Here is a 56,218-nt window from a genome sequence, read left to right on the forward strand (position 1 = left end):
GGACTCGGCGAGGGAGCGGCGGCGGCCCATCCACAGCTCCGCGGTGTAGCCGATCCAGAACTCGTCGGTGTCCCTGCCGTCGCGCGGCAGGACGTACAGGCTCCGACACCTGCAGCACGGTGATCAGCTTCTTCACGCGTGTCGAGCCGGCCTCCGGCCTCACTCCGCCTCGCGTCGGCCGTCGGTCCGGTCGAGCCGCCCGCGAATGACCGATGCCCAGAGGAGGCAGCCGAACGCGACCGTTGATGTCACGGCCCTGGCGGTGTTCCAGGCCGCCCACCTCGCTTCGTCGAGCTGGGCACGCACCGCGGCGAATTCCGCGTCGCTGTCGGGCTCCGGTGCCACCCTGAAGTCCTCGTTGAGGGGTTCGTTGACGCCGAACGTGATCACGGCCGCAACCAGGTAGAACAGCAGCGCCGCCCCGAGCCAACCCAGCACCGCCCGCTGCCCCGTGCGAAGGTGAAGCACCGCCGACAGCCCGATGAGCAGCGGCGCGATCGTGAACCCACCGAGAAACATGGGATTGGTGATCGCCTGGTCGAGCGCCCGGAAGGCCACGACGAATGTTCGGTCATCGACATCGCCCAGACCGGGCATGATCGCGTTCGACCAGCTTGCGAAGACGCCCGCGATCAGTCCGGTCGTCATCACGGCGAAGATCAGCGTCACGGCTCTCAGGCCGTCGTTCCGGGTGCCCTGCTGGTGCCGGGTGTTGTATGCCATGGTTCCGAGTACAACGGCCGTCACGGAAGACAGCCATGCGCGTGCCTCTCAGGCACATACGCCGACGTCTACCGCCTATGAAGGGCGCGGTGCCCGGACGATCAGGCGTCGGGCTTCGTTCGCCGCTGGGGTCTGTGACGAATGAGCCTGTCATAGACGGGAGTTGACGGTGTCGGACGCTCAACTCGGGTCGTTCGCCGCCCTGCGGCCCGCAGACAGTCCAACCACTCAGCACAGAAGTTGAGCTTGTTTTTTATGGTTTGTGAGCTTTGAGTTGATTACGTTCAGCGATGCTTTCAGGGCGTCTAGTCGATTTGCCCACGTCGTAACGGGTGGCGGGTCGCCGGTTCTTCGATCCAATTGGGCGCCCTGGGCCGGGCGTTGAGGGTTTGGGCGCACGGGCCGGACCGTGCAGGTGAGGGCGGAGGTTCCTGAACCCGCGGCGGACGCGGGCCGGGGTGAGCCGGGCGGGCTCGGCCCGCTTTTCCCAGGGGTGGCGGAGATCGGCTGCGGCCTCGCGGGTGAGCCGGAGCTGGGTGTGTGCCGCGAGCACGAGCCACGTCCACCGGTCTGCGGCCTCGGGCGTACGCAGCCTGGGACGGGTCCAGCCAAGCGTCTGCTTGACAAAACGGAAAGTATGTTCAAGATCGAAGCGCCTCAGGAACGCTTGCCACCGCAGGTCGACGTCCTTGCTGGCCATGCCGGTTTTGGAGGACCACAGCCAGACGGGCAGCGGGTCGTGACCGCGGGGCAGATGGTCCACCTGGAGGCGGATCAGGGTGCCCTCGATGATTGGGAGTTCGTCGTCGTGGTCGATCCACGCACTGCGGGTGGTGAACCGCGGGTGGATACGGTCCCAGGCCATCGCCTTCGCGGTGCCGTAGCGGTCGGTGACCTGCACCGTCTCCGCGTCGGGCTCGCCCCAGGTCTCGGGCCTGCCGAAGTGGAACTCTTTGCCGTGCTTCGGCGGTCGCCCGCCCTGAGGATAGGACAGGGCGTACTCCTTGAGCGAGGGCGCCGGACGGCGCATCACCCGGTCCGCACGCATGCGTCCGAGGACCTCGACGGGCAAGCCGTCGAGAAGGTACGCCATGCGCGGGGCGTCGTAGCCGGCGTCGAAGACCACCAGGATGTCGTCGTCACCGGCTTCCCACTGCCCCTGGGCGATCAGGTCGGTGACGACGCGGCGGACCTGGGCTGCGGTGACTTCGGCGACATCGTCGTCGGGGCCGAGCCGGACCGCATCCAGCAGCTGACACCACGACGTGCGGCCCCTCTCCAGCGCGGCGACGAACGAGTAGGGCCAGCCGGGGATGAACTGGTCGCTGGAGCGTCCCGAGCGTCCGTAGACATGGCAGAACAGCCGGTCCGGGCTGGTCGGCGCGTCGGGCCGCAGCCACGCGGAGACATCGACGGCCAGGACCAGGCGCCCGTCGGCGGCCTTGGGCTGCGGCAGCATGGCCAGCGCCTTGCGCAGCCCGGCCACGTCGATGCGGCCCTGGTTGAGCGCGTCGTACACGCGCCGTGCCCACGCCGGTGCTCGGCCGGCAGAGTCAGATCGACCGGCGAGGTCACCGGGCCGTCCCCGCAGAGCATCGCGTCCGTGAGCTCGAACAGCGTGTCACCGCGCCGGGTCAGACATGCGTAGAAGTCCTCCTAAAGTGGGACGTGAAGTCGACAGCGTCCCGCCGGGCATCATGGTCGAGCCCACTCACCTCTGCGGCCTTCGTATGAACGTGATTCCTTGGCGGAACGCATGCTCATGCGGGGGCCGTCCGCCTGTCCGGCGAATGCCCAGGTGAGTGAACCTGTACGACTCGATGTTCGAGATCAGAGGCGAGAGACAAGCTCAGGCGTTCCACCACTCATCGGTGCCACAGCCGACCTCGTAGTGCCACCAGCCTTCCTCTTGGCCTTGCGTCAGAAGGGCCTTGATCCCGGCGAAATCCGCGCCGGCTGGCGCAGTGAAGGCCACCATGGGGAAGTCCACACTGAAGACCTCGCCTCCAAGACTGAACGCCGAAAGGCGCTGATGCACCGCCTGCGGACTGCGTCCCAGGAGGCCGGTGGGCACGGGCACCACACGGACCGTGCAGTTGCCGGAGGAGCTGACCCGACCGACAGCCCAGTGGAGCCCGTCGGCGTCAGTCCGGTACCGCACCACGTCGCCTTCGGCCACCCCGTCCTGAAGGAAGGGGGCGTTCTGCACGCGGGCCGTATCGTCGCCGAGCTTCGTGGCCCACAGCCCCTCCGTGTCCTGTGGGAACCACCCCTCACGAGGGACAAGGCGGAACCAGACCTTGATCTTCTCGACCGCGCTCTCCATGAGGGTCATCATGCGCCGACCGGCAACACCGCCCCGCACCGGGCCCGATCCGGGCGATCAACCGTAGCTGTCACGCGAGTGCCTGAGGATAAAAGACCAGCTGAGTTGGAGCCGGACTCGTCGAACTCCCAACGGCCACGGCGTGCTTTGTTGATCAGTACGGCGAAGTCGGTGGGTTCTTGTCCGGGAAGGATCCGCCAGAAAAGCCACTCTCCATTGCCGGTGGTGCCCCACGGGACGATGCGGCTGCCCGCTGGTTCGAGGTGGTCGTCGGGGAGTCGGACCGGGAGCGGTAGGACGCCCGTCGGGACGCCCGTCGTCTGCGAAAGGACTGGCGCGCCCACTTCATCCATGGGGAGCTCCGGAATGACAGGAGGTTGACGACGAAGGCGGTGAACGCCAGGAAGGCCGCGCCCCAGAAGGTCAGCTGACTGGAGTACCGGGTGAGGCCGTCCAGGCCGAGCCCCGTGCTTGGCTGTCCGGTCGGTGGGGCCCGCAGAGTCTGGGAGAGGGCAGCGCCGATCAGCGAGGTGAGGGCCGTCATCATGACCACAGCCAGTACGCCCATCGCGTTTCGCAGGGCTGCGAGTCCTCGAGATGCGTGGGTGGCAACAGTGCCCGGCGCGATCCGCATCACCTCGGCGGTCGCTCTCTGGGTGTGACCCATCGCTTTCGTGTCCCAGACCACGGAGCGTTGCTGAACCGGCAGGCGGTGCATGGCCTTGTAGAGGCTTTCCCGGTTGGCGACGAGATCGCTGAAGTCGGCAACCTCCGTCCGGGTCAGTGGGTCTGCGGCCTGTTCTCTGTCCACCCTCCCTCGCAGTGCGAACTGGCGGGTGTGATAGGCGACTTCGGTCCGGATCACCTTGCACACGTAGGCGTGGGGCAGTTCCAGGGCCTCCGGTTTCCGGAATGCCTTCGTGAACGCACTCTGCACGATGTCCTCGGCGGTGACCGCCGAGGCGGGTATCGACGCGAGAATCAGCAGTCGGTGTGCCAAGCCGACCATCTCGCTTTGACCCGTCCTGTACACCTCTTCCAGGAGATGGAGTCCGTCAGCGGTCGAACCGTCGTGTCCGGGCGCTCCTTTGAACGCGCAGGCCGCGTGGGCCGGTACGTGCTCAGCCATTGTTCTCGCCGGGTTCCTTCTGGTGTCCGACGGCGTTCCGGGGCTGGTTCGATTCGTACCGCGCCCGGATGATCTTCGTTTTGGCCCTGGCCTCGTTACGACAGGCCACGCTGCCGAGCAGCCTGTTGATACCGGGTACCAAAGCCATGATCACGGTCAGCGTCACACCGGCGACCTCCATCCCGCACCTCCCCATTGTCTGCGGCCGGTTGCCTCCGGGGCCCGGGGACTTCGGCCGTACAACAATGCAGAGGCGCGAGGCACCGATTCTCTTGACCGCCGACGCGGAATTTCTGTCCGCGGCGCCCACACCTCAGGACGCAAGCCGCGGAGAGCGCCGGCTCCGACCGCGGGTCGGTGGCAGGCGTCGGGCTGGTGGTCGTGGGGCTCTGACGGCGATCATCCTCGTGGCCGCCTCGGCTGTACGTGGCGGCTCACCACTCCGGCCCGGCGTTGAAGTCGATCCGCCACACTGAACGGACCATGCCTGTACGCGGTGGCTTGTCGCTCGGCTCAGGTTTGGGTACCCCGGCCGAGCGTTTCTCGTGGTCTGAGGAGGGGCGCATCCGGCGAACTGGTCAGTGAACGCAGCCGGGCTGACAGCGATTCACGCATGCCGTCAATCTCCCAGCCATGTCATCCCAAGGGCGCGGTGCCGGAACCGTCTTTTGTGTCGTATTGGCGATGCTCAGCATGATCACGGCGGTGATCTTGTCGGCGGTCGCACTGACCGCGACCTCTCAGGTGTCCCGGTCTGCGCCGTGGTGTTCAACAAGGGCAACCGGACGGGGGGCCGACCACCGGCACCCTGGTAACCCATCCCGCCTCAGGTCGGGCACCCACGCCTACCCAACCATCCTTGCGGCCATAGCCACGGCCTCCAAGGCGGCAGCGGCAAGAAGCGGCCCAGGCCCAGGCGCGCGAGCGGAAACGAGGAGTCCTGGGACGACGACGAGCCTGGTGTGGCCGACTGGCCCTGTGGCGGTGAGGAGTTCGAGGCCGCAGTCGCGTTCTCGCTCGGCGACGACGGGTCCGTTCGCTGGGTGACCGTGGACCTGTGGTGCACCAAGGCCGGATTCTTCTGACCCTGGTCCAGGTCCGGCGGGCGACGAGGAGCGCCCCGCCGGCCCGGCAGCACCGGCGTGCGGCGTCAGTCGGACGTCGTCCTGAGTTCTTGCACCGCTCTGGGAGCGGTGTAGGTGGTCAGCCCCTCGGCGAGCTGCCTCTCCAGCGCCGCCGCGGAGCGCTCGAAGTAGTCGGCGCGCACGCCCGCGTCCCGTGACGCCTGGGCCAAGTTGCGCACGCCCGTCAGCACCACGTCGAGGCCCTGGGCGACGGCCGGCTCCGCGTCCGAGTCCACGTCGGCGGGGAACGTCGGCATTACCTGCGCCATGTTCGTCAGCCAGGGCACCAGCAGCTCCGTGAAACCGGCCGCTGTGCCCTCCTTGTGGGAAGTGGCCATGGCGACCGAGTGGAAGAAGCCGTCGAGCATGTGGTCCATCGCGCTCAGCAGTGCCAGGTCGTACAGCGCGGCGACGCCCGCGTCGGCACCCAGGTACTTGGCCGCGCCCAGGACCTCCAGGGACTCCTTGTGCGCGTCGAAGTGCCGCTTCTGACCGCTGTAGAGGATGAACGCCTGCGGGGTCGCGACAGTCGACGGAATCGCCATGATCCCGCCGTCCAGGTAGGCGGCCCCATGACCGACGGATCAGGCTTCCGTCTGCCGGGCCTGCGCCGGCGTACCGTTGGTGAGATTGACCAGGGTCCGGCCGCGCAAGGCACCGGCCACAGGCCGGAGAAGCGTGTCCGTGACGTCGTAGTCCAGCAGGCAGAGAAGAGTCAGTGGGCCGGCGAGAACCGCTTCCTCGGCCGTCGCGGCCCGCACAGCGCCACGTGCCACCGAATCGTCGGCCTTGGCCGCGCTGCGGTTTCATACAGTCGTGGGGTGCCCCGCGGTGATCAGAGCGTCGGCCAGCGCCCGCCCCATCTCGCCGAGACCGATGACCGAGACTGCTGCGTTGCCCACAGGCGCTCCTGTTCGTGTGGTCGGATGCGTCCTCTTCACCTTCGTGGCGGTCCGGATGTCTCACAAGTACGCACAAAAAAGTGCGTAGTTACCCGGTGGTTGTGCGGTGCGTGACGCCGGACCCGACCACTCCACGGGCGCTGGGGGTTGGGTGCGGTGTCCGGGGCGGTCTTGAACGGCGGCGTGAGTACGGCGCAGCGACGGCGGGGGCCACGGCAGGGAGCGGATGGGCGGAATGCCGCGTACGAGCGGCTCCAGGTCCTGGCTGTCGTGCGTGTTCGCGCCGGAAGTCCCCAGTGGCAGCGGAAGACCGTTCGGGTGTGGCAGGACGCTGGGAGTTTCGTTTCATCGTCGCCGCTCTGAAGGCACTTTCTTGCTGGTGCCTCGCGTTCGGCCTCATCCCGACCGAGATGGCGAAGTCAGTGCATGTGAGGCAGGGGGGAAGTTCCTGGGGCACCTCAATTCCCCCTCGCGGTATACGGGATGGGGTCAGCCGTCCTACCGGGAGCGGTCCCGATTGAACTCGTGGGGCATCATCACTTGGTGCAGGGTCGCGCCAGGCCAGCTGGCGTGGTGGCCGACGAATCCCCTGTCGTACGCGGCGAGCATGAGGAAGAGAAACCCTGCGCAGGCCCCCAGGCCCATGACGACGATCATGATGATCAGGGTGACGTCACCGATGCCACCGATCGCGGGGACGGCGCACGCGCCCAGGACGAGGCCGAAGCCGATCCGCATGCCGCGCCATCGGCGGGCCCGTCGGCGCTGTGCACGGTGTAGTTGAGCGGTTCGCCGCACACCGAGCACCGGACCGACCACTGACGTGCGGGACTGCCGTCCGCCGGCCTTTCCACAAGGTGGTGTCGGCCTTTGTACGGCCAGGAGATGGTGCTGGGCCCCGACGACCGGCCCCAGAACTGCGTGCGATGGGCGATGAACGTCCTTTGCTTCTGCTCGAACGCAGGCGCCATCGGTACGCTCCCCCTTAGGCTGGCGGCCCGCCTTCTTGACGGGGCGGACACGGTCCTGGTGTGAGATTCGGCCCCCCAACCGGCCGCCGTCCCAGGCGAAACGGCCAGGCCAGGGCGTGCTTCGAGAGTCGGGATTGCCGTCAGCCGACGGGTGGCGGCGATCCGGTGCGGGGGCGGTGGGCCCGAACGTCCACAGGGCGTCCATCGGGGTCGCGAGCTGTCATCGTCCACTGCGTGGGCAGTGTCTCGATCTGCCCGGCAGGCCACCCGGCAGCCAGGATCTGTTCGCGAACCTCACAGAGTCGCGCGTACGTTCCCATGCGCAGCCCCCATCCCGCCCTGCTGAGGGGGTCGAGATCAGTGGTGGGGGCGGTAGCGGTTTCGACGATCATCAGGTGGTCGTCCCCGCCGACATCGACGACCGCGAACCGAGGATCGGTGGGAGTTGCGGCGCGCTCGAATGCGAGCGTCGCTCCCAGTAACTCCGTGTAGTACGTGACGAGTCGGTCGAGGTGGCTCGTGGACAGAGTCAGATGGTTGATTCCGAAGAGGTCAGGCATGGTCGGCCAACCGTAGTGCAACCACCGCTGGACGGCTCCTGGGGCGCGACTGACATGTGGTCACAACGCCCGTGCGTATCAAGGCGAGTTGGGCGGTGGCTTCATGGCGGACGGCGAGTTCTCGTTGCTCTCGCGACGCCCCGGAGTTGCTTGAGGAGCTGATCCGACACTCGGCCTTGTGCCTGGCCTTGTATCGCTCGCCGCTCGCCCGTGCCTCATGCCAGAGCGTGCTCAGTCCTCAGCTGCTGCTTCAAGTTGCTCGGTCGGTCCGGCAAAGGCCAGATACAAGGAACGGGAACTGAGCAGCCAACGGCCTTCGACCTTGAGGAACGTGTCCTCGTAGTGGCCGACCTGCGTAGGGGCCCGCGGGGGCACGAAGCCACCGGTATGTCCGTCGACACGGTACGTCGTGAAGTAGGTGGTCGCGGTGGCCGTTGTCTTGGACGTGACAGTGACCAGGATGTTTGTGCATATCCGGCGTGAGAGCCGGTCCGCGGGCCGACCAGCGAAATACGACCGAAGCGCGTCATGGCCCTGAATCCGGCGGTCGCCTTCCGCCCACTCCCAGAACCCGGTATCCGTAAACAGCTCGGCCACATCGCCCGGGTCGCCGAGGTCGAGCTTGTGAACAAACTCGACGATGAGACGTTCGCAAGCTCGCTCAGCAAACAGACGGTCCGCAGGATCGAGTGCTTCAGTAACCATCCCCATGTCGTACCAGGATGATCAAGGGCATGGCGACAGCTTTTTGACGCCGCCTCCGGGCCGGACCGGCCTGACGGTCAGCCGGCTCGGTCTCGGGTCGGCCTTCATCGGGGGACTCTTCCGGTCCGTGCCCCAGGAGCAGGCTCTGGCGTCCGTCCGCCGGGCGTGCTCCCGCCTCCCTGGCACCCGGCCGGCCCCGTGACCACCTGACGCTCGCCCAGCAGTCCCGTACCCGATCGGTGGTCAACTTGGTGTCCCGCTCAGGCGGGCACTTTGTCCTCGGGGTGAGGACGCCCTTGTCGTCGCCTGCGGCTGAGTCCCCTCCAACCACCTCGTGAGCAAGTCGCGCGGCATGTTCCCCACTGGCGGGTTCGTCGGCTCTCGTGCGCTTCGCTTCACTCTGCGGAGTGGAGTTGGCCCCGTGTTGGAGGTACTTCGGCCCCGCCATGCTTTGGTGCCGTCATGGTCCACCTTGACCATGAGCGCATGTCACTACCCAGTCTGCGTTCGCTGGCCGGTCGCGTGGTTCCCGCGCTGCTGGTCGCCCAAGTCGTCTTCCTCCCCCTTCAGCCTGCCTCCGCTGCCGAGCACTTGGCGCGCTCGTGCCGATCGTCCGACGGCTGCGGGTCGGTCGTCGTCGCGCCTGTCTCCCAGGCAGCCCCGGACCACGGTCCCTGCGACAGCTCGGAACCGGTCGTGTGCCTGATCCGGAGCGAGACTCCGCAGGAGCGTGAGGTCTCCCGGGACCAGCGGATGCGCTACCACGACCTCCTTGAGGACATGGAGCGCAAGGAGTGCGCCATGCGTGCCGAAGGGCACTCGGAGGAGGCCGTCGCCCGCACCCTGGTCCAGATGCGCAACGACGCCAAGGACGTCGTCCGCGCCGGCATGACCCGGGAACAGGTCCTGGAACTGGAGGCACGCAACCAGAAGAAGTACGGCAACCCGCTCGGCCCGACGGCGGACCAGCTCTACTTGAAGTACGGCTCCTGGGAGAAGGTCACCGAAGCCGCTACCCGTTCGAGTACGGCCGTGGACCGCGAACTCGGTCTGGAATTCCGGCACTGCCCCTGTGAGGTGCTCCAGGCGGCATGACTCGGCCGTCGCCCACCCTTGGCCCGGCTTTCAACGTCCCCGCACAGCAGGAACGTTGAAAGCCGGGCCGCACCAGCGCGATGTGGACCCGACGCCGATCCTCCGCCTGCGATCGAACCCACCGACGAGTTGTTGGAATGAGGTGGTCGCCGATTAGTGAAACCTTGGCGAAACCGCCGCCCTCGTAGAAAGGAACCGTATCGAAGGCCTGGCGAACAATGGAGACGACGATGCCAGTTACCGAATCTCGTGGCGCGGGTGGAATAGCCCCAGGCAAGAGGCGGCCGCGCCGGAGTGGCGCGACGGCCCTCCTGCTGGTGAGTGTCGCGCTGGCCGTGGGGGCCTGCTCCGGTGGCGGCGGAACCGAGAAGACGGTGGCGGACGTCGGCGGCTCCGCCTCCGAGACTGCCCAGGCCGGGGGCAAGGAAGACGTACTGGGCTACGCCACGTGCATGCGTAAGAACGGCATGCCCGACTTCCAAGGGGTGGGCCACGGTGGTGCCGGTACTCGCCTGGGGAGGCGGACTCGGCGCGGCGGTCGTCATCGGAGCCGTCGCCGGCCTGCTCCCGGCGCTGCGTGCGGCCCGGATGCAGCCCACCGAGGCTCTCCGAACCACGTAGGGCCTGTCCGGACCGCTCCCGTCGAGGGCCTGGTACGGCGAACTTGCCGTACCAAGCCTTCGGTTGGGCAGCCACGGGCCGTCGTGCCGATCAGGCGGTGTAGCCGCCGTCGACGGCGAGGGATGTGCCGGTTATCCATGCCGTGTCGGGTCCCGCGAGATAGGCGACCGCGGCGGCGGTGTCGGTGGCCGTGCCGAGGGTCTTGGTGGCCGTCCGTTGACGTTCCTCTTCGATCTCGGGTGTCCCGGCTGGGTTCATGTCGGTGACGGTGGGGCCGGGGTCGACGATGTTGGCGGTGATCCCGAGCGGCGCGAGATCGTGTGCGAGGCCTTTGGTGAAGCCGTTGAGGGCCGACTTGCTCATCGCGTAGAGCGTCACGCCGGGGACGGGGACGCGGTTGGACCAGCAGCTGCCGACGCTGATGACCCTGCCGCCGCGGCCCATGTGCCGTACGGCCGCCTGCGTGGCGATGAAGACCCCGCGTATGTGGACGGCGAGCGTGCGGTCGATCTCCGCGAGGGTCACGTCCTGGAAGGGGCCGTAGGGGAAGACGCCCGCGTTGTTGACGAGGATGTCGATGGAGCCGAACTCGGCGGCCGTACGCTCGACCGCCGCCACGACGGCCTCGGGATCCCCGCTGTCCGCTTGGACCGCGAGTCCTCTGCGTCCCGCCGCCTCGACCGATTTGACCACCTCGTGGGCCCGGTCGGCGGCGTTCAGGTAGGTGAGGGCGACATCGGCGCCCTCCTTGGCCAGGCGTTCGGCGATCGCCGCTCCGATCCCGCGGCTTCCTCCGGTCACGAGTGCGGTTCTGCCGACGAGCTGAGACATGCTCGGTTCCCCCTGGGTTTGAATTACGTAGTGAATGCTGCGTAAATAGGTAACAGGCAGCACACGCGCCGGTCAACTCCCCTCCGTGGAGGGGCGGACGGAGGAGATGAGATGGCGGAGCGGGGCAGACCGCGCACGTTCGACCGCGCCGTGGCACTGCGGCGCGCGATGGAGGTGTTCTGGGAGTCCGGCTACGAGGGCACCAAACTGACCGACCTCACCGACGCCATGGGCATCAACGCGACCAGCCTGTACGGCGCGTTCGGCTCGAAGGAGCAGCTGTTCCAGGAGGCCGTCGAGCTGTACGGCACCACCGTCGGCTCCGCCACCGATCGCGCGCTGCGCGAGGCGCCGACCGCGCGGAACGCCGTCGAGGCCATGCTCCGGGGGAACATCGACGCCTTCGCCGACCCGGACACCCCCAGCGGCTGCATGATCGTCCTCGCCGCGACCAACTGCAGCACGCGCAACAAATCCATCGGGGACTCGCTGGCCCGGCGCAGGCGTGACACCGTCACAGCACTGGAGGAACGCCTACGACGCGCGGCGCGCGACGGCGAACTGCCCGCCGATACGGATGTGGTCGGGGTCGCGGCCTTCTACGCCACGGTGCTCCACGGGCTGTCCGTCGAAGCACGGGACGGCGTACACCCGGCAAACCTGGAATCGGCAGTGCGCTCGGCACTGGCGGCATGGCCGCTCCTGGTCCGAGAACCCGCGAACACCCGCCCGGCCGGGCGTGGATGAAACCGCCGAGGACCCCGACCGGCGCCGTGAAGATCACCGCCAGTCGGCTGTCCGATCCTCGGACCGGAGCGATCGGCCGGACTCAGATCCAGCCCCGCTCCTTCGCCAGCAGCCCCGCCTGGAACCGGTTGGCCGCCCCGAGGCGCATCATGATGTCGGCGATGTAGCGGCGGAACGTCCGCAGCGAGACGCCCATTTCGCGGGCCGCCGACTCGTCCTTGTCCGTGCGGGTGAGGACGTCGAGCACACGGCGTTCGGTGTCGGACAGTGTCGGCTGCCGCGCCGCGAGGTTGTCCTCGGCGGGGAGATCCTGGCTGGTGTCCCAGACCTGTTCGAACCAGGCGACGGTGTTGGCCACCACCCCGGGCTGGCGGACGACCAGCGTCGCCTCGTAGTGGTCGTCGGGATTCACCGGCACCATCGCGACTCCGCGGTCCCAGATCGCCATCCGCCGGATCGCCTGCTCGGTGTGGCGCACCTGCCCGCCCAGGGCGGCCAGTTCACGCAGATAGGCCAGGGTCCCCGGGTCGGCGAGCGCCTTCGGCGCCGCCACCGTGCGCCAGCGGATGCCGCGCCGCAGCATCCGCAGATCGGACTCGCGGGACTCCTCGATCCTGTCGGGCTGCCAGGGTGCCGGCAGCAGGGACATGTGCTCGCGGAAGGTGAAGAAGGCAAGGTCGGTGAGGCGTTCATGGATGGCGTCGGTGCCGTCGAGGCGTTCGATCTCGCCGCTCGGTGACTGCGCGGCGCCCTGTTTGTGGTCGTCGATGAGCGCGGCGATCATGGCGCGGGTGGCGAGTACCTGGTCGGTGGCGGACTTGAGTTCGCCCAGGCGCTGCTCCACCAGCCACTCCACGGCGACCGAAGGGTCGGAGACCAGCACCGTATGGCGGTCGGAGAGCCGGATCAGGTTGTGCGACTGGAGTTCGTCGAGGCCCTCGTCCACGGTGTCGCGATCCCAGCCGAGCGCGCTTCCGGCGGCCTCGGCGCCCTGCTCCGGATTACGCAGGAAGTAGCGGTAGAGACGTAGGTGCCCGTCGGACACCCCGACAGCTGTCAGGCTCATCTGTTCCCCCAGTGAGCAGCCCCGTTGGCGTGCGCTTCGGCGTGCACGGTGGCGTGCACGGTGGCGTGCGCTTTGGCAGCAACGTGCCAGTGGCTGCCCTTTCTGACTGTAGAGCAATGATCAGCCGCGGAGCAGGCTCGACGTATGCCCAAGATCTTCGCTTCGGCGGACCGCCACCCGGCGGCCGCGCCCGCCTCCCACTCACCCTCCGACAACTCGACCGGATCCCGCACCCGACCTCGTACCGGATCCCGTACCGGATCCCATACCGACACCGCCGGCCAGGACATGGCGGTACGGCTCGACGCCGTCACCAAGGTGTACGGCCGCGGCGGGAGCGCGGTGCACGCTCTGCGCGGCATCGACATCGCCATCCCGCGCGGCAGCTTCACCGCCGTGATGGGCCCCTCCGGCTCCGGCAAGTCGACCTTCCTGCACTGCGCGGCCGGCCTCGACCGGCCCAGCGGCGGCACGGTGGCGCTCGGCGGCCAGGAGCTGACGGCGCTCGGCGAGACCGCCCTGACCCGGATGCGCCGGGACCGTATCGGCTTTGTCTTCCAGGCGTTCAACCTGATGCCGTCGCTGACCGTCGAGCAGAACATCACGCTCCCGCTGCGCCTCGCCGGGCGCCGCGCGGACGCGGCGTGGCTGGCGCGGATCATCGATCAGGTGGGCCTCACCGGACGCACCGCTCGCCGGCCCGCCGAACTCTCCGGCGGCCAGCAGCAGCGCGTGGCGATCGCCCGCGCCCTGGTCACCCGGCCCGAGGTGGTCTTCGGCGACGAGCCGACCGGCGCGCTGGACACCATGACCGCCAAGGAGGTCCTCGGACTGCTCCGCCGGACCGTGGACGATCTCGGTCAGACGGTCGTGATGGTCACGCACGACCCGGTGGCCGCCGCGTACGCCGACGCCGTGCTGTTCCTCGCCGACGGACAGATCGTCGACAGGATGGCCGCGCCGACCGTCGAGCGCGTCGCCGACCGGATGAGCCGCCTGGGAGCGTGGGCGTGATGCTGACACTCGCACTGAGTACGCTCCGCGCCCGCAAGGGGGCCTTCGTCGGTGCCTTCGTGGCGCTGCTGTGCGCCGCCGCGCTGGTCACGGCGTGCGGGGCGCTCCTCGACACCGGGCTGCGCGGGAAGATCCCCACCGAGCGGTACGCGGGGACTCCGGTCCTGGTCACCGCCGACCAGGAACTGCACTGGACGAAGGCCAAGAAGGGCAAGACCAAGGAGAAGTCCAAGCCGCTGACGGAACGCGCCTGGCTGGACGCCGACCCCGCCCTGCTGAAGAAGCTCGCGAGTGTTCCGGGCGTACGCGAGGTGGTCCCCGAACTCACCTTCCCCGCCAATGTGTTGACCCCGAAGGGCCCGCTCGCCGAAGGCGCCTCCTGGGGCCACGCCTGGCAGTCGGCGCGGCTCACCCCCTTCGCCCTGCGCGACGGCCGTGCGCCCGCCGCGGCGGACGAGATCGTGGTCGACGCGGGCACCGGACTGCGTACCGGCGCGAAGGTGACCGTTCAGTCGACGGGCATGCCCGCCGTGTACCGGGTCGTCGGCGTCGCCGCGCCGGCCGGCCGGGACGCCCTGCCGCGCCAGTCGACGCTGTTCTTCAGCGAGGACGAGGCACGCCGCCTGGCCGGACACCCGGGACAGGCCTCCGCTCTCGGCCTGCTCACCTCCCCGGGCGTCGAGGCAAGTGACGTACAGGACAAGGCAGTTGAAGCGCTTTCCGGTACGTCCCTGAAGGTGCGGTCAGGTGACGGGCGTGGGCCTGTCGAGTTCATCGACGCCGACAAGGCGCGGGTCAGCCTGATCAGTCTCGGCGGTGCGATGGGCGGTACGTCGCTGCTTGTCGCTCTGCTGGTGGTGGCCGGCACCTTCGCGCTCTCCATTCAGCAGCGGGCCCGCGAACTGGCACTGCTGCGCGCGATCGGCGCGACCCCGCGGCAGTTGCGGCGGATGGTGGGGCGCGAGGCGCTGGTCGTGGGGCTGCTGGCCGGGGTGCCGGGGGCTCTCGCGGGGTTGTTCCTGGCGCGCTGGATGCACGGACGGTTCGTGGATGTCGGCACGCTGCCGGACACCCTGGAGCTGACGCTGAGCGCGTTCCCGCCGATCGCGGCGGTGCTGGCGACGCTGCTCGCCGCGTGGGGCGCGGCCCGGGTGTCGGCCCGGCGGCCGGCCCGGGTGCGGCCGACCGAAGGGCTCGCGGAGGCGGCGCTCACGCCGGGGCGGCCGGGTCTCGGTCGCGTCGTCGCCGGTGTCCTCGCCGCGGTCGGTTATGGCGTCCTCATCCTGGTCCTCTCCGGTCTGGAGACCGACGCGGCGGCCACACCCGTGACCTTCCTGTCGGTGATCCTGGCGGCCGGCGCTATCGCGCTGCTCGGTCCGCCGATCGCCAAGTCCGCCGCGCTGGTGCTGGGTTGGGTCGCCCGGCGGCTGTCCCCGGCCGCCGGATTCCTCGCCGCCCAGAACACCCGCGGCAACGCCCAGCGCCTCGCGGCCGTGGTCACGCCACTCAGCCTGGCGGTGGCGATGGCCTCGACGATCCTGTTCACCCAGACGACGTCGAGCCACGCGGCGGGCGAGCAGGCGGTGTCGGGCACGAAGGCGCCGTACGTCCTCGCGGCCTCGGGGCCCGGCGTGCCGTCCGCGGTCGCGGAGGCGGTACGTGAGCGGGTGCCGGGCGCGACGGCGACGGAGGTCATCCGCACCACGGTCCGGATCGGACAGGACAAGTTCCCGGCGCAGGGCGTGAGTTCGCGGGGCCTGCCGCGCACCCTCGACCCGGAGGTCACCTCGGGCACGCTCGCCACGATGAACGACGGCACGGTGGCGCTGAGCGATCTGGCGGCCCGTACGAGAAACGCACAGGTCGGAGACCGCGTGACGGTCACACTCGGCGACGGGGTGAAGAAGGACCTGAAGGTCTCCGCGATCTACGAACGGGGCCTGGGCTTCGGCGACTTGCTGCTCCCGCACCAACTGGTGGCGGCGCACGTGGACAACCCCCTGTCGTCCTCGGTCCTGGTGGCCGGAGCCCCGAGCGAGAAGGAACTCACCACCGCCCTGGGCGCCTTCCCCACGGTCCACGTCCTGGACCGCGCCGACGTCGAAGCGGCCCGCCGCACCCAGGACGGCACCCAGGCCCAGGTCAACTATGTCGCGATGGGCCTGATCATCGCCTTCACCGGAATCGCGGTGGTCAACACCCTGGTGATGGCGACCTCCGCCCGCCGCCGCGAGTTCGCCCTGCTGCGCATGATCGGCACGACCGGTCGACAACTCCGCGCGATGCTCCGCTGGGAGACTCTGACGGTCAGCCTGCTCGCGATCATCCTGGGGACGACGGTGGCCTACGCGACACTGACGGCCTACAGCCTGGGCATGACGGGCACGACGACGCCGTACGCCCCGCCCCTGACCTACCTGTCCGTCATCGCGACGGCCACGGCCCTGGCCTTCCTCTCCACGGCCCTCCCAGCCCGGGCCGCACAGCGGGGTGCGGCGGTCAGCCTGGGCGGAGGCGAATAGCACCACCACCGGCCGGGCGGCCGCCCCACCCTGCCCCGCCCTGCCCACCCCGCCCGGCCGCACCGGGCGGGGCGGCGGCGCTGGTCCTCCCGAGGCAGCACACCTTGACTTCCTCAGGCACCGCAGAAAGACACCTCACGCGGCTGACGGGTCAAGTTGACCTTGGCCAGCCGACCGCAAAGGCGGCCAGCAGGGTGTCTGCTCGGACTTCCAGTTCGGGTGTCAGGGCTCCCTTCACGGCCAGCCTGACCTCATCGCCGCCAACCGCGCGGGCAAGCCGAATCTCGACCTGCCTATGCTTGCCGACCAAGGGATACGAGTACCAGCCGTCGGTCCGCTCGTCGTCGGTCGCCTCGGTCGCCTCGATCGCCAAAGCCACTGTCTCCCAGTCGGTGGCATCGAAGCCGTAGCCCACGTAGTGCGACAGCAACTCCAGGAATGACCGCAGGTTGCGTTCCCAGATCCATCCGCCGACTTCTGTCATGGCTCCCCTCCGTGCTCAGGAGGACAGCTGGCATGAGCCGGATCCTCATCACACGTTCCGTCAATCGCCATGTCGTCTTCGGACACGGGTGGCACCACTGCCTCGGAGCCGCGCTCGCACGGGTGGAGGTGACCTGTGTACTGGAGTTCTTCATCACCCACGTCAGCGCAGTCGACGTGCTCGCCCCGCCCCGCCGGATCAGCTCGCACACCTTCGCGGGATGGGAAAGCGCCCCGGTGAGGCTGTGTCGTCGACCCTGAAGACGCTCAGGCTCCCCGGGACGCACCCGACAGGGGAGCGCTCCCCCGTACCGATCCCGGATCGGACCATGTCAGTGCCCGATGACAGGATCCGAGGGTGCTGATCAAGGGATACGACGATGGCCCGCTGGTGGCGGGCGAGTCACTGCTGGCCCGCCTGGGTTTTTGGTCGAACTACCTTCTGGCGATGTGCATTGACGGGGCGTGTGCCGAGCGGCCGGCTCCGGAGTGGTTCGGCGACGACGGCGCCGATGCGGACGCCATGTCCGAGGTTCTCTTCGATCCCGAACACTGGCCGGCGTTCCGGCTGCCGGCCGAAGATGGCCCCGGAGCTGTGGTGATCTGCCGCAACCTGGTTGGCGACTACGGCACCGACTACCTCCTCACCCCTCCGGACAGGAGCTACGCCCAGCAGATAGCCGGCCGGGAAGGAGATTTATCAGGGATTGGCCTGACATGGCACGAACTGGTCCGCATCGCTGACAACCCTTCCACCGCGATCGAAGGCGTCCAGGACACAGCCGCCCGCCTGCTGCTGGTCCTTCCTCTCCTTACCGACCCGGACCTGCCAGAGGCAGCCTCGGCAAGGATCACCGCCGCCCTGACCGCGGTCGGCGCGCCGCAAGAGATGGCATCCACCACGGCGGAGCACCTGCTTGCCCACCTGGAGAGAAGGTCCGGACACGATCCCACGTGGGAGTCTCCCCTGAGCGGCAGCTGAACGGCAGGCCAACCCTCAGAGCACCCCATGGAACGATCTTGGAATGCCTGGTGTGATTACGGTGTCGGACTCTTCCTGGATAGCCCCACCGGGCGCTACTGGTCGCGGCGTACTGGCGGACGAACTTGACGATGCGGCAGATCGCCCTGTTGTTCGGCAGCTCGAAGTCCGCAGCCCAAAGGATCATCGCCCACCTCGGTCCGACGCTCGTGCTCCAGCCCCGCAAACGGTTCGCAAGGACACCGTGCTGATCGTGGACGGCACCCTGGGGCCCACCCACGACCGCACCATCTCGGCGCAGTCGAAGAACTACTGGTACTCCACCAACCATCAGGTCGTCATCGACGCCGGCACCGGACTCGTCATGCCTCACCACGTCCGAGGCGACTCGGAGATGAGTTGGGGAACAGCCCTTAGCGGGGGATCCGGACCGTGAAGACCGTCGAACCCGGGCGGCTCGCCAGCTCGGTCGTGCCGTTGTGAGCCTGTATCAGTGATCGCGCGACCGCGAGCCCCAGGCCGCTGCCGCCGCGGTCGCGCGTGCGGGCCTTGTCCACGCGGTAGAAGCGGTCGAAGACCCGCTCCTGGTCCGGGGCCGGGATCCCGGGACCGGAGTCGGCGATCCGGACCACCGCGGCGTCCGGGCGGACGGACAGCTCCAGCGACACCGGCGTGCGGGCCGGGGTGTGCACGGCCGCGTTGGTCAGCAGATTGTCCAGGACCTGTCGGATACGGAGGCGGTCGAGCCGCATGCGTACCGGTTCGCCGTCGCCCGTCACGGACAGCGGATGCTCCGGCCGGCCCGTGCGGAACGCGTCCGCGGCCTCGTGCAGCAGTTCCGCCAGGTCCGTCTCCTCAAGCCGCAACGGGGCCTCCACGTCGGCGGCGTCGAGGCGGGCGAGCAGCAGCAGGTCGTCGAGCAGGAGACCCATCCTGGCCGCCTCGGCGCGCAGACGTGCCAGATGCCGGTCCCGTTCGGCGGGCTCGTTGGCGGCCGCGTACTGGAACAGGTCCGCGTAGCCGCGTACCGACATCAGCGGTGTACGCAGCTCGTGCGACGCGTCCGCAACGAACCGGCGCAGGCGCTGCTCCGCCTCGGTGCGCACGGCGAGCGAGTCGTCGATGTGTTCCAGCATGGTGTTGAACGCGGTGCGCAACTCCCCGACCTCCGGACCGCCGTCGTCGGAATCGACGCGCATCGGCAGCCGTGCCGACTCGGTGAAGTCGTGCGAGGTGATGTCGTGGGCCGTGCGCGCCATGTCGCTGAGCGGTTTGAGTCCGCGCCGCAGCAGCGAGCGACCCAGCACCACAAGGCCCACCAGGGCGAGCGAGAAACCGATGATCTGGACCGTGATCAGCTGGTCCATGGTCTTCTCGATGTTCTCCATGGGCGCCGCGGTGACCAGAACCACCCCGGGGCTGACCTCACAGGCACGCAGCCGGTACGCGCCCTGCCCCTCGATGTACGCGGTACGGAAGACCTCCGCCTCCCCCGAGTCGCGCTGTATCTCGGCGACGGCGGAGAGCTTTCCGGCGTCGGCCGGTACGTCACTGGGCCTGCGCAACACGGCCCGGTCGTCCGAGACCTCGTACACCGCGGTGTACCAGCGGTAGTACGGCTGCCGCTCCACCGTGCCGTGTGCCATGGCGTCCTTGGCCTGGGTGCCCTGGACCAGCTCCATCTGGTTGTTCAGCTCGTGCTCCAGATAGTCCCGCATGTACGTCGACAGCGCCGTGCCGACGACGGCGAACACGACCAGCGCGAGCGCGCCGAGGCCCAGCGCCAGCCGGGTGCCCAGGCGCAGCCCGCGGTAGGCGCTCGCCAGACGGCGGGTCACGAGACGGCGCATCACGGGGCGGCGGGGCACGAGACGGCGGATCACGACGCGACCTGCCGCACCACGTATCCGACGCCCCGCACGGTGTGGATCAGCGGTACGCCGCCGTCGTCCGGCTCGTCCAGTTTGCGGCGCAGCCGGCTGATGACCAGTTCCACGACATTGGAGCGGCCCCCGAAGCCGTACTTCCACACATGGTCGAGAATCTGCGCCTTGGTCAGTACGGTCGGCGACTTGCGCATCAGATAGCGCAGCACCTCGTACTCGGTGGGCGTGAGTGTGAGGAGCCGGTCGGCGCGCCGTACCTCGCGGGTGTCCTCGTCCATCGTCAGATCCGCCACGCGCAGTACGGAGCGCTGGAACCCCGGCCCGGCGCTGCGGCGCAGCACCGTACGCAGCCGGGCCATCAGCTCCTCCACCGCGAACGGCTTGACCAGGTAGTCGTCACCGCCCCGGGTCAGGCCCGCGACCCGGTCGGCGACGCCGTCACGCGCGGTGAGGAACACGACCGGCACCATCGTCCGGGCCGACCGCAGCCGGTCGAGGACGCCGAAGCCGTCCAGGCCGGGAAGCATCAGGTCGAGCACCACGATGTCCGGCCGGAACTCCGCCGCCCGTAGCAGTGCCTCCTCACCGGTGTGCGCGGTGATCGCCTCCCAACCCTCGTACCGGGCAACGGTCGCCACGAGGTCGGCGATGGGCGGGTCGTCGTCCACAACGAGAAGTCGCACTTTCTCCACCCACCCATAGTGCTGCACGCGCGTGCCGTCGCCCTACCGGCCGACGGCGCCGGGCCCACATCGACAGGCACTTGAAAGTTCGGCGACAGGGAAACGACAGCTCCCGGCAGGCAGGCTCGGAGTACCAGACGCCGATCAAGGAGTCGCCGCCCGTGACGACTGTCCAACGTGTTCAGCCGCCTCCCACCGCGGTCCGCCCGAAAGTGGTGGCCCGCGCCGGTCTGTACGCCCTGCTCGCGGTCAACGTGGCCGTGGTGACCGTGTTCTTCCTCCAGGCGGGGTTCGCCTCGAACGCCCTCGTCCTGCTCGGGCGCCTGGCCGGGCTCTACGCCGCCCTGCTGATGGCCTTCCAACTGCTCCTCGTCGCCCGGCTGCCGTTCTTCGACCGCCGCATCGGCATGGACCGGCTGACCTCCTGGCACCGCTGGGTCGGCTTCGGCCTCCTGTGGCTGCTGCTCGCACACGGCGTGTTCATCGTCTTCGGCTACGCCCAGTCCTCGTCGATGGGCCCGGTCGACCAACTGGTCGACCTCGCGGAGACCGTCGAGGGCGTGCTGCGCGCCGTCGTCGCCATGGCCCTGATCATGACGATCGGCGCCGTCTCGGCCCGGTACGCCCGCCGCCGACTCGCCTATGAGACCTGGCACTTCATCCACTTCTACACCTACCTCGCGGTGGTGCTGGCCTTCACCCACCAGGTCGCCGCCGGTTCCACCTTCACGGCGTCGGCCACCGCCACGGCGTACTGGTACACCCTGTGGGGCGTCGCCCTCGCCTCGGTACTCGTCGGCCGTTTCGTCCTCCCGCTGTGGCGCAACCTGCGCCACCAGCTGAGGGTGACGGCCGTCGTGCCCGAGTCCGACCATGTCGTCTCGATCTACGTCTCCGGCCGTGACCTGGACCGGCTGCCAGCCCGCGCCGGCCAGTTCTTCCTCTGGCGGTTCCTGACCAGGGACCGCTGGTGGCAGGCGAACCCCTTCTCGCTCTCGGCGGCCCCCGACGGCAACCGGCTCAGGCTCACCGCCAAGACCCTCGGCGACGGCACGGCAGCACTACGCCAACTCCAGGTGGGCACAAGGGTGTTCGCCGAGGGGCCGTACGGTGCCTTCACCACGATGCACCGCACCCGGCCGGACACCCTGTTGATCGCCGGAGGCGTCGGCATCACTCCCGTCCGCGCCCTCCTGGAGGAGCTGCACGGTCACGTCGTGCTCATCTACCGGGTGGCCACCGACCAGGACGCGGTCCTGTACGACGAGTTGACGGAACTGGCCCATGCCAAGGGTGCCCAACTGCACCTGATCACCGGGCCGTCCGTCCCCGACAAGCTGGCCCCGCGCGAACTCGCCCTGCTCGTACCGGACATCACCGCCCGGGACGTCTATGTGTGCGGACCGCCCGGCATGACCACGGCGGTGCTGCGCTCGCTGCGCCAACTCGACGTGCCCAAGCGGCAGATCCACGCCGAGCGGTTCAGCCTCGCCGGATAGCCGGATAGCCGGATGGCCGAACAGCCCAGCAGTGGAATCGAAGGGGAACACGATGAAGCGAGTACTGCCCGTCCTGGCGCTGACCGCCGCCGCGGTCATCCCGCTGTGGCGCTACGAACCATCCCTCGGTACGGCCGTCGAGGCGGCGCCCCCGATACCGGCCCCGCCGGTCACCTCGCCCGAGGCGGACGCGGAATCCGGCGCCGACGCCCCGCTGGTGGTCCGCGGCTCCACCGTCACCACCGAGAAGGGGCCCGTGGAGGTCGAGGTGACCTTCGAGGGCGACAGGATCAGCGCCGTACGCCTGCTGCGCCAGCCCAACCACCCGCAGACCACGGCCGCCGTGCCCGAACTGATCGAGGAGACGCTCTCCGCGCAGAGCGCCGACATCGACACGGTGTCCGGCGCCACGATCACCAGCGACGGGTACCGCGAGTCGCTGCAGGCCGCGATCGACGCGAAGGGTCTCTGACGTGCTGCGTGTCGACCATGTCATGGGCTTCCCCGTCTCGGTGCGCATCGACGACGGGGCCGCCGAGCCGGAGGCCGCCACGGACGAGGTCTTCGCGTGGCTGCGCCAGGTCGACGCGCGATTCAGCCCGTTCAAGCCCGGCAGCGAAGTGTCCGGCCTGGACCGGGGCGAGGTGTCGGCCGACGATCTCAGCCCGGAGCTGTCGGAGATCCTCGACCTGTGCGAGCACTACCGGATCGCGACCCGCGGCGCCTTCGACGTCCGCCTGCCCGGACGCGGCTTCGACCCCTGCGCGGTGGTGAAGGGCTGGTCGGTGCAGAGGGCGGCGGAACTGCTGTCGGCCGCAGGGGCCACCCGGTTCTGCGTGAACGCCGGGGGCGACGTCGTCGCGGCCGGCGGGCCCTGGCGTATCGGCGTGCGCCACCCCGAACGCGCCGACCGGACGTGCGCGGTACTGGAGATCACGGAAGGCGCGGTGGCCACCTCCGCCCGGTACGAACGCGGGGATCACATCCTCGACGGACGCACCGGCCGGCCGGTCACCGGGCTGCTCAGCCTGACCGTCGTCGCCGCGACGCTGACCGAGGCGGACGCCACCGCGACGGCGGCGTTCGCGATGGGCGCGGAGGGCGTGGAATGGGCCGCGTCGAGGGACGGCTGCGAGGTGTTCGTGGTGGACGAGGGGCGGCGGGTGTTCCGTACGCCCGGATTTCCAGTCGCTCGCTGACACCTGACGTCTGACACCTGACGTCTGACGCCTACTTGGGCCTGACGATGCCCATCGCCCGCTCCACCGTCTCGTCGCTCAGACTCGGCGTCGTCAGTGGCGGGTTGTCGGGGCGCCGGCGGAGGCCGTTGAGGAGAACTTCGAGGTAGCGGCGCCAGATGTCCGGCTCGCGGCCCCGGGTGAACTGGGCGGCGGCGTACAGCATGTGCTGGATGACAGGGATGTCGGAAGGAGTCACCTCCGGACGGAGATCGCCGCTTTCCTGGGCCCTGTTGATCAGGGCTACGAGGAACGGCAGCATCCCGCCGCGTGCCGTCTCGATGGGCTCGGACGTGTGCTCGCCCAGCATGAGCACTTCATGCAGACCGCGGTTCTCGGCGAGGTCGGCCGTCATCTCCGTGAGGAAGCCGACCAGACCCTGCCAGGGGTCGGGGTGGGCGAGGGCGGTCTCGGCCGACTCCTGGCGAATCCGGAGGTCTTCCTGGAACAGCGCACGGATGAGGGCTTCCTTGGTGGGGAAGCGGCGATAGACGGTTCCGACGCCGACTCCCGCGTGGTGGGCCACGTCGTCGAGCGTGACCCCCAGTCCCTGTCGACCGAAGATCTCGCGTGCCGCGTGGAGAATGCGTTCGCGGTTGAGGGCGGCGTCCCGCCGTAGCGGGCGGCCGCCCTCAACCGGAGCGCTCTGCTCGGAACTCTCCGTCATACAGCCCAGAGTAGTCCTGTTGATCAGGTTGATCAGGCCGGTTCTCGGTGTCCCCGGTCGCGGGTGATCAGCCATACGCAGCCGAGGCTGAGCAGCGTGACTCCGGTGAGATACAGGGTGATGGGCGTGGTGGAGGCCCACTCGTTGTAGAGGGCCGTGGCGACGGTCGGGGCGATGCCGCCGCCCAGGATGGACCCCAGCTGGTAGCCGAGGGAGGCCCCGCTGTAGCGGATCTCGGCCCGGTAGAGCTCGGAGAAGACCGCGGCGATCGGTCCGTAGACGATGCCCATGAACACGGCGGTGCCCAGCAGCGCGAGCAGGATCAGCGCGGAGTCGGCGGTGTCGATGAGCGGGAACAGCGTGGCCGCGCACACCACCAGACCGATCGAACCGACGGTGAGGACCGTGCGCCGGCCCTGCCGGTCGGAGAGGGCCGAGGCCCAGGGGATGACGGCGAGCCAGACCCCGGAGGCGACGAGGGTGAAGGTGAGGATCAGGTTCCGGCTCAGGTCGAGAACCGTGGTGGAGTACGACAGCAGGTAGGACATGAAGATATAGCCCACCGCGTTGATTCCGATGAATGCTCCGGCGGAAAGGATGACTTCCCGCCAGTGCTCGCGGAGCACGGATATGAAGGGCATACGGTGTTCGGTGCTCGACTGCTTGACGGCCTCGAATTCCTGGCTCTCCGAGATGGTCAGCCGAATTACCAGACCGGCCACCACCATGACGGCACTCGCCAGGAAGGGAACCCGCCATCCCCAGTCCAGGAATGCCTCATCGCTGAGGTTTGTCGTCAGACCCAGGAATACGAGGTTGGCGATGATGAGGCCGCCCGGCACGCCCATTTGCGGGAAGCTGCCGTAGAAGGCCTTCTTGCGTTCCGGGGCGTGTTCGACGGCCATGAGGACCGCGCCGCCCCACTCGCCGCCGACGCCTATGCCCTGAATGAAACGCAGTGTCACCAGCAGGATCGGCGCCCAGACGCCGATGCTGTCGTACGTGGGCAGCAACCCGATGCCGATGGTGGCGAACCCCATGGTCAGCAAGGAGATGACCAGCATGGATTTGCGGCCGACCCGGTCACCGAAGTGCCCCATGACGATGCCGCCGAGGGGGCGGGCGAGGAACCCGACCGAGTAGGTGGCGAAGGACGCCAGGGTGCCCGCCGCCGGGGACACGGAAGGGAAGAAGAGTGGGCCGAAGACTATCGCCGCGGCCATGCCGTAGATGAAGTAGTCGTACCACTCTATTGCGGTCCCTATGAAACTTGCTGTCGCTACTCGAAGCGGCCGAATTCTTCTCTGTACGGCCGGATCTGACGGGCTTCGTTCGATGGTCACGGCTGTCTCCTGGCAGGCTGAGTTTTGCCACCGTAGCTAGTACGTGAGCGCGGAAAGCTTGAGCGCGGAAAGAAAGGGCGCCGTCGCGAAGGCCGAGGGTTTCCCGGTCTGTTTTCGCGCACAGCGGCGAGAGCCTTCGGGTGCGGTGATGTCATGCTCCGAGTTGTCGGGAGAACACCGCCCCAGAGACACCGACCGAACGATTGGTCGTCTGGTGTGCGGTAAGTAAAGGGAGCCCCGTATCGCCTGTCAAGAGACCCGAACGAATGGGTTGTTGGGCCGCCGGAACCGGCCTCGCGGCCGTCTGGTCCTCCGGCCGTGGCGGTGCTACGGTCCTGAAGTGGAGAAGTCTTCTCCACTTACTGGGAGGGGCCTCGCATGGCTGTACGCGGCAGGTTCGGCGCGATCGCGGGGATCGCGCTTCTCGGCGTGGGCGCGACGGCAGGTTCGGTCGTGGGACCCGCGACATCCTCCGAAGCGACGGCGCTCGCGGCCTCGACCTCGGCCCCGACCTCGGCCTTGGCCTCGACGAACACGGTCGACTGTCCGCGATCTCCCGTCGACCCCGGCGGGCCGCCCGGCGGGGCCATTCCGATCGCGAAGACGATCAGGCCGACCAGTACGAGATCCAGCACGGTCATCATCCCGAACGGCCCCCAAATCCGTTGCGGGCGAACGGAAGTGACGATGCGTCAGGACATCACGTACGCGTCGCCCACGGCCGGGGGCGAGCGGCGCGACCTGAAGCTGGACCTGCAAGTACCGCAGACGAAAGGCCCGAAGCCCCTGGTGGTATACATCACCGGCGGCGGGTTCATCATGGCGGACAAGGCGGCCAACCTCGACCAGCGCACCTATGTGGCCGAGCAGGGCTACGCCGTGGCGAGCATCGAGTACCGCACCACGACAACCGGCTCCACGTACAGGGACGGCGTCGCGGATGTGAAGTCGGCGATCCGCTATCTGCGCGCCCACGCCGACGAGTTGGGCATCGACGCGGACAAGGTGGCCGTCTGGGGTCAGTCGGCCGGCGGCTATCTGGCGGCCATGACCGGCGCGACCAACGGCGAGGACCAGTTCGAGCAGGGCGACAACCTCGACCGGAGCAGCGACGTCCAGGCCGTCGTGGACGAGTTCGGCGCCAGTGACCTGTCGAGGATCGGCGACGACTTCGACGCGGAGACCAAGGCCGCGTACCTGGCGCCCGGCAGCTTCATCAACGCGTATGTCTTCGGCCCGAATTCGACCAGGACGGTCGCGACGGACCACGCCGCGAACAGGGCGGCCAACCCCGCCACGTACCTCGGCCGGTCGTCGGCACCCGTCATCGTGCTCCACGGCGACAACGACCACATCATCTCGCCCAGCCAGTCACTGATCCTGCTCGACGCCCTCAAGGCGAAGCGCGTGGAGGGCACTCGATACGTGGTCAAGGGAGCCGACCACGGGGACCTGTCGTTCCTCGGCGATCCCGAGGCCGGCGAGAAGTGGACCACCCGGAAGGTGATGGGCCCGATCACTCGCTTCCTGGACAAGCAACTTCGGGGCTGAGGGGGGGGGCAGCGGGCGCGGGGGCGCGGAAAAGCATGTGACCGCCGTGACGGCCGTCGCTAGAGTCCACTGCCGACTCTCGCATGGGTGGTGGCAGTGCTTTCAGACAGCCCACAACACTCTCCGGTGCGCTCGCTGTTACGCCTGTGGCCACACGTGCGACCGGTGCGCGGCCGGTTGTTCATGGCGGTGCTGCTGGCGGTCGTCGCTTCGTGCCTGGCCCTGGTCGTGCCGTTGGTCTTGAAGTGGCTGGTGGACGGCCCGGTCAGCGACGGACACGTGGCGGGGGTGTGGCTGGGCGGCGGAGTCCTCCTGCTGCTGGGGGTGGTCGAGGCCGGCATCTTCGGGGTACGTCGTTGGCTGACGGCGCGCCCGCTGGCCGCGGTTGAGGCATCGATGCGGGGCGGGCTCCACGATCATCTGCAGCGTCTGCCCGTCTCGTTCCACGACCGCTGGTCGTCGGGCCAGCTCGTGTCGCGAGGCACCGCGGACCTCGGTTCGTTGCAGGGCTTTCTGGCGCTGGCACTGCCGTTCCTGGTGGTCAACGGCGTGACGCTGCTGGTCGGTTGCGTGCTCCTGCTGGCACAGCGGTGGGTGCTCGGCCTGGTGCTGCTGGCCCCCGTGGTGCCGTTGCTGGCGGTGTGTTCCTTCCTTGAGGCGCGGTACGGGCTCGCGGCGCGCCGGGCGAGGGAGCAGGCCGGCGATCTGACCACGATGGTGGAGGAGTCGGTGCTGGGCTTCCGGGTCGTCAAGAGCTTCGGCCATCACGACCGGTTGACTCGGGCCTTCCGGCAACGGGCGCTGCGGATGCGCGGTACGGAACTGGCCAAGGCCCGCCTGCTGGCGGCCCTGTCGGCACTGCTCGCGGTACTGCCGGACGCGTCGCTGGGGGCCGTGCTGGTGCTGGGCGCGGTGGAGGTGGCTGACGGCGAGCTGTCGCCCGGGACCCTCCTGGCCTTCCTCGCCATCGCGATGGAACTGCGCCCTGCGGTGACGTCGACGGGATCGCTGCTCGCGATGAGCAGCGACGCGGCAACCGCGGCCGACCGCTACTTCGAGGTGATGGACGAGCCCGCCCCCGCCGACCACGCGCGGGCGCACCTGACCCACCGGGCCGGAACAGGAGCGGGGGCGTGGGCAAGGTCGGGGGAGGGGTCCGAGGCGGCCGCGGCCGAGGTGGTCTTCGATGACGTGGAATTCCGCTATCCGGACGCGTCCCCGGGGGAGCCGCCCGTACTCAGGGGCGTAAGCCTGCGGATCGCGCCCGGCGAGACCGTGGCCCTGGTGGGCGCCACCGGCAGCGGCAAGAGCACCCTCGTCACCTTGGTGCCGCGCCTGCACGAGCCGACCGGCGGCCGGATCCTCCTCGACGGGGCGGACGTGACGGCACTGACGCGCGACGAGCTGCGGCGTCAGATCTCCGTCGCCTTCGAGGACCCTCCGCTGTTCTCCACGACGGTCGCCGAGAACGTGCTGCTGGGAGCTGAGGACGCCGACGAGGCGGATCTCACCAGGGCCCTGGCCATCGCTCAGGCGGACGGCTTCGTCCGGGCCCTCCCGTACGGTGCGCTCACCCACGTCGGCGAGCAGGGCATGAGCCTGTCCGGCGGGCAGCGTCAGCGGCTGGCGCTCGCCCGTGCCGTCGTCGGCCGGCCCCGGCTGCTCGTCCTCGACGATCCGCTCTCCGCGCTGGACATCCACACGGAATCGCTCGTCGAGGCGGCGCTGCGACGGGTCCTGGCCACCACGACGGCCCTGGTCGTCGCACACCGGCCGTCCACCGTGCTGCTCGCCGACCGGGTCGCGCTGCTGTCCGGCGGCCGGATCACCGCCGTCGGCACCCACGACGACCTCCTGCGCACCTGCACCGAGTACGCCTCCCTGATGAGCACGTTCGCGGCCGGCGGGACCGGTGCGCGATGAGCCGACCGGGCACCGGGCACCACGGCGACCTGTGGGACAGGGACGCACTGCCCGCCCCCGAGGGAGCGGCCCGAGCGCTGCTCGTATCCCTGCTGCGCCCGCACGTACGCCGCCTCTGGCCGGCCGGCGCCCTAGTGCTGCTGCAGCGGGGCGCGGCGCTGACGGGCCCACTGCTGGTGGCGTACACGATCGACCGGGCGGTACCGGCCTGGCGTACGGGCGACCGCGGGCCGATGACCACGGTCGCGATCGGCTACCTGCTGTGCGCGCTGGCCTCCGGCGCCCTCCAGTACGCCTTCGTCGCGGTGTCCGCCCGCATCGGCCAGGACGTGCTGCTCGACCTCCGGGTCCGCGTGTTCGGGCACGCCCAGAGACTGAGCCTGGACTTCCACGAGCGCTACCCCTCCGGCCGCCTCACCTCCCGGCTCACCACTGACGTCGAGGCGCTGCGCGGACTGCTCGACGAGGGACTGGCGGCGAGCGTCACCGCCGCCGTGTCCACGGCCTACATCACGACCGCGCTGCTGTACCTCGACCGGCCACTTGGGGTGGCGGCGCTGCTCGTCATGGGACCGCTCGCCTGGACCATGCGGTCCTTCCGGCGCCGTTCGATACGTGTCTACCGCAGCAGATCGAGCGCGATCGCCTTCGTCATCGCGAGACTCGCCGAGACCCTGGGCGCCATCCGTACCGTCCAGGCGTTCCGGCGAGAAGCCGCCAACTCGGCCGCGTTCGCCGTCCTCAACGGGGAGCACCGGCGTACGAACGCCGAAGCCGGCCTGGAGATGGCCCGCTACGTCACCTCGTCACGGCTGGTCGCCAACATCGCCGTCGCCGTCCTGGTGATGTGGGGTGCCTCCCGGGTCGTCTCCGGCGGACTGGAGTTGGGCGTGTTCGCCGCGGCCGTCCTCTACCTGCGGCAGCTCTACGACAACCCCCTCAAGCTCGGCGGGGTCGCCGACGCCTACCAGTCGGCGTCCGCTTCCCTGGAGAAGATCGCCGCCCTGCTCGCCCAGCGGCCCACCGTCCCCGAACCAGCCGCCCCGAGGCCCCTCCCGCCGGCGGCCCACAGCCGAGGGCGCTCGGTGACCTTCGAGAACGTGAGCTTCGCGTACGCCACCGGAGGGGAGGCGCTGTCCGGCTTCACCCTCCACATACCCGCCGGTCAGACCGTCGCCGTGGTCGGCCCGACCGGCGCCGGCAAGTCCACCCTGGCCAAGCTCCTGGCCCGCTTCCACGACCCCCTGGACGGCCGGATCCTCATCGACGGGGAGGACCTGCGCCGGCTGTCCACGCCGGAGCTGCGCCGGACCGTGGCCATGGTCCCGCAGGACGCGTTCCTCTTCTCCGGCTCGGTGGCCGAGAACATCACCATTGGTCGCCCCGAAGCCGATGCCGAGGCCATCGCCCGCGCGGCGCGGGACATCGGGGCACACGACACCATCGCCGCGCTGCCGGACGGCTACGACACCGACGTCCGCGCACGCGGCACCCGGCTCTCGGCGGGCCAGCGGCAACTCATCGCCCTGACCCGCGCCCTGCTCGCCGAACCGGCCGTCGTGATCCTCGACGAGGCGACCTCATCCCTCGACATCCCCACCGAACGAACCGTGCACCACGCGATGCGCACCGTGCTCCGCGACCGAACAGCCCTGGTCATCGCCCACCGCCTGTCGACCGTCCAGATCGCGGACCGGGTACTGGTGATGGACGACGGACACCTGGTGGAAGACGGCCCGCCCGCCGAACTCCTCGCGCGTCAGGGCCGGTTCACGGACCTGCACCGGACCTGGTGGTCCAAGCAGCCCACGGCGCCCGAGGATCCGACGTCCTCTTCGAATGACACGCACCGCTGAAAGAACGCGACACGCACCGCTGAGAGAACGCGACACGCACCGCTGAGAGAACGCGACGCCTGCCGCTGAAAAAACGCGACGCGCGTCCTCAGCGCAGCAGGAGGTCGATGGCGACCTTCAGCCGTTCGAGGTACAACTCCCGTGACACCGACTGATGTTTGAGGCCGATCGACGCGCTGATCATCGTCTGTGCGACCGGAGGGGCCGCCTCTCGGCCGGACTCGACGGCGATCGCTTGCGTGATCAGTTCCTCGAAACGTCGCGGGGTGGTTTCGACGATCTCTCCGAGGAGGTCGGGGTTGTCCTCGATGACCACCGCCACATCCCGCGTCAGCGGGCCGACGTAGCGGCCGGCCCACTGGTCGAAGGCCGCGACGAGGCGCTCCGGGAGGGGGCGGCCGGTGTCGGCCAGGAGGCGTTCGACCGCGGTGATGTCGTGCTCCAGGGTGCGGGTGACCGCGGCACGGAACAGGGTCTCCTTCGAGGAGAAGAGGAAGTAGAGCCCGGGGCGGGAGATGCGTGCCGCGCGGGCCACCTCGTCCATCGAGGTCTTGCGGTAACCGAATCGCGCGAACGTGACCATGGCGGAGTCCAGCACCCCGGCCCGGCGGTCGGTATCGGCGACCGTCGACGGCGCGTGGGCGGGATCGGGACTGCTCATGGAGCGAGCATACGGGTGGGAGTCGTACTATACAAGTCTCGTTCAGTACGTATAGTTGGTGGCGTGACTACTCGCCGACCCATCTCCACGCGCTTCAACGCCGCCAGCACCGCGGACGAGGTGCTGGTGGATGTCGACCTCAGTGGCGTCCGTGCCGTCGTGACGGGAGCTTCCTCCGGAATCGGGAGCGAGACGGCTCGTGCGTTGACCGCCGCGGGGGCGGAGGTGACGCTCGCCGTGCGGAACACGGCCGCGGGTGACGCCGTCGCCGCCGCGATCGGGAAGTCGACCGGAGGGATCCGGCCCCGAGTGGTCCGGCTCGACCTCGCCGACAGGACCTCCGTCACGCGATTCGTCGACGCGTGGAGCGGTCCGCTGCATCTGCTGATCAACAACGCGGGCGTGGTCACCGGCGGCCTGGAACGGACCATTGAGGGCTGGGAGTTGCAGTTCGCGACAAACCATCTCGGCCACTTCGCCCTCGCCACCGGCCTGCACGACGCCCTGGCCCTGGGCGCGCCCGACCACGGCGGAGCACGGATCGTCGCGGTCAGTTCGACGGCGCACATGCGTTCCGGCATTGACTTCGACGACCTTCACTTCGAGCGACGCGATTACGACCCGCAGATCGCATACGCCCAGTCGAAGACGGCGAACTCCCTCTTCGCCGTCGAGGCGACCCGCCTCTGGGCGTCCGAGGGCATCGTCGCCAACGCGGTGAACCCCGGCGGTGTCGCGACGGGACTGCAGCGGAACTTCACCACGCGACAGAGGGAATCACTGGACGCGGTCGAGGCCGCCGGAGTCTTCACATATAAAACGGTCGAGCAGGGGGCCGCGACCAGCGTCGTCGCGGCCGTCGCCCCGGAGTTCGCCCACTCCGGAGGCCACTACCTCGACGATGCGCAGGAGGCGTACACCGTGCCGAACGACGCCGACCTCGCGCGGCACCCGCACGGCGTCAAGGAATGGGCGCTCGATCCCGCGACCGCCAAGCGCCTCTGGGCGGTCTCGACCGACCTGCTCCGCACCGCCGACCGTGCCGCGTGGGGTGTCCAGGGGCACCCGTCTGTCTGACCGTCGGCCGGTTCAGCGGCCGGTGGAGCCGTCGATCTGTTCGCGGAGGATGTCGGCGTGGCCCGCGTGGCGCCCGGTTTCCTCGATCATGTGGGCCAGAACCCAGCGCATCGTCGGCGCGGAGGCCGGGCGCGGGGGGTGGGGGATGGGCAGGCTCAGGTCCGGGCAGGCTTCGATCACCCGGTTCGCCTGCTCGACGGCGGTCCGGTAGTCGGCGAGCAGTTGCTCCGCCGTCTCCTCGGAGGTGGGCCGCATGCTCGCGGCCCAGTCGCCTGTGTCCTCGCCGAGGAAGTAAAACCGTTCGACGACGGTGAGGTGTTTGACCAGTCCCAGGACGCTGGTGCCCGAGGGCACACCGGGGGTGCGGACCTGCGGTTCCGGTGCTCCCGTCGCCTTGCTCGCTACCGCGCTCCGCAGATGGTCGAGAAAGCCGAGCAGAGTGGTCTTCTCGTCGGCGCCGGCGCGTGGGGGCTTGGTGTCGGCCATGCGGTCCCTCCTCGGGGGTGGGGCGGGGGTGGGGGCGATTCAGGGTCGGTCCGGTCCGGCGCGCCCAGCCACTGATCGCCGGGGACCGATCACGGAGCCACCATGCGCAGGCGTAGACCGTCGCGGCAAATATCCATGCCGGAATGGCAACTCCTTTCCGTCCTCATGTCGAACGGAGGGGTGATGTCATGCCGAGCCGGCGCGCCCTTCGCCGTTCACGGTGCGGGAACGCTCGATCAGGCCGATCATCGTCCGCCGGAAGTCGAGGCGCTGCCGCTCGGTCCAGCCATCGGTCAGCCGGTCGAAGACCTGCTCCTGCCAGTCATGCGCGTCAGCAAGCATCGTGTGCCCGCGCGAGGTCACCGTCGCCCGGCGTTGCCGACCGTCGGACGCCGACGCTCGCAACTCCAGGTACCCGGCGTCCGCCGCGCTTCTCACCAGCCGCGACGCCCCGCTCTGGTCCACGCCGATCTCGTGCGCGATCGCGTTGACGGTTGCCGCACTCCCGCGCCGGGTGAGGGTGTGGACGGCCTCGGTGACGAGTACGAGCCGGCCCCTCTCGGCGGTCTGACCCTCCGTGGCCGACGCCCTGCGTGACCAGTGGCGTACGAACTCGAACAGCGTCTGTCCCGGCCCGGGTTCGGAGTCTCCCGGGGTCACGTCGTGGCTCCGGCGCGGCCCGCTCATTCCGTGGCCGCCATCTCCCGGCAGATGTAGGCCAGTTCGAGTGCGGACCTGAGGTCGGGCAGGCGCAGGGCGGCGGACACCTTCTCCCCGGTTACGCGGAACACCGTGGCCACCCTGGTCGGGGCCTGGCTCTCGGGCCAGGTGGCGTCCGCCTCCACGACCATGAGGCGTTCGCTGATCGGGTGCCACGACCTCGGCACCAGTCTGATCCCGGAACGCGCCACCCACTCGGCGAACTGCTCGGGCGTGATCGGACCCGCCCCCTTCGGACCCAGAACGACGACCGGATCGCCGACCGCCTTCGAAGACCGGTCCAGGTCGCCGTCGTTCACGCTCGCGTGCCACTCGTTGATGGCTTCTTCCACGGTTGACTCCATGGCGAAAGTCTATGCGAATCGCATACATCGGTCGACACGGGAGTCCGGTCCGCCCCCCGGTCCGCCCCGGCCGGCCCACCCCCTCCCACCCCCTCCCGCCCCCTATCAACGGCTGCGGAAGGGGCCGGGCCGATATTCTCAACTCCCCGATCACCACTGGGAATCCACCAAGGAGAACACCGCATGAGCGCGACACCTCTGCCCGCGATCGTCCCCGAGCGGACCGCCCTGCTGGCGATGGACTTCCAGAACGGGACCGTCCCGCGCGCCCCCGAGCCCGACGCCCTGATAGACCGGATCAAGGGGGCCATCGCGGACGTCCGTGCCGTCGGCGGCACCATCGGCCACGTGCGCGCCGGGTTCACCGAGGACGAGTGGGCGGCGGTCCCTGAGACCAACAAGCACTTCACCGCTGTCGTCGCCGCGAAGCGGCTGCACCACGAGGACACCCTTACGCAGATCGACGAGCGCGTCGCCCCCGAGGACGGCGACATCGTCGTACGCAAGATCCGCGTCGGTGCGGGCTCGACCACCGATCTCCACGAGCAGTTGGGGGCGCGTGGAATCGACACGCTGATCCTCGCCGGGCTCAGCACCAGCGGCGTCGTCCTGTCCACCTTCATGGACGCCATCGACCGCGACTACCGCGTCTTCATCCTGTCCGACGGGGGCGCCGACCTCGACCCCGAGGTCCATCGCGTCCTGGTCGAGAAGGTGTTCCCGAACCGGGGTGGCTATGTCATCGACACCGCCGAGCTGCGCGAGCTGCTCAAGTCCGGCTGACGTTCCCCGAAGCCGGCGTGGGCCTCGTACGGCGGCGGGCGGCCGGCACGCGAACGACGACGCCGGCCCCGGGAGCCTGGTGGCTGGGCCCGGGGCCGGCGGCGCCGTCGTTCGGCGGTGCGGTGTCGTGCGCGGTCAGACGCCGACGCCGAAGTCCGTCGCGATGCCGGAGAGGCCGGAGGCGTAACCCTGGCCCACCGCACGGAACTTCCACTCCGCGCCGTTGCGGTACAGCTCGCCGAAGACCATCGCGGTCTCCGTCGAGGCGTCCTCGGTGAGGTCGTAGCGCGCGAGTTCGGCGCCGCCGTCCTGGTTCACCACGCGGATGAACGCGTTACGGACCTGGCCGAAGCTCTGGCCGCGGGACTCCGCCTCGTGGATCGAGACCGGGAAGACGATCTTGTCGACGTCGGCGGGGACACCCGCGAGGTTGACCTTCAGCGACTCGTCGTCGCCCTCGCCCTCACCGGTGAGGTTGTCACCGGTGTGCTCGACCGAACCGTCAGGGCTCTTGAGGTTGTTGTAGAAGATGAAGTGCTGGTCGGAGGGGACCTTGCCGGCCGCGTTGACCAGCAGCGCGCTCGCGTCGAGGTCGAAGTCCGCGCCGGTCGTGCTGCGCGCGTCCCAGCCCAGGCCGATGAGCACCGCCGTCAGGCCCGGGGCCTCCTTGCTGAGCGAAACGTTGCCGCCTTTGGAGAGGGAAACTCCCACGATCTTCTCCTGGTGCTCGATGGTATGGACTGATCAAAATCTACAACACTGTAGAAATTGCGACACAGGTGACTCAGCCATCCACGGGCCCGGCACGGGGAAAGGGCTTGCCCCCGGTGTACTGCGGGCGCCCTAAGGGCAACTTCGTCATGAAAACCGACGGCGTTGTCGGGTTTGTGGCGTCCGCTGTCACGTCCGTCTCAATAAGTTGCGCCTGCCGCCCCGCTTCCCGATGGGGCGGCGGGGGTGGATTTCGAGATGACGGTTACCAATGACGCGAACGGCGTGGACGGTGGCGACAGAGCCGACGGCGGGGGCAGGGCGGACGCCGGCGACAGACCCGACGCGGGCGGGGCCCGCTGCCGTATCGACGTCGGCGCCGACGGTACGTACAGCTGGCGGGTGGTCGCGCAGAACGGCCGCGTGGTCGCGGTGTCCGCGCGGCCGTTCCAGGAGTACGGCAACTGCCGCCGCTCCTTCGAGGCGCTGTGCCGCGGTCGCGCGCAGCTCGCGGGCGCCGTGCAGCACACCCCGGGAGGCAACGGCTGGATGTGGTTATTACGTGACGCCGAAGGCGGCGTCGTCGCCGTCTCGGCGCGCCCCTATGAGCGGCACTCGACCTGCCGCGCGGCCGGGCAGCGGTTCCGCGCCCTGCTGACCGAAATGGTGGAGGTAACGGGAAGTTGCCCTTAGGGCACACCTCGTTCACATCTCGGTGCGCGCGCGTCAATCGCGCACCGGGAGCGTCGGCCGCGTGACGAGAAGAGCGAGTGGGGCGGAAGCGGACGTGCCCCGGAGGCTGTACGCGGACCCCGGCCTGCCCGACCGTGTTTTCCGGGGAGTCGCCCGCGGCGGGGGCGGACTGGTGCTCGCCGTCATGCTGCTGGTCGGCGGGTTCCTGCTGTACCGGGCCTGGCAGGCGCTGTCCAGGGCGGGTTGGTCGTTCCTGACGACCGAGGCCTGGGAACCGGACGCCGGCCGCTTCGGGATCGCGGCCGTACTGGTCGGGACCGTGCTGATCGCGGTGGTCGCGATCGTCGTCGCCGTACCGCTCGCGATCGGCGGGGCGCTCTACATATCGGAGTACGCCCCGCCCCGGCTGCGCCAGACGCTGATCGGTGTCGTCGATCTGATGGCGGCCGTGCCGTCCGTCGTCTACGGCCTGTGGGGCCTGTTCTTCTTCGAGGGCCAGATCCTGCCCACCGCCCGCTGGATCGCCACCTACCTGGGCTGGATCCCGGTCTTCCGGGTGGCCGGGGCCGACCCGACCGATCCGCTCGCCCCGGAGACCGTCTACACCTCGTCAACTCTCATAGCGGGCGTGGTCGTTGCCCTGATGGTCGCGCCGATCGCGTGCTCGGTGATGCGCGAGGTGTTCTCGCAGGCGCCGGTGGGGGAGCGCGAGGGCGCGTTCGCGCTGGGGGCCACCCGCTGGGGCATGATCTCCAGCGTCGTCCTGCCGTTCGGCAAGGGCGGCATGATCGGCGGCACGATGCTCGGGCTCGGCCGCGCGCTGGGCGAGACCATCGGGGTCTACCTGATCATCTCGCCGGTCTTCGAGATCCAGTGGCATGTGCTGCAGAGCGGCGCCAGTTCGGTCGCCGCGCTGATCGCCCTGCGCTACGGCGAGGCCAGCCAGTTCGGCATGTCGGCCCTGATGGCCGCGGGGTTCGCCCTCTTCCTGATGACCCTCGTCGTCAACTTCGCCGCGTCGTCGATCGTCGCCCGCAGCCGCTCCGGCGCGGCGAGCGAATGAGGCCGGCGCGAATGAGACCGGCGCGAATGAGCGAAGTGCACGGGACCGAGCAGGCCGACGAGTCGATGAGGGGACAGCACAGATGACCATCGCGCCGGAGAGACCGGCCACGCCCGGCGGCAACGCACCGGGCAGTCCCGGTTCGGGCAGTCCCGGTCCGAATCTACGCGCGCCGACCGTGGGGGAGCGGCGGCGCTCGCGGAGCCGGCTGCGCGCCACCGACGTGTACGCCCTGCTGGGTGCCGCTGCCGCCGCCCTGTCGCTCACCGGGCTGCTCTTCACCCGGCTGCTGCCGTTCAGCGGGACCGTCGGCTTCCTCACCGTCGCGTACGTCCTGTTCCTGCTGCTCTACGGCCTGTTGGTCTCCTTCGACGAGGACGGACCGGCGGTACGTGACCGGATCGCCGCCGTCGTCGTACAGAGCCTCGGCCTGGTGATGGTGACCGCGCTCGCCTGCGTCGTCGTCTACACGCTGTGGGAGGGCCGCAAGGCGCTGCCACACCTGAACTTCTTCACCCAGGACATGGCCGAGGCGGGGCCGCTCGACCCGCTGACGGCCGGCGGCATCCTGCACGCGATCCTCGGCACCCTGGAACAGATCGCCATCGCGCTCGCCATCACCGTGCCGACCGGGCTGCTCTGCGCGGTCTTCCTCAACGAAGTGCCGGGCCGCTTCGCCCGGTTCGTACGGACCGTCGTCGAGGCGATGACCGCGCTGCCGTCGATCGTCGCGGGCCTGTTCATCTACGCGACGATCATCCTCGCGCTCGGCTTCGACCGGTCCGGGTTCGCCGCGTCCCTCGCGCTCGCCGTGATGATGCTGCCGATCATCATCCGGGCGGCCGACGTGGTGATCCGGCTGGTGCCGGGGAATCTGCGCGAAGCGGCGTACGCGCTCGGTACGTCGCGCTGGCGCACCGTCTGGCACGTGGTGCTGCCGACCGCCCGCTCCGGTCTGACGACCTCCGTGATCCTCGGCACCGCGCGCGGGGTCGGCGAGACCTCGCCGGTGCTGCTCACCGCCGGATTCACCGCCGAGGCGAACGTCGACCCGTTCTCGGGGCCGCAGGTGTCGTTGCCGCTCGCCACCTTCGAGTTCGTCAAGTCGCCCGAACCCACCATGATTGCGCGCGGTTTCGGTACGGCGGCGGTGCTGATGGCCCTGGTCCTGCTGCTGTTCGTCGTCGCCCGTGTCATCGGCGGGCGCGGGCCGGGGCAGTTGACGCGCCGTCAGGAGCACCGGCGGGTACGGGCCTCCCGGCAGGACGCCGAGCGATTCGCCGCCCGAGCCGCCCGAGCCGCGCGAGTCGCCCCAGCGGGCGGTCCGAGCGGCCCCGGAGGTCCGGGCGGCCCCGGTCCCAACTCCCTCACCAAGCAGCCGAGTCCACCCCGTACACCCAGAAGGAGTGCCCCGTGAGACCGGCCACCGTCTCCCGACTCGCCCTGGCGGTAGCCGCGTTGCTCTGCGCGCTGCTCGCCTTCCACGCGCCGGCCGCCGAGGCCGCCTCGTACACCAAGATCAGCGGCGCGGGCTCCACCTGGAGCTCCAACGCGCTCGACCAGTGGCGCCGCAACGTCGCCTCCAACAGCGGCATGACCGTCAACTACGCCGCGCTCGGCTCCTCGGTCGGCCGTGAGCAGTTCAAGAACGGCACGGCCGACTTCGCCGTCTCCGAGATCCCGTACGGGCTGACGGAGGCCGGCGCCACGGACGCGCCGCCCAAGCGCGGCTACGCCTACATGCCGATCGTCGCGGGCGGCACCGCCTTCATGTACAACCTCAAGATCGGTGGCAAGAAGGTCACCAATCTACGGCTGTCCGGGGAGGTCGTCACCAAGATCTTCACCGGGAAGATCACCATGTGGAACGCCCCGGAGATCCGGAGCGACAATCCCGGGCTCAATCTCCCCGCGCGCCGCGTCATCCCGGTGGTGCGCTCCGACGGCTCAGGTACGACGGCCCAGTTGACCACCTGGATGTCCAAGCAGCACGCCGGTCTGTGGAACGACTACTGCGGCCGGGCGGGACGGTCCACCCCCTGCGGGATGACCTCGTACTTCCCCGTCGTGCCCGGCTCGTCGCACATCGCCAAGTCCGGCTCGCTCGGCGTCTCCGGCTTCACCAAGCAGGGGCACGCCGAAGGGGCGATCACCTACGTCGAGTACTCGTACGCGATCACGACCGGCTTCCCGGTGGCGAAGATGCTCAACTCCGCCGGTTACTACGTCGAACCGACCGCGTCGAGTGTCGCCGTGGCGCTGATGAAGGCCCGCATCAACGAGGACAAGACCTCGCCGAACTATCTGACCCAGATCCTCGACGGCGTCTACCGGTCGCCCGACCGCCGCACCTACACGCTCTCCAGCTACAGCTACATGATCGTGCCGACCAAGACCGAACAGCCCTTCACCACCGCCAAGGGCAAGACGCTCGGCACGTTCGCCAACTACTTCCTCTGCGACGGCCAGCAACAGGCCGAGGAACTGGGCTACTCGCCGCTGCCGAAGAACCTCGTCCAGGCAGGATTCACCCAGGTCCGCAAGATCCCCGGAGCGCCCACCGGCAGCATCGACATCGCGAAGTGCCGCAACCCCACCTTCTCCGCCGACGGTTCCAACACCCTCGCCAAGAACGCCCCGTACCCGAAAGCGTGCGACAAGCGCGGGCCGACGCAATGCGCGGACGGTACGGCCGGCGCCAAGGAGAAGACACCCGTCAAACCCGCTGCCTCGGGCGGCGGTTCGGGCGGCGGGACCGGCGGCGCGGGTACGGGCGGCACCGCCGGTACGACCGGCTCCGGCGGCGCCACGGGCGGCGCGGCCACGGCGGGCACGGCGGGCGCGTCCACCGCCGGCAGCACCACAGGTGCGGGAGGGGCCTCCGGCGACACGGCAGGCAGCGCGGCCGGCGGCGTCATCGACCCGGACACCGGCGAACTGATCGGCGGCGACGGCGCCGGAGACTCCTCCGTCGTCGGCAACCCGGTCACGCTCGCCGCCGGCGAGTCGGGCGGCCTGCGCGGCGTACTCATGGCCCTGTCGGCCGTCCTGCTGCTCGGCGTGGTCGTCGGGCCCCCACTCACCGCACGCGCCCTGGCCGCGCGCACCCGACGCAAGGAAGGCTTCCGATGAGCAGGGCCACATCTGTACGGATACGGCTGACGACAGGCGTCGCCGCGCTGCTCGCCGCCCTCGTGGTGGCGCTGCTCCCGCTGCCCGCCACGACCACCCCGGCGCAGGCGGCGGACTCGGCGCGGGCGGCGGACTCCGAGCGGGCGGCCTCACGGGCTGCCGACTCCGCGGTGACCGTGACCGGCAAGAAGGGGAAGTACGACGACTTCTCCTCCCTCAAGGTCACCGTCCACCAGACCGAGCAACTGCGCGCGCAGGGCGTGCGCGTCAGCTGGACCGGAGCCAGGCCCACCGAGACCGGCTTCAGGCACAACTACCTTCAGCTGATGCAGTGCTGGGGCGACGACCCGGCCGGGCCCAGCCGCGAGCAGTGCCAGTTCGGCGGCAGCGGCGTAACGAGCAGCGGCGGCGGGTGGACCTCGCTGCGGCAGATCGACGGGGCCCCCGACCCGGCGGAGACGGAGTACGTCGACAACGGCCAGGGCGAGAGTTACGTACCGTTCCGCCCCGCCAACGGCGACCCGCCGACCACCGGTTCACGCGACTGGACCTACTTCGGGAACCTCGACACCAACGAGGAGCCGTACGCGATCACCCACGGGGACGGCACGGGCGAGTTCACCTTCCCCATGTACACCGACCAGGAGGCCGACCAGCTCGGCTGCGGTGCCCCCGTGAAACAGGGGAGCACCGTCAAGGGGCGGTCCTGCTGGCTGGTGATCGTGCCGCGCGGCGACCACGACGTCGACGGGACGGCCGGCGGCACGGCCACCCCGCTCCTGTCCTCCCCGCTCACCGCCTCCAACTGGGCGCAGCGGATGGTCGTCCCGCTCGACTTCCTGCCCGTCGGCAACAGCTGTCCGGCCGACCGGGCGGAGCGCCGGGTGATCGGTTCTGAGCTGTTGACCGACGCCATCTCGTCCTGGCAGCCCGCGGTCTGCTCGTCCCCCGGCGGTGCCAAGTTCGCGTTCAGCCAGAGCGGTGAGGGCGGGGCCAGGGACACGATCTCCCGTCCGGCCGCCGGTGCGCCCGGACTCGCCTTCACCGTCGATCCGGTCGAGGCACCGTCGGACGGACCCGACGTGGTCCACGCGCCCGTCGCGGTGAGCGGCCTCGCGGTCGGCTTCTTCATCGAGCTGCCCGACTCCGGACAGCTCACGTCGATGAGACTCACCCCCAGACTGCTGGCCAAACTGCTCACCTCCTCGTACCAGAAAGACGTGACACGAAGCCGCCGGGAAATACCCGAGCATGTCAAGGACAGTCCACCGAGTCTTTTCCACGACCCGGAATTCAAGGCGATGAACCCGGAGTTCAAGGACTGGGGGCCGACGTCCCTGCCGCCCATGAGTCTTATGGTGCAGCTCGCCAACACGGACACCACGCGAATGGCCTGGCAGTGGCTCAGGTCGGACCGTGAGGCGAAGGAATTCCTGTCGGGCACCGCCGACCCCTGGGGCATGAAAGTCAATCCGTTCTTCGCGAACATCGGCCTGGCCACCGACGAGTCCGTGTCGGACTTCCCCAAGGCGGACCCGACCCGGACCACGGTGACCATCGACGGCACAGACCTGGAGTACGGGACCACCGATGTCGCCCCGTACGTCCAGGACATGCACGACGGCGCGCTGCGCACCCGGCGCGGCAACAACCTGGAAACCACCACGCCCGCCGCGGGCAGCAACGGCTCGCCCGCCAAACTGGTCAACACCCCGCCGCTCCCCGGTGAACGGATGGTCCTCGCGCTCGTGGACGCCGCGTCGGCCGCGCGGTACGGCCTCCAGACGGCGGCCCTGCGCAATGCCGACGGCAGGTTCGTCACCCCCACCACGAGTTCTCTGCTCGCGGGTGTGGCGGCCATGAAGAACTCTCCGGTGCCGGGCGTGCTCGGGACCGACCCGGGCGCGGCGAAGGGCGATGCCTACCCGCTGGCCTCGGTCGTGTACGCGGCCGGGTTCACCAACACCCCTGCGGCGGACCGCAAGGACTACGCCGGTCTCGTCCGGTACGCCGTCGGTGACGGCCAGGCACCCGGTGTCTCGCCGGGCCAGCTCCCGCCCGGCTACGCCCCGCTGCCCGCGGCCTTGCGCACCCAGGCGCTGGCGGCGGCCGACCGCCTGCAGAACGCGAAGGAGGCCGGGGAGGACGGCGACACCGCCGGCGGCGGAGACGGCGCGGCCCGGACCGGGTCGTCGGGAGGCGGGTCCATCGGTGGCCTCGACGGCGGGGCCGGCGCCTCCGGCGGAGCCGCGGGCGGCGGCGACCCGGCCACCGGCCCGGACGCGGACCCGGACGCCGGAGCATCGCCCGACGCGAGCGCGACACCGCCCGACCCGGACAAGCAGAACGTGGCCGAGTCCGGCGGACTGACCCCCTCCACCGTCCTCGGGATCATCCGCTGGGTGCTGCTCGGCGTGCTCGTCGCGGGCGGCCTGGCGGCCCTTTCCGGTCCGATACTGCTGCGCCTTTCGGCCCGGAAATCAGGGCCGGGTTCTCCAGGAGTCATCTAGGAAATCATCTCGTAACCTGAACAACCTTATGAGTTGGTGGTCGGCGGTCACCGAATACGGAAAGGTAATCGGTGGCCGGTCGACGGGCCGGTGAATCAAGAATTCAGAATTCTGCGCCACTGCGTTCCGTGCTTTTTCGGTCTCGCGATTCAGTGTTGTCGCTTGAGCGTCCATTCCTCGTATCCGTAATGACGGAGGAGAACAGAAGTGAACGTCAAGTCCCGCGCACGCATCGGTGCCCTCGTCGGCGCCACCGCCCTCGCCCTCGGCGCCCTGGCGGTTCCGGCCTCCGCCGACCCCGGCACCGGTAACTACCGGGTGCTCGCCGGTGTCGGCTCGGACACCACCCAGGACGTGCTGAATGGTCTGGGCACCGCCATCGACAGTGGCAGCCTCATCGCCTCGTACAACGCCACCGGTTCGACGACCGTCAAGACGCGTGCGGCCAACTGCGTGATCCCGCGCCCCAACGGCTCCTCGGCCGGCATCACCGCGCTGAACAACGCGATCGACAACAACACCGGCTGCATCGACTTCGCGCGCTCCTCGCGCGGTGTGGCCAACACCTCGACGACCGACCTGACCTTCGTCCCGTTCGGCAAGGACGCGGTGACCTTCGCGGTCCGCAGCAACAGCGCGCTGCCCAAGGCGCTGACGACCGCCCAGCTCAAGTCCGTCTACACCTGCGCCACCACCTCGCTGAACGGTGTGGCGCTCACCCCGCTGCTGCCCCAGGCCGGCTCCGGCACCCGTTCCTTCTTCCTGACCTCGCTGGGCCTGACCGAGGCCACCTTCGGCCCGTGTGTCGACGACACCGTCCAGGAGCACAACGGCGAGGCACTGAACAGCGCCGGCGATATCGCCCCGTACTCGATCGCCCAGTACATCGCGCAGGGCAACCAGCCCGGCGACGTCATCGACCGTCGCGGCCTCGCCGTGCTCGGCTCGGTGAACGGCATCCGGCCGACGCTGACCAACGGCACGCTGAACACCGCCTTCCCGTTCAACCGTGACGTCTACAACGTCGTCCCGACCGCCAAGCTGACCAACGCCACCATCGCCGCCACGTTCGTCGGCACGTCCTCCAAGGTCTGCGCGCAGAGCGCCGTCATCCAGGAGTACGGCTTCGGAACGATCGCCAACTGCGGCAGCACCACCACCAAGGGTGAGAGCTGATCACCATCAGCTGACCGCGCACCGGCCGGGCACCCCTCAGGGGTGCCCGGCCCCACGGCGTACCCCGGCACCGGGACACGCCACCGCGCGGCACCGTCAACTCCGCCGACCAGGCCCAACTCCACCGACCCGACAGTCCCATTGGGGGGCGACCCACCATGAGAAGCACCGCACTGCCAGACACCGACGCCGACGCGCGATCGAGACCGTCCGCCGTCACCGCCCTGCTGCTCTGCTGCTCGCTGCTGCTGGCAGCGGCGGCCGCCGTCCTCGGCCTCGCCCCCCAGGCGCGGGCGGCCGAGGACCTCGGCGAGCTGACCTTCGCGACGACGTCGGGCAAGATCGCCGACAACCCGACCTTCCCGAAGGTCAGCACCGACGCGGCCTGCCCCGCGGACTTCGCGGAGCAGCTTCAGCTGGCTCTGGTCATCCCGGGCGGGGAGAGCGGCACGCTCCAGCTGGGCAAGACGAACGCCGGCGCGCCCTACGACCAGGGCCCCGTGACGGCCGACATCCCCGCCGGGTCGGCGCTGCAGACCCGGCTGGGTACGGCGGTTCCCTCGGGACTGTTCGACGGTACGTACGAGATCCGGCTCTTCTGCCGTGACGCGGGGAACGTCGGCCCCGAGTACTTCACTACCCAGATCCAGGTCACCGGCGACTCGTGGGCCGTCAAGGCCGCCGCCACCACGCCGACCACCACGAGCCTCACCGCGACTCCCGCGGGCACGGCGCCCGCCGGGGCCGAGGTCACGCTCAAGGCCGCCGTCACTCCCGGTGACACGGCGGGCAAGGTGACGTTCCTCGACGGCACCGACGTGCTGGGCGCGGTCGATGTCGCCTCCGGGGCCGCCGAGTTGAAGACGTCCGCGCTCACCGCCGGTGCGCACTCGCTGACCGCGAAGTTCGTCCCGGCCGACCCGGCCGCGTTCGACCCGTCCGAGTCCCCGGCCGCCGACTACACGATCACCGAGGCCGGTTCGTCGCCCCCGCCGGACCCCGACCCGACCGACGAACCGGTGGACCTCGACGTCACCGACGAGGACGGCACACCGCTGGACGTCAACCCGACGCTCACCGCCGGACAGAAAGTCCTCGTGACCGCCCGTGGTTACACCAAGGACGCCAAGGTCAAGGTGGTGCTCACGGGCAGCGAGGAGACCTTCAACGACGCCACCGCCGACTCCGAAGGCACCGTTCCCGACTACGAGTTCACCGTGCCGGACCCGCTGGCGGACGGTTCGTACACCCTCACGCTCACCGAGGACAAGGCGGAGGGCCACCTCGTCGAGTTCGTCTTCAGCCTCGGCGAGGCACCCGGCCCCGACCCAAGTCCGAGCCCGTCGGACAGCGCCGACGGCGGGGCGACCGGGGGCTCGACGGAGGGTTCGGGCGGCGGTGACACCGGCGGCTCGGGTGGTTCCGGCGGGGGCGACGACGGTGGCGGTACGGGGCCGCTCGCGTCGACCGGCAGCAGCGCGCTGACGCTGGGGCTGGCCGCGCTCTCCCTGTGCGGGCTGGGCACGCTGTTCGTGCTGCGGGCCCGGCGCGGGGGCCTGTTGAGGTTCTGAGGTACGGGGGTGGGCCGGGGCTTCAGACAGGCCCCCGCCCACCCCCGCCCACCCCCGCCCCCGCCTTCTCCCCGTCCCAGTCCCCGTCCCAGTCCCCTTCCCGATCCCCGTCCGTGTCCCGTCCGCGAGGAGCGCACCCGACGTGACGACCGTGCTGACCCCGCCACCCGCCCCACCGCCCCCGCCGCCCGTCGCGGCCGTAGCGCCACGTCCGGGCTCGGGCTCCGGCTCCGGTTCGGGCTCCGGACCCGGCTCCGGGGACGACCGACCCCCGCCCCGCCCCGGACTCGCGCTCGCCGGGGCGGCCCTGTGCGTGCTCGCCGCCGTACTGCTCGGCTTCGCCGCCAACCTCACCGTCGTCGGACACCTCCAGCACGCCCGCGACCAGCAGACCGGATACGACGAGCTGCGCAAACAACTCGCCCTCGGCACCGCCCCGGTGGGCCAGCGGACCTTCGACGGGAAGACCCTCGCCATGGGCGCACCCGTCGCACTCCTGCGCATTCCCTCCATCGGACTGCGCGAGGTCGTCGCCGAGGGCACCACGTCCGGCGTCCTCATGTCGGGCCCCGGCCACCGCCGTGACACCGCGCTGCCCGGCCAGGAGGGCACCAGCGTGATCATGGGCCGCCAGTGGGGTTACGGCAGCCCGTTCAACGCACTGGGAAAGCTGACACCCGGCACGTCGATCGAGGTGACGACCGGTCAGGGCAAGGCGGTGTACGAGGTGTTGGGCGTCCGCCACCCAGGCGACAAGCTGCCCACCCCCCTCGCCCAGGGCCGTGGCCGGCTCACCCTCATGACCGCGTCGGGCCCCGCGTACACCCCCGCCGGTGTGCTGCGCGTCGACGCAGCGCTCACCACTCCGATCCAGCCCAGCCCGCCCCGGCCGCTGCGCAGCGGCTGGATCGGCCCCGCCGAGGAGGCGCTCGGCGGCGACAACGGCGCCTGGCTCGTGGTCTTCCTCTGGTCGCAGGCCCTGCTGCTCGCCGTACTCGCCACCGTCTGGCTGCACCGGGTGTGGGGGACCTGGCAGACCTGGATCACCGCCGGCCCCGTGCTGACCGCACTCGGTATCGCCGTCTCCGGCGCCGCCACCCGCATCCTGCCCAACCTGCTCTGAACACAAGGGAGTTGTCCCACCATGACCGCCGTCACCACATCCCTGCCCACGACATCCCTGCCCACGGCCGCCGCGAGCAGCGGCGCGGCGTCCCCCGCGACGCTGGAAGCCGAGGAGATCTCCGCCTGGTTCGCCGACCACAAAGTCCTCGACCGCGTCTCGCTCACCATGCCGGCCCTGGAGGTCACCGCCCTCATCGGCCCGTCCGGCTGCGGCAAATCGACCTTCCTGCGCATCCTCAACCGGATGCACGAACTGATCGGCTCCGCCTCCCTCGCCGGGCGGGTGCTGCTCGACGGCGACGACATCTACGACCGTGGCCGCCGGATCACCCGGGCCCGCCGTGAGATCGGCATGGTCTTCCAGAAACCCAACCCGTTCCCCGCGATGTCCCTGTACGACAACGTCCTCGCGGGCCTGAAGCTGAACGGCATCAGGGCGGGCAGCTCCGGCAAGGACGACCTGGTCGAGGAGTGTCTGACCAAGGCCGGCCTGTGGCGCGAGGTCAAGGACCGCCTCCGCCAGCCCGGCGGCGCGCTCTCCGGCGGCCAGCAGCAACGCCTGTGCATCGCAAGGTCGTTGGCGGTACGCCCCCGGGTGCTGCTGATGGACGAACCGTGCTCCGCGCTGGACCCGACCTCCACGCGCCGTATCGAGGAGACCATCGCCGACCTCAAGGAGGAGGTCACCATCGTCATCGTCACGCACAACATGCAGCAGGCGGCCCGCGTCTCCGACCACTGCGCGTTCTTCCTCGCCGAACAGGGCACGCCCGGTGTGATCGTCGAGCACGGAACGACCGACGCGATGTTCAACTCCCCGCAGGACGCCCGGACTTCGGACTACGTGAACGGCCGCTTCGGATGATGCGAGGCGGGCGGAGCGGGCGGAGCGGGCGAGGCGGGCGGAGTGTGCGGCGCGGGCGCGGACCGGTCCTGTGCGCGCTGCTCGTCGCCCTCACCGCGTGCGGTACGTCCCCGACGTCCCCGACGCCCCAGGAGGCCGCGCGCACCGCCGCCGCACCGCCGGCCGTACAGACACCCCGGCCCGAACCCCCGACCCCGACCCCGAGTACGACGGCCGGGCTCCCGAACACGCCACGGTTCCCTCCCCGCGTACCCGAGCCGACACCGACGCCGCCCACCACCCCGAGCGCGCGGAAAGCCCCCACCGCACCGCCGACCGGGAAACCGGCCACGACCGCCACGTCCGCCCCGCCCACCGAGACCACCAAGACGACGAAGACCACCGCGACCACCCTGCGGATCGGATCCTGGTCCGCCCGCATCGTCCGCGGCGGCCAGGAAGCCGTCGACGCCTGCCGCGACGCCGTCCAGTGGGCGGGCCCGGACCTCGGCACCGAGAACGGCTACGCGATGCGTACGGCGGTCGTCGTCGGTCACGACTTCTGCGGCTTCGGACAACTCGCGACGCTGCCGATCGGCACGGAGGTCACGGTGGAGACCCCCCGCGCGACGCTCCACTACCGCGTCTACGCCCGCCACCTCACCCCGGGCCGCGGCGCCCCGGCCCACGGCCTGTACTGGGGCGACCTCACGCTCCAGTCCTGTGTGGGCCCGGACACGGGCTTCTCCTACCTGGTGCGCGTGTGACGTCCACCCCGGGCTTCCATACTGAGCACATGTGGAAGTGGTCGCTGACATCCGTGGGCGTGAACCTGCTGTTGGGAATCCCGGCCGTCGTACCGGTATGGCTGTTGTGGTACTTCGCGGCGAACTGGCCGCTCGCGGCGGTCGGTTGGACACAACGCAACCCGACGGAGAACGACGGCATGCTGCCGTGGTTTCTGGTCGGGGCGCCCCTGGTGGTCGGGTTCACGCTGCTCTGGTGGCTCGCCAACCGCCCCGTACGGCGCCGGATTCCGCTGGATTCCCCGCTGTACTGGCCGATCAGCGCGCTGGTGGCGTTGGTGCCGACGTTCGCGCTCGTGATCGTGTCCGTGCTCGTTCCCTGAGCGAACGAGCAAGCGACCGCCCGGCGACCGCCCGGCGGCCGCCCGGCCGTGTCCGATTCGTACAAGACCCCGTCTGACCAGCGCGTCTACGGTCTCCGTATGAGCACAGACACGGACCCGCGGCTGGGACTGAACAGAGCCGTCGAGTCACACCCGGCCCACGTGGTCGAGGCCGCCGGCGACCAGGACGTGGCCGCCGCCGTAAGGCTGGCCGCCGAGGAGAAGGGGGCCGTCGGTGTGCTCGCCACCGGGCACGGGCCGAGCGTGGCCGCCGACGGCGCCGTACTCGTCAATACGCGGCGGATGGACGGCGTACGCGTCGACGCCGCCCGCGCGACGGCGTGGATCGAGGCCGGCGCGCGCTGGCGTGACGTGCTGGCGCGCACCGCCCCGCACGGGCTGGCCCCGCTGAACGGCTCCAGTCCCAACGTGGGTGCCGTCGGCTATCTGGTCGGTGGCGGGGCCGGGCTGCTGGGGCGGCGGTTCGGGTTCGCCGCCGATCATGTGCGGCGGCTGCGGCTGGTCACCGCCGACGGCCGGCTCCGGGAGGTGACGGCCGACGATGACCCCGACCTCTTCTGGGCCGTACGCGGCGGCAAGGACAACTTCGGCCTGGTCGTCGGCATGGAGGTCGACCTGTTCCCGGTCTCGCGGCTGTACGGCGGCGGGCTCTACTTCCCCGGTGAGGCCACCGCCGAGGTGCTCCACGCCTACGCCGACTGGGTCCGGCAGATGCCCGAGGCCATGGCGTCGTCCGTGCTGCTGGCCCGGAACCCCGACCTGCCCGACGTACCGGAGCCGCTGCGCGGGCGATTCGTCACCCACCTCCGTATCGCCTACAGCGGCGACCCGGCGGACGGCGAGCGTCTGGTGCGTCCGCTGCGCGGCCTCCGCCCGGGGGCCCTGCTCGACACCGTGCGGGACCTGCCGTACGCCGACGTCGGTACGATCCACCACGAGCCCACGTCCGCGCCGTACGTCGCCCACGACCGCAACGTGCTGCTGAGGGAGCTGACCGCCGGCACCGTCGACACCGTCGTGGCGTTGGCCGGACCGGACTCCGGCGCGTCGTTCGTCACCGAGCTGCGGCACTTCGGCGGCGCGTACGCCCGCCCGCCGAAGGTCCCCAACTGCGTCGGAGGACGCGACGCGGCGTTCTCCCTCTTCACCGGCGCCGTCCCCGAACCGGACACCCTGCGGCGGCGCGACGACCTGCTCGCCCGGCTGCGCCCCTGGAGCACCGGCGGGATCAACCTCAACTTCGCGGGCGTCGAGGACACCGGCCCCGACCTCGTGCGCGCCGCCTACACCCCGGCCGACTTCGACCGGCTGCGGACCGTCAAGGCCCGCCACGACCCGGACAACATGTTCCGGATCAACTTCAACATCCCACCGAAGGGGGATGACACGTGATGCCACGCATCGGAATCGGACTGCCCGCCGCCGTGCCGGGCACGGACTACTCGTCCGTCGGGCACTGGGCCGCCGAGAGCGAGCGGCGGGGCTTCCACTCGCTGGGCGTGATCGACCGGCTGGTGTACGACAATCTCGACCCGCTGGTGGCGCTGGCCGCCGCGGCGGCCCGTACGGAACGTATCGAGCTGCTGACCACCGTCCTCAACGCCGGCTACCGCGCCAATCCGGTCGTCCTCGCCAAGCAGATCGACTCGGTCGAACGGCTCTCCGCGGGGCGGCTGACCGTGGGGCTCGGCATGGGCGGCTGGCCCGAGGACTACGCCGCCAGTGACGTGCCGACGGCCGGACGGGGCGCCGCCTTCGAGGCGGCCCTCGCGACGATGCGGGACGTGTGGCGCGGCGATGTCGTCGGGGCGTCCGGGCCGATCCCCGCCCTGCCGCCGGGGCGCCCGGCGCTGCTGCTGGCCGGGCTCGTGCCCGCCGGGTTCGCCCGGGCCGCCGCCCTGTCGGACGGCTGGGTGGCGCCGTCGTTCGGTCTTCGGACGCTGGAGACGGGCGTCGCCGCCGTACGCCGGGAGTGGACCCGGGTCGGACGCGCGGGGCGGCCACGGATCGTCGCCGAGCGGTACTTCTGCCTGGGGCCGGGCGCGGCGGAGACCGCCGACGCGTACGTGGCCCACTACTACGGCGCCGCGTACCTTCCCCAGATCCGTCCCGACGTCATCACCGACACCGGCCACCTGCACGAGGAGATCGACCGCCTCGGGAAGGCGGGCGCCGACGATCTGGTGCTGTTCCCCTGTTCGGGGGCGCCCGAACAGGTCGGTCTGCTGGCCGACGCCCTCGACGAGAAGAGGGAGAACGACGAGAAGAGAGAGGACGAGAAGAGAGAGAAGGAGGGAGCCCGATGACCGCCCCCGAAGGATCGGACCTCACCGAACTGGTCAACGTCGGCCGCTCCGTGGCCGGCCACTTCGCGACCATCGGCATCACCCGGATCGCGCAGCTGGCCGGCGAGGACCCGGTGGATCTGTACGAGCGGATGTCGGCGGCCGCGGGTCAACGGCACGACCCGTGCCTGCTCGACACCGTGATGTCCGCCGTGGACCAGGCCGAAGGGCTGCCGGCCCGCCCGTGGTGGCACTACACCCCCGAGCGCAAACGGCTCCAGGCCGGGCAGGGCGGGTAACCGGGCGGGGCGGCTGACGGGCCTAAGGTCTGCTGGAGTAACAGCAGGTGCTCCGGCACGTCCTTGCTGCTCCAGCACGTCCTTGAGGAGATGAACGCATGCGGACACTCTTGCGCTGCGGCGGTGAACCGGTGCTCGCCGAGGGGGAGTCGCGATGACGGCCACGCGCGCCGACGCGACCGTACGGGACCTCCTCGCCGACATCGAGACCCTCGTACGCTGCGAGTCGCCGTCGTCCGACCACGAGGCCGTCGCCCGCAGCGCGGACGCCGTGACGGCGCTCGGACGCCGGCTGCTCGGGGCCGAACCGGACCGTGTCGTGATCGACGGCAGTACGCATCTGCGGTGGCGGTTCGGCGGGACACCGCGCGTCCTGCTGCTCGGGCACCACGACACGGTGTGGCCCATGGGCACGCTGGAGACGCACCCGTACTCCGTCCGCGACGGCGTGCTGCGCGGGCCGGGCTGCTTCGACATGAAGGCGGGCGTCGTGATGGCGCTGCACGCCGCCGCGTCGGTCCGTGGCCGGGCGGGGCTGTCGATCCTGATCACCGGCGACGAGGAGTTGGGCTCGCCGTCGTCACGGAGCCTGATCGAGACGGAGGCGCGCGGCTGCGAGGCGGTGTTCGTGCTGGAGGCGTCGGCCGACGGCGGAGCGCTGAAGTGCCGCCGCAAGGGCGTGTCCCTGTACCGGATCGACGTCGAGGGACGGGCCGCGCACGCCGGGCTCGAACCGGAGAAGGGCGTGAACGCCGGGGTGGAGATCGCCCATCAGATCCTCGCCGTGGCCGCGCTCGCCGACCCGGAACGCGGCACGAGCGTCGTGCCGACCGCGCTGTCCGCCGGTACGACGACCAACACCGTTCCCGCCCGCGCGAGCGTGGCGCTCGACGTACGGGTGTGGGACGCGGCGGAACAGCGACGGGTCGACCGGGCCGTACGCGAACTCCGGCCGGTACTGGCCGACGCGCGGATCAGCATCGCGGGCGGCATCAACCGCCCGCCTCTCCAGGCGGAGGCGTCGTCGGGGCTGTTCGCCCTGGCCACGTCGCTCGCCACCGGTCTCGGCCTCGGCCCGCTCACGGCCGCCGCCGTCGGCGGCGCGTCGGACGGGAACTTCACGGCGGGCGTCGGGGTCCCCACGCTCGACGGCCTGGGCGCGGTGGGTGGCGGGGCGCACGCGGACGACGAGCACGTCGTGGTGGCCGAACTCCCGCAACGTACGGCGCTGTTGGCGGCCCTCGTCGAAGCCGTACTCGACGACGCCACCGCCGCCCCGACCCACGTCGCGCCGCGTCACGGGGATGAGCGGTGACCTCCGGGCGGTACGACGCCGGCGACGACGCCTCCGTGGCACGGTTCTACGACCGGCTCGCCGCCGACCACCACCTCATCTACGACGACTGGGACGCCGCGACGGAGCGCCAGGGCCGCGCCCTGGACGCGGTGATCCGCCCGGCCATCGGCACGGCGCCCGCCACGGTGCTGGACTGCGCGTGCGGCATCGGTACGCAGGCCGTCGGCCTCGCGCTGCGCGGCCACCGGGTCACCGGCACCGACATCAGCCCGGCCGCCGCCGCTCGCGCGGGGCGGGAGGCGGCCCGGCGAGGGCTGGAGATACCGGTGGGGGCGGCCGACATGCGGGCGCTCCCGTTCGGGGACGGTACCTTCGACGTCGTCGTGTGCGCCGACAACTCCCTGCCCCATCTCCTCACCGACGAGGACCTGTTGACCGCGCTGGGCGAGATGCGCCGCGTGCTCCGGAGCGACGGACTGCTGCTGATCAGCACCCGCCCCTACGACCGGATCCGCCCATCGCGCCCCGCCTCGACCGCCCCGCAGCTCCACGGCTCGGGCAGCGGACGCACCGTCACCTTCCAGCTCTGGGACTGGTACGAGGACAGCGGCTTCTTCCAGCCGCTGCTCACGGCGCGAAGGCGCGCCGCACGGTGAGGGCGAGCGCCGCGCGGCGGCGTGCGTGGTCGGACTCCGGCTCGTCCTTGCTCGCGGTGTACATGACGCTGGCCGGTGACCAGGTCATCGACATGGCGGTGACCATGGCGAGCACGTCCCCCGCCGGGATCGACGGATCGACGGCACCCGCCGTCTGCGCGTCGGTGATCGACCGCAGCTTCTCGTCGTCGTGCCCCGGCATGAAGTGGAACAGATCCCCGGTCGGCGTGCGTTCCAGCCGGGCCCACGTGGCGAGGCGGACCAGCTCCGGATGGACGAGATACGCGTCGTAGAGCCGGACCGCGTAGCCGGGCAGATCGTCGCCCGTGACCGGGACCGTACCGACGATCAGGTCCAGATGCTCCGCGAAGACGGCGTCGAACAACTTGTCCTTGTTGCCGAAGTACGCGTACAGCTGCGCCTTGTTGACCTGGGCGGCGGCGGAGATCCGGTCGACGCGGGCGCCCGCGATGCCGTACGCGGCGAACTCCGCCGTCGCCGCGTCGAGCAGCCGGCGGCGGGACGCCTGTCCCGCGCTGGTGATCTGTCCCGTCTTCATGGCCCCAGGCTAAGCCAACTGGTCAGTCGGCTCATTCGGCCGTTCCCGGGGACGTCCACCGGGCTGTCCCCTTGCCCTTGCCCGTTCCCTTGCCCGTTCCCCTGGCCGTTCACTTGGTCATGTCGAGGACGAAGCGGTACCGGACGTCGTTGCGCGCGAGCCGGTCGAGCGCCTCGTTGACCTGGTCCGGGCGCATGATCTCCACATCGGCGACGATGCCGTGCTCGGCGCAGAAGTCGAGCATCTCCCGCGTCTCGACGGTCCCGCCGCTCCCCGCGCCCGCCAGGGTCTTCGCACCCTGGATGAGGCTGATCGGACTGACCGTGAGGTCCCCCGGCGGGATGCCCACCACGCACAGCGTGCCGTCCATCGCGAGCGCGGACATGTACGGCTCCAGCGAGTGCGCCGCACCGACCGTGTCGAGGATCAGGTCGAAACGGCCCTTCTGGTCGGCCATCTGCTTCTCGTCCGTGGACAGCACCACGTCGTCGGCGCCGAGCGCGCGCGCCTCGTCCGCCTTGTCAGGCGTCCGGGTGAACTGGACGACCTCGGCGCCCAGCTGGTGCGCGATCTTCAGCGCGAGATGGCCGAGCCCGCCCATCCCGACGATGCCGACCGTCCGGCCGGGCGCCGCGCCCCACCGCTTCAGCGGTACGTACGTGGTGATGCCCGCGCACATCAACGGCGCGACACCGGCCGGGTCGAGCCCTTCGGGCAGGTGGTAGGTGAACTTCTCCGGCAGTACGTACTCCGAGGAGTAGCCGCCGCGTGTCGTCAGGCCGTCCTTCGGGTCGGTGTTGCCGTACGTCAGCGTCGGGAACCGCAGGCACCAGTTCTCGCGGCCGGCCAGGCACGGCGGGCAGTTGCCGCAGGAGTCGATGATGTTGCCCACCGCGACCTTGTCGCCGACGGTGAACCGGGTGACGGCGTCGCCGACCGCGGTGATCTCGCCGACCAGCTCGTGGCCCGGCACGAGCGGAAACTCGCCGCCGTGGTTGATCGCGCTGATGTCGCTGGAGCAGACGCCGCAGTACTTCACCCGTACGGCCACGTCGTCTCCGCGCAGATCACGGCGGGTGAAGTCCCAGGGCTCCAGCGGCCCGCCCTGCTGCTGCGCGGCCCATCCGGTGGCGTTCCTCATGGGGGTGGTTTCCCTTCACAGACATAAGCAACTAACTAGTTTGTTGTCGCTCAATGAAACGTACCTACGCGAGCCCTCGATAGTCAAACAAACTAGTTTGTTTATTGCCGTGGACGCCGACGCCGACGCCCAGGCTCAGCGCAGAATCCCCGCCTGCCGTGCCTCCCGCAGCCACGACGGGAACTCCGACAGCAGCCGGTCGTACAGCTCCGGATCCGAGACGCTCTCGATGTCGTCGACGGCGAAGAAGCCGACGTTGTCGACGCGCCGCCCCGCCATGGTGTCGAAGCGCTGCAGCACGCCGTAGTTGGCCCGGCCGAGCCCGACGAACTGCCAGAACACCGGCTCCTCGACGGCCGCCCGCAGCTCCGCCTCGATCTCGCGGTCGCGGTACACACCACCGTCGGAGAAGAACAGGACCAGGGTCGGCGCGGGCACGGGATTCTCACGTACGTACGCCCGCACCTCCGCGATGACCTTCTGCTCCTCGTTCTGGAAACCGACCGCACGCATGTCGACCTGCCCCGGGACCTGGCCCTTCGGCGGCTTCTTCCGGCCGAAGAGACTCATCTGCCCCACCCGCACATGCAGCCTCAGCCACTCGGGCAGCTCGCCGATCGTCAGGTCGGGCAGCCGGGCCGGGTTCGTGGCGAACGTCCACGCCTGCATCTCGCCGTCGTCGTCCAGCTGCGCCGCCACGGCCGCCATCCGCTCGGCGACGTTCTTCACCACGCCACGCGAGTACAGGGCGGTCATCGAGCCCGAGGCGTCGAGGACGAGGATGACGCGCGCGACGACACCGGTGACACCGTGCTTGTCCAGGCTGACCGCGACCTGCTCCTTGCGCAGCGAGAGGCGCTTGCGCATGTCGACGGGAAGCCGCTCCTCACCCTTGGTGAGCCGGGGACCGGGGGAGGGGCCACGGGACGGAGGCGCGGCCGGCGCCTGCGGCGGCCGGACCGGTGCCGGTGCCCGTGCCGGAACCGGCGGTGCCACAGTGGGCGGCTGCGGCTCCGGCTCCGCGTCCACCGTGATGCCGAAGTCCGTCGCCAGCCCGGCCAGCCCGCTCGCGTACCCCTGCCCGACCGCCCGGAACTTCCACCCGCCGGCCCGCCGGTACAGCTCGCCGCTCACATACGCGGTCTCCGTACCGGCCGCCATGTCGAAACGGGCCAGCTCCGCACCGGACGCCACGTCCAGCAGCAGGAGCCGCAGGCCCGGCACCTGCCCGAACGTCCCGCCGTCGGCGGACGCGCACAGCGCCACACGCTCGATGCCGGGCTCCAGCGCGGCCAGGTCCACCTCCACCGAGTCGGCGCCGGGCCGCTTGCCGAGATGGCGTACGGCGTCCGAGGCGTGGCGCGGCTGGTTGTAGAAGACGAAGTCGCCGTCGGAGCGCACCTGTCCGGTGTCCGTCAGCAGCAGCGCGGAGGCGTCCACGTCCGGGACACCGGGCCCTGCCGACCAGCTGAGGACGGCCCGCACAGC

General features: G+C 70.0%; 57 protein-coding genes and 3 pseudogenes (1 of these 60 cut by a window edge). 32 read left to right on the top strand and 28 right to left on the bottom strand.

Annotation, left to right across the window (positions count from 1 at the left end):
* Nucleotides 1-159: 159 nt before the first annotated feature.
* The 5 genes and pseudogenes from ACFT9I_RS10985 to ACFT9I_RS11005 all read right to left on the bottom strand — a co-directional run bounded on the left by ACFT9I_RS10985 (nt 160) and on the right by ACFT9I_RS11005 (nt 4,359).
* The gene (locus ACFT9I_RS10985; protein WP_382562912.1) at nt 160-669 is read right to left on the bottom strand and encodes a DUF1772 domain-containing protein; all 510 of its coding nucleotides are present in this window, start codon (nt 667-669) and stop codon (nt 160-162) included.
* 307 nt (nt 670-976) lie between these two features.
* Nucleotides 977-2,438, bottom strand: a pseudogene (locus tag ACFT9I_RS10990) (NF041680 family putative transposase).
* Nucleotides 2,439-2,572: 134 nt separating this feature from the next.
* Complete coding sequence (locus ACFT9I_RS10995) at nt 2,573-3,061, bottom strand: DUF4265 domain-containing protein (RefSeq protein WP_382562913.1); 489 nt, start codon at nt 3,059-3,061, stop codon at nt 2,573-2,575.
* Between the two features lie 142 nt (nt 3,062-3,203).
* Complete coding sequence (locus ACFT9I_RS11000) at nt 3,204-4,178, bottom strand: RNA polymerase sigma factor (protein ID WP_382562915.1); 975 nt, start codon at nt 4,176-4,178, stop codon at nt 3,204-3,206.
* Nucleotides 4,171-4,359, bottom strand: coding sequence for a hypothetical protein (locus tag ACFT9I_RS11005; protein WP_382562917.1), 189 nt, complete (start codon nt 4,357-4,359; stop codon nt 4,171-4,173). Before ACFT9I_RS11005 ends, ACFT9I_RS11000 begins: the two co-directional genes overlap by 8 nt.
* 781 nt (nt 4,360-5,140) lie before the next feature.
* Here ACFT9I_RS11005 and ACFT9I_RS11010 point away from each other — a divergent pair.
* Entirely contained in the window at nt 5,141-5,263 is a 123-nt protein-coding gene (locus ACFT9I_RS11010; protein ID WP_382562918.1) for a hypothetical protein, read from the top strand.
* A 65-nt stretch (nt 5,264-5,328) separates the two neighbouring features.
* On the opposite strand, the gene ACFT9I_RS11015 is transcribed toward ACFT9I_RS11010, so the two are convergent.
* From ACFT9I_RS11015 to ACFT9I_RS11045, 7 genes and pseudogenes are all read right to left on the bottom strand, one after another.
* Complete coding sequence (locus tag ACFT9I_RS11015; protein ID WP_382562920.1) at nt 5,329-5,847, bottom strand: hypothetical protein; 519 nt, start codon at nt 5,845-5,847, stop codon at nt 5,329-5,331.
* 39 nt (nt 5,848-5,886) lie between these two features.
* The gene (locus ACFT9I_RS11020) at nt 5,887-6,078 is read right to left on the bottom strand and encodes a hypothetical protein (protein ID WP_382562922.1); all 192 of its coding nucleotides are present in this window, start codon (nt 6,076-6,078) and stop codon (nt 5,887-5,889) included.
* Nucleotides 6,079-6,108: 30 nt separating this feature from the next.
* Entirely contained in the window at nt 6,109-6,204 is a 96-nt protein-coding gene (locus tag ACFT9I_RS11025) for an NAD(P)-binding domain-containing protein (RefSeq protein WP_382562924.1), read from the bottom strand.
* A gap of 197 nt (nt 6,205-6,401) precedes the next feature.
* Nucleotides 6,402-6,516: pseudogene (locus ACFT9I_RS11030) on the bottom strand (IS5/IS1182 family transposase); the annotation flags it as partial.
* A 186-nt stretch (nt 6,517-6,702) separates the two neighbouring features.
* Nucleotides 6,703-6,942: a hypothetical protein gene (locus ACFT9I_RS11035; RefSeq protein ID WP_382562925.1), complete on the bottom strand. Its 240-nt coding sequence runs from the start codon at nt 6,940-6,942 to the stop codon at nt 6,703-6,705.
* Between the two features lie 373 nt (nt 6,943-7,315).
* A complete protein-coding gene (locus ACFT9I_RS11040; protein WP_382562926.1) occupies nt 7,316-7,735 on the bottom strand; it encodes a VOC family protein in 420 nt (139 codons plus the stop codon).
* Between the two features lie 231 nt (nt 7,736-7,966).
* Nucleotides 7,967-8,440, bottom strand: a complete 474-nt coding sequence (locus tag ACFT9I_RS11045; RefSeq protein WP_382562928.1) for a nuclear transport factor 2 family protein — start codon at nt 8,438-8,440, stop codon at nt 7,967-7,969.
* Nucleotides 8,441-8,926: 486 nt separating this feature from the next.
* Here ACFT9I_RS11045 and ACFT9I_RS11050 point away from each other — a divergent pair, with 486 nt between their 5' ends.
* Complete coding sequence (locus ACFT9I_RS11050) at nt 8,927-9,535, top strand: hypothetical protein (RefSeq protein ID WP_382562930.1); 609 nt, start codon at nt 8,927-8,929, stop codon at nt 9,533-9,535.
* Nucleotides 9,536-10,030: 495 nt separating this feature from the next.
* Nucleotides 10,031-10,156, top strand: a complete 126-nt coding sequence (locus tag ACFT9I_RS11055) for a hypothetical protein (RefSeq protein ID WP_382562932.1) — start codon at nt 10,031-10,033, stop codon at nt 10,154-10,156.
* 90 nt (nt 10,157-10,246) lie between these two features.
* On the opposite strand, the gene ACFT9I_RS11060 is transcribed toward ACFT9I_RS11055, so the two are convergent.
* Nucleotides 10,247-10,987, bottom strand: coding sequence for an SDR family NAD(P)-dependent oxidoreductase (locus tag ACFT9I_RS11060; protein WP_382562934.1), 741 nt, complete (start codon nt 10,985-10,987; stop codon nt 10,247-10,249).
* A gap of 111 nt (nt 10,988-11,098) precedes the next feature.
* On the opposite strand from ACFT9I_RS11060, the gene ACFT9I_RS11065 reads away from it, so the two are divergent.
* Complete coding sequence (locus ACFT9I_RS11065; protein WP_382562935.1) at nt 11,099-11,734, top strand: TetR/AcrR family transcriptional regulator; 636 nt, start codon at nt 11,099-11,101, stop codon at nt 11,732-11,734.
* A gap of 82 nt (nt 11,735-11,816) precedes the next feature.
* Here ACFT9I_RS11065 and ACFT9I_RS11070 read toward each other — a convergent pair whose 3' ends face one another.
* Nucleotides 11,817-12,800, bottom strand: a complete 984-nt coding sequence (locus ACFT9I_RS11070; RefSeq protein WP_382562936.1) for a LuxR C-terminal-related transcriptional regulator — start codon at nt 12,798-12,800, stop codon at nt 11,817-11,819.
* A 288-nt stretch (nt 12,801-13,088) separates the two neighbouring features.
* Here ACFT9I_RS11070 and ACFT9I_RS11075 point away from each other — a divergent pair, with 288 nt between their 5' ends.
* Together ACFT9I_RS11075 and ACFT9I_RS11080 are read left to right on the top strand one after the other, a co-directional pair.
* The gene (locus ACFT9I_RS11075) at nt 13,089-13,814 is read left to right on the top strand and encodes an ABC transporter ATP-binding protein (RefSeq protein WP_382563220.1); all 726 of its coding nucleotides are present in this window, start codon (nt 13,089-13,091) and stop codon (nt 13,812-13,814) included.
* Entirely contained in the window at nt 13,814-16,336 is a 2,523-nt protein-coding gene (locus tag ACFT9I_RS11080; protein WP_382562938.1) for an FtsX-like permease family protein, read from the top strand. Before ACFT9I_RS11075 ends, ACFT9I_RS11080 begins: the two co-directional genes overlap by 1 nt.
* A 151-nt stretch (nt 16,337-16,487) precedes the next feature.
* Here the strand turns inward: ACFT9I_RS11080 and ACFT9I_RS11085 are convergent, their stop codons facing one another.
* The gene (locus tag ACFT9I_RS11085; RefSeq protein WP_382562940.1) at nt 16,488-16,820 is read right to left on the bottom strand and encodes a hypothetical protein; all 333 of its coding nucleotides are present in this window, start codon (nt 16,818-16,820) and stop codon (nt 16,488-16,490) included.
* A gap of 357 nt (nt 16,821-17,177) precedes the next feature.
* On the opposite strand from ACFT9I_RS11085, the gene ACFT9I_RS11090 reads away from it, so the two are divergent.
* Together ACFT9I_RS11090 and ACFT9I_RS11095 are read left to right on the top strand one after the other, a co-directional pair.
* Complete coding sequence (locus ACFT9I_RS11090) at nt 17,178-17,801, top strand: hypothetical protein (protein WP_382562941.1); 624 nt, start codon at nt 17,178-17,180, stop codon at nt 17,799-17,801.
* Between the two features lie 89 nt (nt 17,802-17,890).
* Nucleotides 17,891-18,168 (top strand): annotated as a pseudogene (locus ACFT9I_RS11095) (transposase family protein); the annotation flags it as partial.
* 46 nt (nt 18,169-18,214) lie between these two features.
* On the opposite strand, the gene ACFT9I_RS11100 reads toward ACFT9I_RS11095, so the two are convergent.
* Nucleotides 18,215-19,639, bottom strand: coding sequence for a sensor histidine kinase (locus ACFT9I_RS11100; protein WP_382563222.1), 1,425 nt, complete (start codon nt 19,637-19,639; stop codon nt 18,215-18,217).
* A 41-nt stretch (nt 19,640-19,680) separates the two neighbouring features.
* Complete coding sequence (locus ACFT9I_RS11105; RefSeq protein WP_382562942.1) at nt 19,681-20,379, bottom strand: response regulator transcription factor; 699 nt, start codon at nt 20,377-20,379, stop codon at nt 19,681-19,683.
* Between the two features lie 152 nt (nt 20,380-20,531).
* Here ACFT9I_RS11105 and ACFT9I_RS11110 point away from each other — a divergent pair, with 152 nt between their 5' ends.
* From ACFT9I_RS11110 to ACFT9I_RS11120, 3 genes are read left to right on the top strand one after another with little or no spacing between them, the layout of a single operon-like run.
* Nucleotides 20,532-21,869, top strand: a complete 1,338-nt coding sequence (locus tag ACFT9I_RS11110; RefSeq protein ID WP_382562943.1) for a ferric reductase-like transmembrane domain-containing protein — start codon at nt 20,532-20,534, stop codon at nt 21,867-21,869.
* A gap of 52 nt (nt 21,870-21,921) precedes the next feature.
* Nucleotides 21,922-22,341 carry an FMN-binding protein gene (locus ACFT9I_RS11115; protein ID WP_382562945.1) on the top strand — a complete coding sequence of 140 codons (420 nt, stop codon included), beginning with the start codon at nt 21,922-21,924 and terminating at the stop codon, nt 22,339-22,341.
* Nucleotide 22,342: 1 nt separating this feature from the next.
* Nucleotides 22,343-23,068 carry an FAD:protein FMN transferase gene (locus tag ACFT9I_RS11120; protein WP_382562947.1) on the top strand — a complete coding sequence of 242 codons (726 nt, stop codon included), beginning with the start codon at nt 22,343-22,345 and terminating at the stop codon, nt 23,066-23,068.
* A gap of 31 nt (nt 23,069-23,099) precedes the next feature.
* Here ACFT9I_RS11120 and ACFT9I_RS11125 read toward each other — a convergent pair whose 3' ends face one another.
* The 3 genes from ACFT9I_RS11125 to ACFT9I_RS11135 form a co-directional block, all read right to left on the bottom strand.
* A complete protein-coding gene (locus ACFT9I_RS11125; protein ID WP_382562949.1) occupies nt 23,100-23,774 on the bottom strand; it encodes a TetR/AcrR family transcriptional regulator in 675 nt (224 codons plus the stop codon).
* A gap of 32 nt (nt 23,775-23,806) precedes the next feature.
* Nucleotides 23,807-25,117 (bottom strand): MFS transporter, encoded by a 1,311-nt coding sequence (locus ACFT9I_RS11130; RefSeq protein WP_382562951.1) that lies wholly within the window; start codon nt 25,115-25,117, stop codon nt 23,807-23,809.
* A gap of 359 nt (nt 25,118-25,476) precedes the next feature.
* A complete protein-coding gene (locus tag ACFT9I_RS11135; protein WP_382562953.1) occupies nt 25,477-25,752 on the bottom strand; it encodes a hypothetical protein in 276 nt (91 codons plus the stop codon).
* A gap of 52 nt (nt 25,753-25,804) precedes the next feature.
* On the opposite strand from ACFT9I_RS11135, the gene ACFT9I_RS11140 reads away from it, so the two are divergent.
* From ACFT9I_RS11140 to ACFT9I_RS11150, 3 genes are all read left to right on the top strand, one after another.
* The gene (locus ACFT9I_RS11140) at nt 25,805-26,668 is read left to right on the top strand and encodes a prolyl oligopeptidase family serine peptidase (protein ID WP_382562955.1); all 864 of its coding nucleotides are present in this window, start codon (nt 25,805-25,807) and stop codon (nt 26,666-26,668) included.
* Between the two features lie 183 nt (nt 26,669-26,851).
* Nucleotides 26,852-28,591, top strand: a complete 1,740-nt coding sequence (locus ACFT9I_RS11145; RefSeq protein WP_382563224.1) for an ABC transporter ATP-binding protein — start codon at nt 26,852-26,854, stop codon at nt 28,589-28,591.
* On the top strand, nt 28,588-30,447 hold the full coding sequence (locus ACFT9I_RS11150; RefSeq protein WP_382562956.1) for an ABC transporter ATP-binding protein: 1,860 nt from the start codon (nt 28,588-28,590) through the stop codon (nt 30,445-30,447). Before ACFT9I_RS11145 ends, ACFT9I_RS11150 begins: the two co-directional genes overlap by 4 nt.
* An 88-nt stretch (nt 30,448-30,535) precedes the next feature.
* Here ACFT9I_RS11150 and ACFT9I_RS11155 read toward each other — a convergent pair whose 3' ends face one another.
* Nucleotides 30,536-31,030, bottom strand: coding sequence for a TetR/AcrR family transcriptional regulator (locus ACFT9I_RS11155; protein ID WP_382563227.1), 495 nt, complete (start codon nt 31,028-31,030; stop codon nt 30,536-30,538).
* 141 nt (nt 31,031-31,171) lie between these two features.
* On the opposite strand from ACFT9I_RS11155, the gene ACFT9I_RS11160 reads away from it, so the two are divergent.
* On the top strand, nt 31,172-32,185 hold the full coding sequence (locus ACFT9I_RS11160; protein WP_382562958.1) for an SDR family NAD(P)-dependent oxidoreductase: 1,014 nt from the start codon (nt 31,172-31,174) through the stop codon (nt 32,183-32,185).
* A 12-nt stretch (nt 32,186-32,197) separates the two neighbouring features.
* Here the strand turns inward: ACFT9I_RS11160 and ACFT9I_RS11165 are convergent, their stop codons facing one another.
* The 3 genes from ACFT9I_RS11165 to ACFT9I_RS11175 form a co-directional block, all read right to left on the bottom strand.
* Complete coding sequence (locus tag ACFT9I_RS11165) at nt 32,198-32,671, bottom strand: DinB family protein (RefSeq protein WP_382562960.1); 474 nt, start codon at nt 32,669-32,671, stop codon at nt 32,198-32,200.
* Between the two features lie 186 nt (nt 32,672-32,857).
* On the bottom strand, nt 32,858-33,331 hold the full coding sequence (locus ACFT9I_RS11170; protein WP_382562962.1) for a MarR family winged helix-turn-helix transcriptional regulator: 474 nt from the start codon (nt 33,329-33,331) through the stop codon (nt 32,858-32,860).
* Between the two features lie 23 nt (nt 33,332-33,354).
* Entirely contained in the window at nt 33,355-33,735 is a 381-nt protein-coding gene (locus tag ACFT9I_RS11175; protein ID WP_382562964.1) for a hypothetical protein, read from the bottom strand.
* Between the two features lie 183 nt (nt 33,736-33,918).
* Here ACFT9I_RS11175 and ACFT9I_RS11180 point away from each other — a divergent pair, with 183 nt between their 5' ends.
* Nucleotides 33,919-34,518 (top strand): cysteine hydrolase family protein, encoded by a 600-nt coding sequence (locus tag ACFT9I_RS11180; protein ID WP_382562966.1) that lies wholly within the window; start codon nt 33,919-33,921, stop codon nt 34,516-34,518.
* Nucleotides 34,519-34,653: 135 nt separating this feature from the next.
* Here ACFT9I_RS11180 and ACFT9I_RS11185 read toward each other — a convergent pair whose 3' ends face one another.
* Nucleotides 34,654-35,229, bottom strand: a complete 576-nt coding sequence (locus ACFT9I_RS11185) for a TerD family protein (protein WP_023538067.1) — start codon at nt 35,227-35,229, stop codon at nt 34,654-34,656.
* A gap of 258 nt (nt 35,230-35,487) precedes the next feature.
* On the opposite strand from ACFT9I_RS11185, the gene ACFT9I_RS11190 reads away from it, so the two are divergent.
* The 16 genes from ACFT9I_RS11190 (at nt 35,488) to ACFT9I_RS11265 (ending at nt 53,030) form a co-directional block, all read left to right on the top strand.
* Entirely contained in the window at nt 35,488-35,922 is a 435-nt protein-coding gene (locus ACFT9I_RS11190; protein ID WP_382562968.1) for a hypothetical protein, read from the top strand.
* A 94-nt stretch (nt 35,923-36,016) separates the two neighbouring features.
* Entirely contained in the window at nt 36,017-36,985 is a 969-nt protein-coding gene (gene pstC / locus ACFT9I_RS11195; RefSeq protein WP_382562969.1) for a phosphate ABC transporter permease subunit PstC, read from the top strand.
* An 82-nt stretch (nt 36,986-37,067) separates the two neighbouring features.
* Complete coding sequence (gene pstA / locus ACFT9I_RS11200; protein ID WP_382562971.1) at nt 37,068-38,402, top strand: phosphate ABC transporter permease PstA; 1,335 nt, start codon at nt 37,068-37,070, stop codon at nt 38,400-38,402.
* On the top strand, nt 38,399-40,117 hold the full coding sequence (gene pstS / locus ACFT9I_RS11205; protein ID WP_382562972.1) for a phosphate ABC transporter substrate-binding protein PstS: 1,719 nt from the start codon (nt 38,399-38,401) through the stop codon (nt 40,115-40,117). Before pstA ends, pstS begins: the two co-directional genes overlap by 4 nt.
* On the top strand, nt 40,114-42,627 hold the full coding sequence (locus tag ACFT9I_RS11210) for a hypothetical protein (protein ID WP_382562973.1): 2,514 nt from the start codon (nt 40,114-40,116) through the stop codon (nt 42,625-42,627). The genes pstS and ACFT9I_RS11210 overlap by 4 nt, the downstream gene beginning before the upstream one ends.
* Before the next feature lie 207 nt (nt 42,628-42,834).
* Nucleotides 42,835-43,803, top strand: coding sequence for a hypothetical protein (locus tag ACFT9I_RS11215; protein ID WP_382562975.1), 969 nt, complete (start codon nt 42,835-42,837; stop codon nt 43,801-43,803).
* A gap of 158 nt (nt 43,804-43,961) precedes the next feature.
* A complete protein-coding gene (locus tag ACFT9I_RS11220) occupies nt 43,962-45,374 on the top strand; it encodes an Ig-like domain-containing protein (protein WP_382562977.1) in 1,413 nt (470 codons plus the stop codon).
* A 142-nt stretch (nt 45,375-45,516) separates the two neighbouring features.
* The gene (locus tag ACFT9I_RS11225; RefSeq protein WP_382562979.1) at nt 45,517-46,497 is read left to right on the top strand and encodes a sortase; all 981 of its coding nucleotides are present in this window, start codon (nt 45,517-45,519) and stop codon (nt 46,495-46,497) included.
* A gap of 21 nt (nt 46,498-46,518) precedes the next feature.
* Nucleotides 46,519-47,364 (top strand): phosphate ABC transporter ATP-binding protein, encoded by an 846-nt coding sequence (locus ACFT9I_RS11230; protein WP_382562981.1) that lies wholly within the window; start codon nt 46,519-46,521, stop codon nt 47,362-47,364.
* Nucleotides 47,365-47,408: 44 nt separating this feature from the next.
* Nucleotides 47,409-48,110, top strand: coding sequence for a hypothetical protein (locus tag ACFT9I_RS11235; protein ID WP_382562983.1), 702 nt, complete (start codon nt 47,409-47,411; stop codon nt 48,108-48,110).
* Nucleotides 48,107-48,472 (top strand): hypothetical protein, encoded by a 366-nt coding sequence (locus tag ACFT9I_RS11240; RefSeq protein ID WP_382562985.1) that lies wholly within the window; start codon nt 48,107-48,109, stop codon nt 48,470-48,472. The genes ACFT9I_RS11235 and ACFT9I_RS11240 overlap by 4 nt, the downstream gene beginning before the upstream one ends.
* Before the next feature lie 99 nt (nt 48,473-48,571).
* Nucleotides 48,572-49,885, top strand: a complete 1,314-nt coding sequence (locus ACFT9I_RS11245) for an FAD-binding oxidoreductase (RefSeq protein WP_382562987.1) — start codon at nt 48,572-48,574, stop codon at nt 49,883-49,885.
* The gene (locus ACFT9I_RS11250; RefSeq protein WP_382562989.1) at nt 49,885-50,799 is read left to right on the top strand and encodes an LLM class flavin-dependent oxidoreductase; all 915 of its coding nucleotides are present in this window, start codon (nt 49,885-49,887) and stop codon (nt 50,797-50,799) included. The genes ACFT9I_RS11245 and ACFT9I_RS11250 overlap by 1 nt, the downstream gene beginning before the upstream one ends.
* A complete protein-coding gene (locus tag ACFT9I_RS11255) occupies nt 50,796-51,077 on the top strand; it encodes a helix-hairpin-helix domain-containing protein (RefSeq protein WP_382562991.1) in 282 nt (93 codons plus the stop codon). Before ACFT9I_RS11250 ends, ACFT9I_RS11255 begins: the two co-directional genes overlap by 4 nt.
* 154 nt (nt 51,078-51,231) lie before the next feature.
* Nucleotides 51,232-52,392, top strand: coding sequence for a M20 family metallopeptidase (locus ACFT9I_RS11260; protein ID WP_382562993.1), 1,161 nt, complete (start codon nt 51,232-51,234; stop codon nt 52,390-52,392).
* Nucleotides 52,389-53,030 carry a class I SAM-dependent methyltransferase gene (locus ACFT9I_RS11265; protein WP_382562995.1) on the top strand — a complete coding sequence of 214 codons (642 nt, stop codon included), beginning with the start codon at nt 52,389-52,391 and terminating at the stop codon, nt 53,028-53,030. The genes ACFT9I_RS11260 and ACFT9I_RS11265 overlap by 4 nt, the downstream gene beginning before the upstream one ends.
* On the opposite strand, the gene ACFT9I_RS11270 is transcribed toward ACFT9I_RS11265, so the two are convergent.
* From ACFT9I_RS11270 to ACFT9I_RS11280, 3 genes are all read right to left on the bottom strand, one after another.
* A complete protein-coding gene (locus ACFT9I_RS11270) occupies nt 53,002-53,589 on the bottom strand; it encodes a TetR family transcriptional regulator (RefSeq protein WP_382562997.1) in 588 nt (195 codons plus the stop codon). The genes ACFT9I_RS11265 and ACFT9I_RS11270 overlap by 29 nt on opposite strands.
* Nucleotides 53,590-53,698: 109 nt before the next feature.
* Complete coding sequence (locus ACFT9I_RS11275) at nt 53,699-54,730, bottom strand: NAD(P)-dependent alcohol dehydrogenase (RefSeq protein ID WP_382562998.1); 1,032 nt, start codon at nt 54,728-54,730, stop codon at nt 53,699-53,701.
* A 135-nt stretch (nt 54,731-54,865) separates the two neighbouring features.
* On the bottom strand, nt 54,866-56,218 hold the 3' portion of the coding sequence (locus tag ACFT9I_RS11280) for a VWA domain-containing protein (RefSeq protein WP_382563000.1). Its footprint extends 45 nt past the window's final position; the window shows 1,353 of its 1,398 coding nt (coding positions 46-1,398); its start codon lies beyond the right edge, outside the window; its stop codon occupies nt 54,866-54,868.

The organism is Streptomyces sp. NPDC057137, from assembly GCF_042670825.1.
Taxonomy (GTDB): Bacteria; Actinomycetota; Actinomycetes; order Streptomycetales; family Streptomycetaceae; genus Streptomyces.

Bases quoted from the DNA above. Each gene is read 5' to 3' on its own strand.
- ACFT9I_RS11145 (WP_382563224.1), top strand. From the start codon at position 26,852: ATGGCGGTGCTGCTGGCGGTCGTCGCTTCGTGCCTGGCCCTGGTCGTG.
- ACFT9I_RS11155 (WP_382563227.1), bottom strand. From the start codon at position 31,030: ATGGTCACGTTCGCGCGATTCGGTTACCGCAAGACCTCGATGGACGAG.
- ACFT9I_RS11085 (WP_382562940.1), bottom strand. From the start codon at position 16,820: ATGACAGAAGTCGGCGGATGGATCTGGGAACGCAACCTGCGGTCATTC.
- ACFT9I_RS11175 (WP_382562964.1), bottom strand. From the start codon at position 33,735: ATGGAGTCAACCGTGGAAGAAGCCATCAACGAGTGGCACGCGAGCGTG.
- ACFT9I_RS11015 (WP_382562920.1), bottom strand. From the start codon at position 5,847: ATGGCGATTCCGTCGACTGTCGCGACCCCGCAGGCGTTCATCCTCTAC.
- ACFT9I_RS11260 (WP_382562993.1), top strand. From the start codon at position 51,232: ATGACGGCCACGCGCGCCGACGCGACCGTACGGGACCTCCTCGCCGAC.
- ACFT9I_RS11070 (WP_382562936.1), bottom strand. From the start codon at position 12,800: ATGAGCCTGACAGCTGTCGGGGTGTCCGACGGGCACCTACGTCTCTAC.
- ACFT9I_RS11035 (WP_382562925.1), bottom strand. From the start codon at position 6,942: ATGCGGATCGGCTTCGGCCTCGTCCTGGGCGCGTGCGCCGTCCCCGCG.
- ACFT9I_RS11250 (WP_382562989.1), top strand. From the start codon at position 49,885: ATGCCACGCATCGGAATCGGACTGCCCGCCGCCGTGCCGGGCACGGAC.
- ACFT9I_RS11150 (WP_382562956.1), top strand. From the start codon at position 28,588: ATGAGCCGACCGGGCACCGGGCACCACGGCGACCTGTGGGACAGGGAC.
- ACFT9I_RS11220 (WP_382562977.1), top strand. From the start codon at position 43,962: ATGAGAAGCACCGCACTGCCAGACACCGACGCCGACGCGCGATCGAGA.
- ACFT9I_RS11275 (WP_382562998.1), bottom strand. From the start codon at position 54,730: ATGAGGAACGCCACCGGATGGGCCGCGCAGCAGCAGGGCGGGCCGCTG.
- ACFT9I_RS11040 (WP_382562926.1), bottom strand. From the start codon at position 7,735: ATGCCTGACCTCTTCGGAATCAACCATCTGACTCTGTCCACGAGCCAC.
- ACFT9I_RS11045 (WP_382562928.1), bottom strand. From the start codon at position 8,440: ATGGTTACTGAAGCACTCGATCCTGCGGACCGTCTGTTTGCTGAGCGA.
- ACFT9I_RS11140 (WP_382562955.1), top strand. From the start codon at position 25,805: ATGCGTCAGGACATCACGTACGCGTCGCCCACGGCCGGGGGCGAGCGG.
- ACFT9I_RS11255 (WP_382562991.1), top strand. From the start codon at position 50,796: ATGACCGCCCCCGAAGGATCGGACCTCACCGAACTGGTCAACGTCGGC.
- ACFT9I_RS11075 (WP_382563220.1), top strand. From the start codon at position 13,089: ATGGCGGTACGGCTCGACGCCGTCACCAAGGTGTACGGCCGCGGCGGG.
- ACFT9I_RS11060 (WP_382562934.1), bottom strand. From the start codon at position 10,987: ATGTCTCAGCTCGTCGGCAGAACCGCACTCGTGACCGGAGGAAGCCGC.
- ACFT9I_RS11270 (WP_382562997.1), bottom strand. From the start codon at position 53,589: ATGAAGACGGGACAGATCACCAGCGCGGGACAGGCGTCCCGCCGCCGG.
- ACFT9I_RS11065 (WP_382562935.1), top strand. From the start codon at position 11,099: ATGGCGGAGCGGGGCAGACCGCGCACGTTCGACCGCGCCGTGGCACTG.
- ACFT9I_RS11005 (WP_382562917.1), bottom strand. From the start codon at position 4,359: ATGGAGGTCGCCGGTGTGACGCTGACCGTGATCATGGCTTTGGTACCC.
- ACFT9I_RS11000 (WP_382562915.1), bottom strand. From the start codon at position 4,178: ATGGCTGAGCACGTACCGGCCCACGCGGCCTGCGCGTTCAAAGGAGCG.
- ACFT9I_RS10995 (WP_382562913.1), bottom strand. From the start codon at position 3,061: ATGATGACCCTCATGGAGAGCGCGGTCGAGAAGATCAAGGTCTGGTTC.
- ACFT9I_RS11230 (WP_382562981.1), top strand. From the start codon at position 46,519: ATGACCGCCGTCACCACATCCCTGCCCACGACATCCCTGCCCACGGCC.
- ACFT9I_RS11210 (WP_382562973.1), top strand. From the start codon at position 40,114: ATGAGCAGGGCCACATCTGTACGGATACGGCTGACGACAGGCGTCGCC.
- ACFT9I_RS11245 (WP_382562987.1), top strand. From the start codon at position 48,572: ATGAGCACAGACACGGACCCGCGGCTGGGACTGAACAGAGCCGTCGAG.
- ACFT9I_RS11125 (WP_382562949.1), bottom strand. From the start codon at position 23,774: ATGACGGAGAGTTCCGAGCAGAGCGCTCCGGTTGAGGGCGGCCGCCCG.
- ACFT9I_RS11050 (WP_382562930.1), top strand. From the start codon at position 8,927: ATGTCACTACCCAGTCTGCGTTCGCTGGCCGGTCGCGTGGTTCCCGCG.
- ACFT9I_RS11115 (WP_382562945.1), top strand. From the start codon at position 21,922: ATGAAGCGAGTACTGCCCGTCCTGGCGCTGACCGCCGCCGCGGTCATC.
- ACFT9I_RS11180 (WP_382562966.1), top strand. From the start codon at position 33,919: ATGAGCGCGACACCTCTGCCCGCGATCGTCCCCGAGCGGACCGCCCTG.
- ACFT9I_RS11190 (WP_382562968.1), top strand. From the start codon at position 35,488: ATGACGGTTACCAATGACGCGAACGGCGTGGACGGTGGCGACAGAGCC.
- ACFT9I_RS11165 (WP_382562960.1), bottom strand. From the start codon at position 32,671: ATGGCCGACACCAAGCCCCCACGCGCCGGCGCCGACGAGAAGACCACT.
- ACFT9I_RS11080 (WP_382562938.1), top strand. From the start codon at position 13,814: ATGCTGACACTCGCACTGAGTACGCTCCGCGCCCGCAAGGGGGCCTTC.
- pstA (WP_382562971.1), top strand. From the start codon at position 37,068: ATGACCATCGCGCCGGAGAGACCGGCCACGCCCGGCGGCAACGCACCG.